The sequence below is a fragment of the Nocardioides sp. NPDC057767 genome, from assembly GCF_042798275.1.
GTDB lineage: Bacteria > Actinomycetota > Actinomycetes > Propionibacteriales > Nocardioidaceae > Nocardioides.
On the sequence record NZ_JBHVKJ010000053.1, the window covers coordinates 1 to 41,830 of the forward strand.

Annotated in this window: 46 protein-coding genes; 39 read left to right on the forward strand and 7 right to left on the reverse strand. The window is 69.4% G+C overall.

Translation table 11 applies throughout. The features are described 5' to 3' along the window. Window positions 1-136: 136 nt before the first annotated feature. From ACFVDI_RS22695 to mltG, 7 genes are read left to right on the forward strand one after another with little or no spacing between them, the layout of a single operon-like run. On the forward strand, window positions 137-1,129 hold the full coding sequence (locus ACFVDI_RS22695; RefSeq protein WP_378910610.1) for an ABC transporter permease: 993 nt from the start codon (window positions 137-139) through the stop codon (window positions 1,127-1,129). A gap of 50 nt (window positions 1,130-1,179) precedes the next feature. Then, window positions 1,180-2,508, forward strand: coding sequence for a replication-associated recombination protein A (locus ACFVDI_RS22700; RefSeq protein ID WP_378910726.1), 1,329 nt, complete (start codon window positions 1,180-1,182; stop codon window positions 2,506-2,508). Between the two features lie 12 nt (window positions 2,509-2,520). Further along, a complete protein-coding gene (locus tag ACFVDI_RS22705) occupies window positions 2,521-3,066 on the forward strand; it encodes a hypothetical protein (protein ID WP_378910612.1) in 546 nt (181 codons plus the stop codon). Continuing rightward, window positions 3,063-3,377 (forward strand): DUF6167 family protein, encoded by a 315-nt coding sequence (locus tag ACFVDI_RS22710; protein WP_378910617.1) that lies wholly within the window; start codon window positions 3,063-3,065, stop codon window positions 3,375-3,377. The genes ACFVDI_RS22705 and ACFVDI_RS22710 overlap by 4 nt, the downstream gene beginning before the upstream one ends. Next, entirely contained in the window at window positions 3,377-6,061 is a 2,685-nt protein-coding gene (alaS, locus tag ACFVDI_RS22715) for an alanine--tRNA ligase (RefSeq protein ID WP_378910619.1), read from the forward strand. Before ACFVDI_RS22710 ends, alaS begins: the two co-directional genes overlap by 1 nt. Beyond that, window positions 6,061-6,531: a Holliday junction resolvase RuvX gene (ruvX, locus tag ACFVDI_RS22720; RefSeq protein ID WP_378910622.1), complete on the forward strand. Its 471-nt coding sequence runs from the start codon at window positions 6,061-6,063 to the stop codon at window positions 6,529-6,531. The genes alaS and ruvX overlap by 1 nt, the downstream gene beginning before the upstream one ends. Further along, a complete protein-coding gene (mltG, locus tag ACFVDI_RS22725) occupies window positions 6,528-8,006 on the forward strand; it encodes an endolytic transglycosylase MltG (RefSeq protein WP_378910624.1) in 1,479 nt (492 codons plus the stop codon). Before ruvX ends, mltG begins: the two co-directional genes overlap by 4 nt. Window positions 8,007-8,062: 56 nt before the next feature. On the opposite strand, the gene ACFVDI_RS22730 is transcribed toward mltG, so the two are convergent. Continuing rightward, window positions 8,063-8,395, reverse strand: a complete 333-nt coding sequence (locus tag ACFVDI_RS22730) for a hypothetical protein (RefSeq protein ID WP_378910627.1) — start codon at window positions 8,393-8,395, stop codon at window positions 8,063-8,065. A 151-nt stretch (window positions 8,396-8,546) separates the two neighbouring features. Between ACFVDI_RS22730 and ACFVDI_RS22735 the strand changes: the two genes are divergently transcribed. The 7 genes from ACFVDI_RS22735 to ACFVDI_RS22765 all read left to right on the forward strand — a co-directional run bounded on the left by ACFVDI_RS22735 (window position 8,547) and on the right by ACFVDI_RS22765 (window position 13,609). Then, window positions 8,547-9,383 carry a shikimate dehydrogenase gene (locus ACFVDI_RS22735; protein WP_378910629.1) on the forward strand — a complete coding sequence of 279 codons (837 nt, stop codon included), beginning with the start codon at window positions 8,547-8,549 and terminating at the stop codon, window positions 9,381-9,383. Then, window positions 9,380-10,057: a prepilin peptidase gene (locus ACFVDI_RS22740; RefSeq protein WP_378910632.1), complete on the forward strand. Its 678-nt coding sequence runs from the start codon at window positions 9,380-9,382 to the stop codon at window positions 10,055-10,057. Before ACFVDI_RS22735 ends, ACFVDI_RS22740 begins: the two co-directional genes overlap by 4 nt. Before the next feature lie 45 nt (window positions 10,058-10,102). Then, complete coding sequence (gene aroC / locus ACFVDI_RS22745) at window positions 10,103-11,281, forward strand: chorismate synthase (protein ID WP_378910634.1); 1,179 nt, start codon at window positions 10,103-10,105, stop codon at window positions 11,279-11,281. Continuing rightward, complete coding sequence (locus tag ACFVDI_RS22750; RefSeq protein ID WP_378910638.1) at window positions 11,281-11,796, forward strand: shikimate kinase; 516 nt, start codon at window positions 11,281-11,283, stop codon at window positions 11,794-11,796. The genes aroC and ACFVDI_RS22750 overlap by 1 nt, the downstream gene beginning before the upstream one ends. 2 nt (window positions 11,797-11,798) lie before the next feature. Further along, on the forward strand, window positions 11,799-12,905 hold the full coding sequence (gene aroB, locus ACFVDI_RS22755; protein ID WP_378910640.1) for a 3-dehydroquinate synthase: 1,107 nt from the start codon (window positions 11,799-11,801) through the stop codon (window positions 12,903-12,905). A 53-nt stretch (window positions 12,906-12,958) separates the two neighbouring features. Then, window positions 12,959-13,264, forward strand: a complete 306-nt coding sequence (locus ACFVDI_RS22760) for a nucleotidyltransferase family protein (RefSeq protein ID WP_378910642.1) — start codon at window positions 12,959-12,961, stop codon at window positions 13,262-13,264. A 69-nt stretch (window positions 13,265-13,333) separates the two neighbouring features. Beyond that, window positions 13,334-13,609 carry a DUF86 domain-containing protein gene (locus tag ACFVDI_RS22765; RefSeq protein WP_378910644.1) on the forward strand — a complete coding sequence of 92 codons (276 nt, stop codon included), beginning with the start codon at window positions 13,334-13,336 and terminating at the stop codon, window positions 13,607-13,609. A 9-nt stretch (window positions 13,610-13,618) separates the two neighbouring features. Here ACFVDI_RS22765 and ACFVDI_RS22770 read toward each other — a convergent pair whose 3' ends face one another. The 4 genes from ACFVDI_RS22770 to ACFVDI_RS22785 form a co-directional block, all read right to left on the reverse strand. After that, entirely contained in the window at window positions 13,619-14,080 is a 462-nt protein-coding gene (locus tag ACFVDI_RS22770) for a VOC family protein (RefSeq protein ID WP_378910646.1), read from the reverse strand. A gap of 47 nt (window positions 14,081-14,127) precedes the next feature. Continuing rightward, on the reverse strand, window positions 14,128-14,517 hold the full coding sequence (locus tag ACFVDI_RS22775) for a helix-turn-helix domain-containing protein (protein WP_378910648.1): 390 nt from the start codon (window positions 14,515-14,517) through the stop codon (window positions 14,128-14,130). Window positions 14,518-14,580: 63 nt separating this feature from the next. Beyond that, the gene (locus ACFVDI_RS22780) at window positions 14,581-15,738 is read right to left on the reverse strand and encodes an acyl-CoA dehydrogenase family protein (RefSeq protein WP_378910651.1); all 1,158 of its coding nucleotides are present in this window, start codon (window positions 15,736-15,738) and stop codon (window positions 14,581-14,583) included. 47 nt (window positions 15,739-15,785) lie between these two features. Then, entirely contained in the window at window positions 15,786-16,391 is a 606-nt protein-coding gene (locus tag ACFVDI_RS22785) for a TetR/AcrR family transcriptional regulator (protein ID WP_378910653.1), read from the reverse strand. A 62-nt stretch (window positions 16,392-16,453) separates the two neighbouring features. Here ACFVDI_RS22785 and ACFVDI_RS22790 point away from each other — a divergent pair, with 62 nt between their 5' ends. The 13 genes from ACFVDI_RS22790 (at window position 16,454) to ACFVDI_RS22850 (ending at window position 27,492) form a co-directional block, all read left to right on the forward strand. Beyond that, complete coding sequence (locus ACFVDI_RS22790) at window positions 16,454-16,918, forward strand: type II 3-dehydroquinate dehydratase (protein WP_378910655.1); 465 nt, start codon at window positions 16,454-16,456, stop codon at window positions 16,916-16,918. 120 nt (window positions 16,919-17,038) lie between these two features. After that, the gene (gene efp, locus ACFVDI_RS22795) at window positions 17,039-17,605 is read left to right on the forward strand and encodes an elongation factor P (RefSeq protein WP_008356794.1); all 567 of its coding nucleotides are present in this window, start codon (window positions 17,039-17,041) and stop codon (window positions 17,603-17,605) included. Between the two features lie 3 nt (window positions 17,606-17,608). Then, window positions 17,609-18,022, forward strand: a complete 414-nt coding sequence (nusB, locus tag ACFVDI_RS22800; protein ID WP_328530375.1) for a transcription antitermination factor NusB — start codon at window positions 17,609-17,611, stop codon at window positions 18,020-18,022. Between the two features lie 174 nt (window positions 18,023-18,196). Further along, window positions 18,197-19,399: a hypothetical protein gene (locus ACFVDI_RS22805; RefSeq protein ID WP_378910659.1), complete on the forward strand. Its 1,203-nt coding sequence runs from the start codon at window positions 18,197-18,199 to the stop codon at window positions 19,397-19,399. A 24-nt stretch (window positions 19,400-19,423) separates the two neighbouring features. Next, window positions 19,424-20,434 carry an NADPH:quinone reductase gene (locus ACFVDI_RS22810; RefSeq protein WP_378910662.1) on the forward strand — a complete coding sequence of 337 codons (1,011 nt, stop codon included), beginning with the start codon at window positions 19,424-19,426 and terminating at the stop codon, window positions 20,432-20,434. Between the two features lie 62 nt (window positions 20,435-20,496). Continuing rightward, on the forward strand, window positions 20,497-21,072 hold the full coding sequence (pyrR, locus tag ACFVDI_RS22815; RefSeq protein ID WP_378910664.1) for a bifunctional pyr operon transcriptional regulator/uracil phosphoribosyltransferase PyrR: 576 nt from the start codon (window positions 20,497-20,499) through the stop codon (window positions 21,070-21,072). Then, on the forward strand, window positions 21,069-22,010 hold the full coding sequence (locus tag ACFVDI_RS22820) for an aspartate carbamoyltransferase catalytic subunit (protein WP_378910667.1): 942 nt from the start codon (window positions 21,069-21,071) through the stop codon (window positions 22,008-22,010). The genes pyrR and ACFVDI_RS22820 overlap by 4 nt, the downstream gene beginning before the upstream one ends. Beyond that, a complete protein-coding gene (locus ACFVDI_RS22825; RefSeq protein WP_378910671.1) occupies window positions 22,007-23,293 on the forward strand; it encodes a dihydroorotase in 1,287 nt (428 codons plus the stop codon). Before ACFVDI_RS22820 ends, ACFVDI_RS22825 begins: the two co-directional genes overlap by 4 nt. A 128-nt stretch (window positions 23,294-23,421) precedes the next feature. Next, entirely contained in the window at window positions 23,422-24,183 is a 762-nt protein-coding gene (locus ACFVDI_RS22830; RefSeq protein WP_378910673.1) for a methyltransferase domain-containing protein, read from the forward strand. Between the two features lie 111 nt (window positions 24,184-24,294). Beyond that, complete coding sequence (locus ACFVDI_RS22835; RefSeq protein ID WP_378910675.1) at window positions 24,295-24,813, forward strand: TrmH family RNA methyltransferase; 519 nt, start codon at window positions 24,295-24,297, stop codon at window positions 24,811-24,813. 31 nt (window positions 24,814-24,844) lie between these two features. Continuing rightward, window positions 24,845-25,195 carry a DUF2200 domain-containing protein gene (locus ACFVDI_RS22840; protein ID WP_378910678.1) on the forward strand — a complete coding sequence of 117 codons (351 nt, stop codon included), beginning with the start codon at window positions 24,845-24,847 and terminating at the stop codon, window positions 25,193-25,195. Window positions 25,196-25,336: 141 nt separating this feature from the next. Further along, a complete protein-coding gene (locus ACFVDI_RS22845; RefSeq protein ID WP_378910680.1) occupies window positions 25,337-26,947 on the forward strand; it encodes an ABC-F family ATP-binding cassette domain-containing protein in 1,611 nt (536 codons plus the stop codon). A 110-nt stretch (window positions 26,948-27,057) separates the two neighbouring features. Further along, window positions 27,058-27,492 (forward strand): hypothetical protein, encoded by a 435-nt coding sequence (locus ACFVDI_RS22850; RefSeq protein ID WP_378910682.1) that lies wholly within the window; start codon window positions 27,058-27,060, stop codon window positions 27,490-27,492. Here ACFVDI_RS22850 and ACFVDI_RS22855 read toward each other — a convergent pair. Next, the gene (locus tag ACFVDI_RS22855; RefSeq protein WP_378910685.1) at window positions 27,476-27,667 is read right to left on the reverse strand and encodes a type II toxin-antitoxin system VapB family antitoxin; all 192 of its coding nucleotides are present in this window, start codon (window positions 27,665-27,667) and stop codon (window positions 27,476-27,478) included. The two genes, ACFVDI_RS22850 and ACFVDI_RS22855, sit on opposite strands and share 17 nt — an antisense overlap. A 154-nt stretch (window positions 27,668-27,821) precedes the next feature. Here ACFVDI_RS22855 and ACFVDI_RS22860 point away from each other — a divergent pair, with 154 nt between their 5' ends. After that, the gene (locus ACFVDI_RS22860; protein WP_378910687.1) at window positions 27,822-28,409 is read left to right on the forward strand and encodes an NUDIX hydrolase; all 588 of its coding nucleotides are present in this window, start codon (window positions 27,822-27,824) and stop codon (window positions 28,407-28,409) included. Window positions 28,410-28,412: 3 nt separating this feature from the next. On the opposite strand, the gene ACFVDI_RS22865 is transcribed toward ACFVDI_RS22860, so the two are convergent. Next, on the reverse strand, window positions 28,413-29,399 hold the full coding sequence (locus ACFVDI_RS22865) for a YhcG family protein (RefSeq protein ID WP_378910688.1): 987 nt from the start codon (window positions 29,397-29,399) through the stop codon (window positions 28,413-28,415). 272 nt (window positions 29,400-29,671) lie between these two features. Between ACFVDI_RS22865 and ACFVDI_RS22870 the strand changes: the two genes are divergently transcribed. The 11 genes from ACFVDI_RS22870 to metK all read left to right on the forward strand — a co-directional run bounded on the left by ACFVDI_RS22870 (window position 29,672) and on the right by metK (window position 41,768). After that, window positions 29,672-30,616 (forward strand): AIM24 family protein, encoded by a 945-nt coding sequence (locus ACFVDI_RS22870; RefSeq protein ID WP_378910690.1) that lies wholly within the window; start codon window positions 29,672-29,674, stop codon window positions 30,614-30,616. A gap of 154 nt (window positions 30,617-30,770) precedes the next feature. Continuing rightward, complete coding sequence (gene carA, locus ACFVDI_RS22875; protein ID WP_378910694.1) at window positions 30,771-31,907, forward strand: glutamine-hydrolyzing carbamoyl-phosphate synthase small subunit; 1,137 nt, start codon at window positions 30,771-30,773, stop codon at window positions 31,905-31,907. Window positions 31,908-31,910: 3 nt separating this feature from the next. After that, window positions 31,911-35,246 carry a carbamoyl-phosphate synthase large subunit gene (gene carB, locus ACFVDI_RS22880; RefSeq protein WP_378910701.1) on the forward strand — a complete coding sequence of 1,112 codons (3,336 nt, stop codon included), beginning with the start codon at window positions 31,911-31,913 and terminating at the stop codon, window positions 35,244-35,246. After that, window positions 35,243-36,283, forward strand: coding sequence for a quinone-dependent dihydroorotate dehydrogenase (locus tag ACFVDI_RS22885; protein ID WP_378910706.1), 1,041 nt, complete (start codon window positions 35,243-35,245; stop codon window positions 36,281-36,283). The genes carB and ACFVDI_RS22885 overlap by 4 nt, the downstream gene beginning before the upstream one ends. Then, window positions 36,280-37,107 (forward strand): orotidine-5'-phosphate decarboxylase, encoded by an 828-nt coding sequence (pyrF, locus tag ACFVDI_RS22890; protein WP_378910708.1) that lies wholly within the window; start codon window positions 36,280-36,282, stop codon window positions 37,105-37,107. The genes ACFVDI_RS22885 and pyrF overlap by 4 nt, the downstream gene beginning before the upstream one ends. Window positions 37,108-37,233: 126 nt before the next feature. Then, entirely contained in the window at window positions 37,234-37,683 is a 450-nt protein-coding gene (locus tag ACFVDI_RS22895; RefSeq protein WP_378910712.1) for a hypothetical protein, read from the forward strand. A gap of 188 nt (window positions 37,684-37,871) precedes the next feature. Continuing rightward, window positions 37,872-38,192 carry an integration host factor, actinobacterial type gene (gene mihF / locus ACFVDI_RS22900; protein WP_008356752.1) on the forward strand — a complete coding sequence of 107 codons (321 nt, stop codon included), beginning with the start codon at window positions 37,872-37,874 and terminating at the stop codon, window positions 38,190-38,192. Next, entirely contained in the window at window positions 38,189-38,824 is a 636-nt protein-coding gene (gene gmk, locus ACFVDI_RS22905; RefSeq protein ID WP_378910715.1) for a guanylate kinase, read from the forward strand. The genes mihF and gmk overlap by 4 nt, the downstream gene beginning before the upstream one ends. Before the next feature lie 7 nt (window positions 38,825-38,831). Then, entirely contained in the window at window positions 38,832-39,161 is a 330-nt protein-coding gene (gene rpoZ / locus ACFVDI_RS22910) for a DNA-directed RNA polymerase subunit omega (protein WP_328530395.1), read from the forward strand. Between the two features lie 67 nt (window positions 39,162-39,228). Next, a complete protein-coding gene (gene coaBC, locus ACFVDI_RS22915) occupies window positions 39,229-40,440 on the forward strand; it encodes a bifunctional phosphopantothenoylcysteine decarboxylase/phosphopantothenate--cysteine ligase CoaBC (RefSeq protein ID WP_378910720.1) in 1,212 nt (403 codons plus the stop codon). A 128-nt stretch (window positions 40,441-40,568) separates the two neighbouring features. Further along, window positions 40,569-41,768: a methionine adenosyltransferase gene (metK, locus tag ACFVDI_RS22920; protein WP_378910723.1), complete on the forward strand. Its 1,200-nt coding sequence runs from the start codon at window positions 40,569-40,571 to the stop codon at window positions 41,766-41,768. Window positions 41,769-41,830: the final 62 nt, after the last annotated feature.

Consider the following 41,830-nt stretch of genomic DNA (forward strand, 5'->3'; position numbering starts at 1 on the left):
ATGTCCGCCCACTGTTCGTCGGCCAGGATGGGATCGTCGGGCGCGGCGCGCACCGAGCAGTGCCACACGTGCTTGTCGGGGCGCTGGTCCGGGCCAGCGCCCGCGCACATCTTCTAGGAAGCGAGACCTCCGTCCCATGATCGGTTTTGTCGTACGCCGGCTGATCTCGGCACTTCTCGTGCTGTTCGTCATCTCGGTGGCGGTGGTCGCGCTCTTCACCTATGGCCCGAGCGATCCGGCGGACGCGATGTGCCCCGAACCCAGGTGCACCGTCGAGCGCCAGGACGCGATCCGGGAGGCGCTCAACCTGGAGGCGCCGATCTACGTCCAGTACGGCGAGTACATGTCCGGGATCGTTCGCGGTCGCGAGATCGCGTTCGGGTCGGAGGCGTACGACTGCGACGCCCCGTGCTTCGGGGTCAGCTTCATCTACCGCGTCAACGTCTGGGACGACATCAAGGACCGGATCGGGCCGACCGTCTCGGTCGCGGTCGGTGCCGGCGCCACCATCCTGCTCATCGGGGTGCCCATCGGGATGTTCGCGGCCAGACGCCGTGGGACCTCTGCCGACAAGGCCGTCATCGGCGCGACCCTCGTGATCGAGTCGATCCCCTACTACCTGTTCGTCCTGCTCGCCTTCCTCTATCTGGCGGTCGGGGCCGGGATCTTCCCGCAGGACGGCTACCACCCGCTCACCGACTCGCCCCTGAAATGGGCCTGGGCGCTGCTGCTGCCCTGGCTCGCGCTCGGGCTGGTGAACTCGTCCAAGTACGCCCGGTTCACCCGTGGGTCGATGATCGAGGCGTTCAACGAGGACTACGTCCGCACCGCGAGATCCAAGGGCCTGCCCGAGCGGACGATCGTCAACAAGCATGCGCTGCGCGCCGCGGTCGTGCCGATCGTGACCATCTTCGGTCTCGACTTCGGCGCCCTGCTGACCGGCACGATCTTCACCGAGAAGATCTTCGGCATCAACGGCCTGGGCCTTCGTGCCCTCGACGCCGTCGGGCAGAGCGACCTCCCGGTCATCGAGGCGACCACCCTGATCTCAGCAGCGATCATCGTGGCCACCAACCTCGTGGTCGACCTGTTCTACAGCGTGCTCGACCCCCGCGTACGCCTCACCTGAGCCCTGTCGGTGCCGGCCACTAGGGTTGGCGTGTGGATGGGTTGTTCGAGATGGGCGCTGCCGGCGCCTCGCGCGGCGGGTCGCTGAGCCACAGCGACCATGCGGCCGCGCCGCTGGCGGTGCGGATGCGGCCGCGTACGCTCGAGGAGCTGGTGGGGCAGAGCTCGCTGCGCGCTGCCGGGTCGCCGCTGCACCAGGTCGTCGAGGGCGGGCAGTCGCTCTCGCTGCTGCTCTGGGGCCCGCCGGGGACCGGGAAGACGACCATCGCCTCGATCGTCAGCCGCTCCACCGACCGGCGCTTCGTCGAGATCTCCGCGGTCTCGGCCGGGGTCAAGGAGGTCCGGGCCGCGATCGACTCCGCCCGGGCCGAGCTGGTCGCGACCGGCAAGGAGACGGTGCTCTTCGTCGACGAGGTGCACCGGTTCAGCAAGGCGCAGCAGGACGCGCTGCTGCCGGGCGTGGAGAACCGCTGGGTCACGCTGGTCGCCGCCACCACGGAGAACCCGTTCTTCTCGGTGATCTCGCCGCTGCTGTCCCGCTCGCTGCTGCTGCGGCTGGAGTCGCTGACCGACGCGGACATCCGCGGCGTACTCCTGCGGGCTCTGGAGGACGAGCGCGGCCTCGGTGGCTCGGTGACGATCTCCGACGAGGCCCTCGACCATCTCGTCCGGCTCGCCGGCGGCGACGCGCGCCGGTCGCTGACCTACCTGGAGGCGGCTGCGGGAGCCGCGTCCGAGGGGGAGATCACCCTGGAGGCCGCCGAGCGCGCGGTGGACCAGGCTGCGGTGCGCTACGACCGCCAGGGCGACCAGCACTACGACGTGGTCAGTGCCTTCATCAAGTCGGTGCGCGGTTCGGACGCCGACGCGGCGCTGCACTACCTGGCGCGGATGATCGAGGCGGGGGAGGACCCCCGGTTCATCGCCCGCCGGCTGATGATCCTCGCCTCCGAGGACATCGGCCTGGCCGACTCGACGGCGCTGCAGACAGCGGTCGCCGCGGCGCAGACCGTGCAGCTGATCGGGATGCCCGAGGCCCAGCTCACCCTGGCGCACGCGACGATCGCGCTCGCGGTGGCGCCGAAGTCCAACGCGGTCACCAACGCCATCTTCGCCGCCCGCGCCGACGTCGCGGCCGGAAAGATCGGCAACGTCCCGCCGCACCTGCGCGACGCCCACTACGAGGGTGCGAAGAAGATCGGCCACGGCGAGGCCTACAAGTACGCCCACGACGAGCCGTTCGGGATCGCGACGCAGCAGTACGCACCGGACGCGGTGGCCGATGCGGAGTACTACCGGCCGACGACCCACGGAGCCGAGGCCGGAGTGAAAGAACGGTGGGAGCGTGTCCGGAAAATCGTGCGCGGACAGGATGGATAGGGTAGGCGCACCATGACGAACTCGAGCATGCCCGGGTGGGCGCTGGCGGCGGCACTGACCGCGGTGGGGGTCCTGGTCCTCGTCTCGCTGGTGGCCGTGCTGCTCGCGCTCGGGACGCGCCGTCGGGCGCGGCTGCAGCTCGAGGCGGCCGAGGCCAGCGAGGCCGAGCTGCGCGAGCGGCTCGAGGCGCTGGAGAAGCGCTTGGCCCAGCCCGAGATCAGGCGGCGGGGCCGGGACGAGAAGGAATACGTCATCACCTCCCTGGGAGAGGACGGCGAGCCTGCCGAGGTGGAGCAGGTGGTGCAGCGTACGTTGACGGCACCTGCTTTTGCGGACGCCGTCCTCCGGGAGACGATGGTGCACAGTGCGGCACTGGTCCACGGGGTGCGCCGGGCGCTCTCGCCCGAGGTGCGGTTCAAGATCCGCTACGAGATGCACCGCGAGGTCAAGCGGGCACGCAAGGACCGGAAGAGCGAGATGCGCGAGGCGCTGCGGGAGTACCGAGCGCGCCAGCGCGCGGCAGTTGACGAGGAAGTACGTATGGAGGACTCCCGATGAGGGGCGCGATCTGGTTCGTGGTCGGTGCGGGTGCCGGCGTGTACGCGATGGTCAAGGGGCGGCGCGCCGCCGAGGCGTTCACCGCCGACGGGCTGCGCGACCGGGCTCAGGCGATCGGGGTCGGCGCGCGGATCTTCCGCGAGGAGCTCGCCACCGGCAAGGCCGAGAAGGAGCTCGAGCTGCGCGAGTGGATCGAGGCCAACACCGCTGGGCCCAAACAGATTGGCGCCGCAGGTGCCGGTCAGCAGAGACTTGGATTGACAAGGCCCGAGAACGAGGCCCAGCAGAACACGGAAGGTAGTACCCCCTGATGGAGTGGTTGAGCACGGCGGAGATCCGCCGCCGTTTCACGGCGCATTTCGCCGAGAACACCGAGATCGGCGAGCACACGGTGGTGCCGTCGGCATCGCTCCTGCTCGACGACCCCAACCTGCTCTTCGTCAATGCAGGCATGGTGCCCTTCAAGCCCTACTTCCTCGGCCAGGCCACACCTCCCTACCAGCGGGCGACGTCGGTGCAGAAGTGCATCCGCACGCCCGACATCGAGGAGGTCGGCAAGACCACCCGGCACGGCACGTTCTTCGAGATGTGCGGCAACTTCTCCTTCGGTGACTACTTCAAGGAGGGCGCCATCACGCTCGCCTGGGAGCTGGTCACCAAGTCGGTCGCCGACGGTGGCTTCGGCTTCGACGAGTCGGTCCTCTACCCGTCCGTGCTCAACGGCGACGAGGAGGCGGTCGCGCTCTGGAAGAAGATCTCCGGCCTGCCCGACGACCGCATCGTCCGGCTGCCCCCGAGCGAGAACTACTGGTCGATGGGCGTGCCCGGGCCGGGCGGTCCGTGCTCGGAGATCCTGATCGACCGCGGCCCCGAGTTCGGCGCCGACCGCGACTGGGACGCCGGCGACCGCTACCTGGAGTTCTGGAACCTGGTCTTCATGCAGGACAACGTCGTCGCGGCGCGGTCCAAGTACGACGTCGACATCGACGGCCCGCTCGCCCAGACCGGCATCGACACCGGTCTCGGTCTCGAGCGCGTGGCCTACCTCATGCAGGGCAAGTCCAACATGTATGAGACCGACGTCGTCTTCCCGGTCATCGAGAAGGCGATGGAGCTGACCGGGAAGAAGTACGGCGCCTCCTACGAGGACGACGTCCGCTTCCGGGTGGTCGCCGACCACGTGCGCTCCTCGCTGATGCTCATCGGTGACGGAGTGACCCCCGGCAACGAGGGCCGCGGCTACGTCCTGCGCCGGCTGATGCGCCGCGCGATCCGCAACATGCGGCTGCTGGGCTACGAGGACCCGGCGATGCCCGAGCTGCTGCCGATCTCCCGCGACAAGATGGGGGAGACCTACACCGACCTGCACTCCGAGTGGGACCGGATCAAGCGCGTCGCCGACGCCGAGGAGGAGGCCTTCCGCAAGACCCTCGCGGCCGGCACCCAGATCTTCGACCTGGCCGCGACCGAGGTGAAGTCGAGCGGATCGACCACCTTCACCGGTGACAAGGCGTTCCAGCTCCACGACACGTACGGCTTCCCGATCGACCTGACCCTCGAGATGGCCTCCGAGGCGGGCCTCGAGGTCGACGAGGCGGGCTTCCGCGGTCTGATGACCGAGCAGCGCGAGCGGGCCAAGGCCGACGCGCGCGCCAAGAAGGGCCAGCACGCCGACCTGTCCGTCTACCGCGGGATCCTGGACACCAACGGGCCGACCGACTGGCAGGCCTACACGACCCTCGACACCGAGTCGAAGCCGGTGGCGCTCCTGCGGGAGGGCAAGCCGGTCGACGTGCTCGGGCCCGAGGAGATCGGCGAGATCGTCCTCGACCGCACCCCGTTCTACGCCGAGTCCGGTGGCCAGTCCGCCGACGCGGGCATCATCGAGTTCGACGGTGGCCGGCTCGAGGTCGTCGACGTGCAGCGTCCGGTCAAGGGCCTCGTGGTGCACCAGGTCCGCGTCGTCGACGGTGAGTTCCACGGCGGCGAGTCGCTCGTGCACGCGAAGGTCGACCCGGAGTGGCGTCTCGGCGCCCGCCAGGCCCACTCCGGCACCCACGTGGTGCACGCGGCGTTGCGCGAGGTGCTCGGTCCGACCGCGCTGCAGTCGGGTTCGTTCAACCGTCCCGGCTATCTGCGTCTCGACTACGGCTGGACCAAGGGCCTGACGCCGGAGCAGATGCACGAGATCGAGGAGGTCGCCAACAACGCGCTGCGGGCCGACCTGCCGGTCTCCTGGGACTACATGACCCTCCCGCAGGCCAAGGACTGGGGAGCGATCGCGCTCTTCGGCGAGACCTACGACGACTCCAAGGTGCGCGTCGTCGAGATCGGCGGCCCCTGGTCGCGCGAGCTCTGCGGTGGCACCCACGTCGACCACTCCGCCCAGATCGGCACCGTCGTGGTCACCTCGGAGGCCTCGGTCGGCTCCGGCAACCGCCGCATCGAGGCCTACACGGGCGTGGAGGGCTTCAACTACCTCGCCCGCGAGCGCGATGTGGTCTCCGAGCTCAACCTGCTGCTCAAGACGAAGTCGGACGACGTCGTCGGCCGGGTCTCCGACCTGATGGAGCGGCTCAAGGCCGCCGAGAAGGAGATCGCTCGGGCGCGCACCGCTCAGCTGCTCGCCTCCGGCGGCTCGATCGCGGCCTCCGCGGTCGACGTCAACGGCGTCCAGGTCGTCGCCCAGCGGGTCCCGGGTGTGGGCGGCGGCGACGCGCGAACGCTCGCTCAGGACGTACGCTCCCGACTCGGTGACGCGCCGGCGGCGGTCGTGCTCTTCGGTGACGCTGACGACAAGGTCGCGGTCGTGGCCGCGGTCAACCCGGCCGGCATCGCCAAGGGCGTCAAGGCGGGTGACCTGATCAAGGAGCTGGCGCCGGTCGTCGGCGGTCGAGGCGGCGGCAAGCCCGACTTCGCCCAGGGTGGTGGCACCGAGGTCGGCAAGATCGACGAGGCTGTCGCCAAGGTCAAGATCCTGGTGACTGGAGCCTGATGCGACACGGCGTACGCCTCGGTCTGGATCCTGGCGACGCCCGGATCGGCGTCGCCAGGAGCGACCCCACGGGGTTCCTGGCGACGCCGCTGGAGACGGTCAAGAAGGGCCGCGGCGACCTCGCCCGACTGCAGGCGATCGTCGCCGAGATCGACGAGGAGTCGACGATGCTCGAGGTGGTCGTCGGGCTGCCCCGCTCCCTCAAGGGAGGGGAGAACCCGGCGACTGCTAAGGTCCGGGACTTCGCCGCGTCGTTGGCGCGGCGAGTGGCCCCGGTCCCGGTTCGTCTCGTCGACGAGCGGCTCACCACTGTTTCTGCGGAGGCTATGCTCCGAGACCGAGGTCGCAAGGGTCAGGACCGTCGAGCAGTCGTCGACATGGCCGCGGCGGTTGTGATCCTGCAACACGCATTGGACAGTGAGCGCGCTTCGGGGACCGCGCCTGGAGAGATCGTTGAGGTCGGTCATTGAGTGAGCGCTACTACCCCCCGGACCCGCGCGACCCGCGTCGCCCTGGTCAGGGGTCACACGGTCGCGACCCGCGCGGTGGCTACCCGCCGCGCCAGCAGCCGCCGCAGGACCCCCGTGACCCGCGCCGGATGCCGCCGCAGATGCCGGGTCAGATGCCGGGTCAGATGCCGGGTCAGCATCAGGGTCACCCGGGTCAGCAGGGTCGCCGCCCCGGGCCGCGTCCGGTGCCCGGCGCAGGCACACCCCCGCCAGGCTACGGTCATCAGGAGCCGCCGCAGCGACCCGGTGGCTACGGCGGACCGACCTACCAGCAGCACCCCGGCTTCTTCGACGCCGGTCCCACCGAGCACGATCCCTACTTCGACGAGGAACCGCCCAAGCGCAAGCGACGCTTCGGTGGCTGCCTGGCCGTGCTGGTGGCCATGGCCGTGGTCGTCGGCGGGCTCTACTTCGTCGGGGACCGGGCCATCGACTACGTCAAGGACATGGTCGCGCCGCCCGCCGACTATCCCGGACCGGGCACCGATCCGGTCTCCTTCGAGGTGCAGGAGGGTGACTCGGTCTCAGCCGTCGGCCGGAACCTGAAGGAGATCGGCATCGTGGAGTCGGTCGACGCCTTCATCGATGCGGCCAACGCCGAGGGTCTGACCGTCCAGGTCGGCTTCTACCCCCTGAAGAAGCAGATGAAGGCCGCCGACGTCGTCGAGATCCTGGCCAACCCGGACAACATCGACACCATCAACGTCACCATCACCGAGGGATCGCGCGCCAAGGCGATCTACAAGGTGCTCGCGGAGAAGACGAAGAAGAAGCCGGCCGAGTTCAAGAAGGCCGCCGAGGACACCGAGGCGATCGGGCTGCCCGACTACGCCAAGGGCAACGTCGAGGGTTACCTCTTCCCGGCGACGTACGCCTTCCCGCCCGACGCCACGCCGACCGAGATGCTGGCGATGATGGTCGACCGCTGGGAGCAGGCGCTGGGCGACAACGACATCGAGGCGCGCGCCAAGCAGCTGAAGTGCGGTGGCGGCAAGGCCTGCACGGCCGAGCAGATCATGACCGTGGCCTCGCTGGTCGAGGCCGAGGGTCGCGGCGAAGACATGGCCAAGATCGCCCGGGTGATCTACAACCGGCTCGACCCCAAGGTCGATGACGGAGCCACGAACGGCACGCTCGGGATCGACGCGTCGAACGCGTACGGGATCGGGAAGTCCGGCACCACCCAGCTGACCTCGGCCGAGCTGGCCAAGGACACGCCGTACGACACCCGTCGTCGCGCCGGCCTGCCGCCGACGCCGATCGGCTCGCCCGGTGACGCGGCGATCGAGGCAGCGCTCAACCCGGCCAAGGGCAACTGGCTGTTCTACATCACGGTGAACCTGAAGACCGGCGAGACCAAGTTCACCCGTGACTACAGCCAGTTCCAGAGCTGGACCGCGGAGCTGGACGCGTACTGCGCGAAGAACAAGTGTTGACCTAGACCGGCCGCCCGGCGACGCCGGGCGGCCGTGGGCTGCCGCGGGATCGAGCGTCAGCTGTAGAACTGGTACTTAGCGGAGTAGGTACAGGTCGGGTTGCTCACGGGTATGCAGTCGGCAACTTGCAGGTAGTACGAGGCGTCTTCCGGAATGCTCAGGTTACCTGTGCATGTAGCCGAGGAGGTTGCACCCGTGTCTCTGACCGAAGCAAACGTGGAGCCGTCTGCCCGCTTGATATATGCAACTGCGTAGTGGGTCGACGAGGTGTACAGCGTGCGAGCACAGAGGTTGTCGGTCGCGTCGGTATATGACGCTCTAGCGTTGCCGTGCTGGATGGACTTGTCGTTCAGGATGCCGATGTCGGCATGTGCGGCGGTGCCACCCATGGTTACGATCAGGCCGAGGCGGCAAGCGCCGCCCCAAATGCAAGAACTCGCATGAACTATCCCTTTCCGTGCTGGGCGTGAATCGTGGCATCCCCAAGGGGGTACCCCGTTGCTGTTTCCTGCCTCAGAAGATTGCAAGGAGAAAATCTGAGTGAAGTGCGCTGTCCTGGGTGATCCGATCGGTCACTCGCTCTCGCCGGCTCTCCATCAGGCGGCGTACGCCGAACTGGCGATGTCCGACTGGTCCTACACCTCCACTCGGGTGCAGGCCGGTGGCCTGGCGAAGTACGTCGCCGACCTCGGTGGCGACTGGCCGCCGAGCAGGTGGCGCGGGCTGTCGGTGACGATGCCGCTCAAGCGGGAGGCCTTCGAGCTGGCGAGGTCGGTCTCGCCGCGGGCGCGGCTCGTGGGGGCGGTCAACACACTGGTGCGCTCCTCGCACGGCTGGGTGGGGGACAACACCGACCTGCCCGGCGCGGTCGCGGCGGTCCGGGAACGAGCCGGCGACGGCTTCTCCTGCTCCCACGGTGCGGTCCTGGGCGCCGGCGCCACGGCGGCCTCGACCGGCCTCGCGCTCGCCGAGCTGGGCGCTTCCCGGATCACGCTGCTGGCTCGCAACCCGGGTGCGGCGGGGGAGACGATCGAGATGATCTCCCGTCACCGCAGCAAGCCCGTGGTCTCGGTGCTGCCGCTGGACTCGGCCGTCGACGGTGTCGACGCGGTCGTCTCCACGGTCCCGGCGAAGGCGCAGACGCCCGAGCTGGTCGACCGCTGGGCGTCGACGCCGGTGGTCTTCGACGTCGTCTACGACCCGTGGCCCTCGCCGCTGCTGTCCGTCGCACCCGGTGTGGCCGTCAGCGGTCTGGACCTGCTCGTGCATCAGGCGGTGCTGCAGTTCGAGCTCTTCACGGGCCGGACTGCCCCGCTCGAAGCCATGCGGGCGGCGGGGGAGAAGGCGCTGGGGATCGCGGAGCTGTCACCGGCATGAGTCCTGGGGCGGTCGTGCTGGTGAGTGCGGCCGTCGCCGGTCTGCTCGCTCTCGGGATGCCAGCACTTCTTCGCCGACTCCCCGAACCGGTCGACGACCCGCCTGCGGTCTCCTATGCCACGCTGGCCGGCTGGGCGCCGCTCCTGCCGGTCGCGGTGGCCGTCTCCGCCGCGGTCGCCGGGCTGCTCGCCTGGCAGGTCGATCCGTCGCGGCTGATGGTGGCGCTGGCGCCGCTCACACCGATCTGCGTGCTGCTCGCCTACGTCGACTGGCGCGTCCAGCGGCTGCCGAAGGTGCCGATCCTGGTGGCCACCGCGGTCGGCCTCGCGCTGCTCGGTGCCGAGTGGCTCTGGACGCGCGACGCCGCGACCGCTCTCGGCGCCCTCGCCGGGCTGGTGATCGCCCGCTCGGCGTTCTGGCTGCTGTGGCGGCTCGTGCCGCACGCGATGGGCTTCGGCGACGTACGGCTCGCGGCGCTCGTCGGGCTGGTCCTCGGTCGCCTCGGCTGGGGCCAGCTGGCGATCGGGCTCTGGGCCGGGCTGGCGATCTTCGGTCTGTGGGGCATCGGGCGCGCGGTCGCGCGGCGCTCGCGCACGGCGATGCGCGAACCGTTGGCGTACGGGCCGTTCATGATCTGGGGCATGCTCGTCGGGGTCTTCGCCGTCTCGCTGTGAGCCCGGGTGCACGGGGTTGCGTGGCGGGGATGAAAGACTGACCCCATGTTGCGTTGGCTCACTGCGGGCGAGTCCCATGGTCCGTCCCTGACGGCCGTGATGGAGGGTCTGCCCGCCCACGTCCGGATCACCTCTGACGACATCGCTGATGCCCTGGCGCGGCGCCGGCTCGGCTATGGCCGTGGTGCCCGGATGAAGTTCGAGAAGGACCAGGTGCGGATCACCGGCGGCGTACGCCACGGCGAGTCGCAGGGCGGTCCGGTCGCGATCGAGGTCGGCAACACCGAGTGGCCCAAGTGGGAGACCGTGATGGCCGCCGACCCGGTCGACCCCGACGTGCTGGCCGGGCAGGCCCGCAACGCTCCACTGACCCGGCCGCGGCCCGGCCACGCCGACCTGGTCGGGATGCAGAAGTACGACTTCGACGACGCCCGTCCGATCCTGGAACGCGCCTCGGCCCGTGAGACCGCGGCCCGGGTCGCGCTCGGTGCGGTCGCCTCGGCCTTCCTCGAGCAGGCGCTCGGCGTCCGCCTGGTGTCGCACGTCCTGGAGATCGGCGGTGTCCGTACGCCGGGCCGCGAGGTCCCCTCGCCCGAGGATGTCTCCCGGCTCGACGAGGACCCGGTGCGGGTGCTCGACCCGGACGGCTCCAAGCAGATGGTCGCGCGGATCGACGAGGCCCACAAGGACGGTGACACCCTCGGCGGCGTCGTCGAGGTCGTCGTCCACGGGCTGCCGCCGGGCCTCGGCTCCCACGTGCACTGGGACCGGCGCCTCGATGCGCGCCTGGCCGGTGCGCTGATGGGCATCCAGGCGATCAAGGGCGTCGAGGTCGGCGACGGGTTCGAGCTCGCCGCGACTCCCGGCTCCAAGGCCCACGACGAGATCGTTCCTTCCGCCGCCGGTATCCGCCGCGCCTCCGGGCGCTCGGGCGGCACCGAGGGCGGCATGTCGACCGGCGAGATCCTGCGGGTCCGTGCCGCGATGAAGCCGATCGCGACCGTGCCTCGCGCGCTGCGTACCGTCGACGTGGCCACCGGCGAGGAGGCCGTCGCCCACCACCAGCGCTCCGACGTCTGTGCGGTGCCCGCCGCCGGTGTCGTCGCCGAGGCGATGGTCGCGCTCGTCCTGGCGGAGGCGGCCCTGGAGAAGTTCGGTGGCGACTCCGTCGCCGAGACCAAGCGCAACGCCGAGTCCTACCTCGCGAACCTGAGGTACGTCTGATGCCCGCTGTCGTGCTCGTCGGCCCGATGGGCGCCGGGAAATCGACCGTCGGCGCGCTGCTCGCGACTCGTCTCGGGGTGGCCCTGCGCGACACCGACGAGGACATCGCCGCCGCTGCCGGCAAGAGCGTGCAAGACATCTTCGTCGACGAGGGCGAGGCCCACTTCCGTGCGGTCGAGGCCGAGGCCGTCGCGGCGGCGCTCGCCGAGCACGACGGCGTGGTCTCCCTCGGCGGCGGCGCCGTCCTGGCCGAGCAGACCCAGGTCCTGCTCGAGGAGCACACCGTCGTCTACCTGCGCGTCGGCGTCGCCGACGCGGTCAAACGGGTCGGCCTCGGTTCGGGCCGCCCCATGCTGCTCGGCAACGTACGCGGCCGCATCAAGGCGCTCCTGGAGGAGCGCACGCCGATCTACGAGTCGGTCGCGACGCTGGTCGTCGACACCGACGGCCGCTCGGCCGACGACGTGGCCGACGAGCTGGCCACCGCCCTGACCGCGCTGAACACCACGGAGTAGAAGTGACCGAGCCCGCAAGCACCGTCATCAGGGTCGAGAGCGCCGCGGCGTACGACGTCGTCATCGGCTTCGGTCTCGCCGACCGGATCCAGGGGCTCCTGGGCGACAGCGTCCAGCGGGTGGCGTTCCTCTACGCCGCCGAGCTGGCCGAGTTCGCCGAGCCGGTGCTCGAGGAGCTGCTGAAGCACTACGACGTGCTCGGTCTCGGTCTGCCCAGCGGGGAGGACCAGAAGACAGTCGCGGTGGCCAACGACTGCTGGGAGGCGCTGGGGGAGCGCGGCTTCACCCGCTCCGACGCCGTCGTCACCTTCGGTGGCGGCGCGACCACCGACCTCGGCGGCTGGGTCGCGGCCGGTTGGCTGCGTGGCGTACGAGTCGTGCACGTACCCACCACCGTGCTCGCCATGGTCGACGCCGCGGTAGGCGGGAAGACCGGGGTCAACACCGCCGCCGGGAAGAACCTCGTCGGCGCGTTCCACGAGCCGGCCGGGGTGCTGTGCGACCTCGCCCTGCTGAAGACCCTTCCTCGTGAGGACCTGGTCGCCGGGCTCGGCGAGGTCGTCAAGTGCGGCTTCATCGCCGACCCGGAGATCCTGCGGCTGGTCGAGGAGACCGACGAGATCACCGCTTCCTCGCCCGTTCTCGCCGAGCTGGTCGAGCGCGCGATCCGGGTCAAGGCGCAGGTCGTCGCCGCCGATCTGAAGGAGACCGGCGGCGACGACGGCCACCCCGGCCGCGAGACCCTCAACTACGGCCACACCCTCGCCCACGCGCTCGAGAAGCACTCCGGCTTCTCGATCCGCCACGGTGACGCGGTCGCCGTCGGCTGTGTCTACGCCGCCGAGCTCGCCCGTCTCGCCGGGGTCCTCTCCGACGACGTCGCCGCCCGGCACGCACCGACGTTCGCGAAGGTCGGCCTGCCGACCACCGTCAAGGAGCTCGGTGTCGAGGCCGGCTTCGACGACCTCATCGGCGCAATCCGGGTCGACAAGAAGACCCGCGGCTCCGTCCTCCGCTTCCTCGTCCTCCACGACCTCGCCGCCCCCCGCATCCTCACCGGGCCGACCGAGGAGCAGCTGCGCGAGGCGTACGCGGTCGTCGGGGGCTGACGTCTGGCGTGCTGCTGATGCGGTTCGGTGCGATCTTCTGGGACACTGGACGCATGCACGCAGCGCCTGTCCTGGACTACGCGGCGATCACCCGTGCCTGCGAGCGGTTCGGTGTCGCGCGGCTGCGCATCTTCGGATCGGCGGCCTCCGGGGGATTCGACCCGGAGAGAAGTGACCTGGATTTCTTCGTCGACTTCCTTCCAGAAGTGCAGGATCTGCTCGGCAACTATCTGGCGCTCACCGAGGAGCTCGAGTCGATCGTGGGTCGGAAGGTCGACCTGGTGATGTCTGACGCCGTCGAGAATCCCTACTTTGCCGCCCAGGCATTCCGAAGCGCTCAGGAGATCTATGCAGCCTAAGGCAGCTGCGTTGCTCTGGGATCTGCTCACAGCAACGACGCGGATCCAGGGATTCGTCGCAGGCAAGTCGTGGGACGACTACGCAGCCGACATCCTCCTTCGTTCTGGGTCGAGCGGCAGTTCGAGATCGCCGGCGAGGCGATGAGCGTCCTCCGGAAGGAAGATCCCGAGACTGCCGCTCGGGTGCCTGACGTACACAAGATCGTCGGGATGCGCAACGTCCTGATCCACGGATATGCGGAGGTCAGTGACCTCACCGTCTGGCGAACGGCAACCGGCGATCTTCAGTCGCTGGTCCACGTCGTCGAGGCGCTCTTGGCCGAGGCTGGTCCTCCGGCACCCTGACCTCGAGAGTCAGGCGCCGGACCAGCGGGCGATGTCCTCGTCGGTGACCTCGACGGGACCCTCGATCCGCTGGGTGGCGCGGATGTGGTTGCCGAAGGGGTCGCGGAAGGCGCAGTCGATGCCGTAGGGCTGCTTCGTGGGCTTGTCGGTGAACTCGACGCCCTTGGCGGAGAGTTCCTCGTAGAGCTTCTCGCAGTCGTCGGTGTTGAAGATGACGACCGCGCCCATGGCGCCCTTGGTGACCAGGTCGCGCAGCTGGGCGGCGGTCTCGGCGCTGTGGGCGGGGGAGCGGCCCGGAACCTCGAGCAGCAGCTGGTGGTCGGGGTCGCCGGGGAGGTGCACGGTGAGCCAGCGCATGAAGCCCATGTCGACGTCGCTGCCGACCTCGAGGCCGAGCTTGCCGACGTAGAAGTCGAGCGCCTCGTCCTGGTCGAGCACGTAGATTCCGGTGATGTTGATGTTGGTCAGCATGCGACCAGTCTGCGGCGCTTCGGCACCGGGCGCTTCTCCGAAACTGCTCAGCTCGCCGGCCGCATCCAGGCACGGGCGACGCACCCGGGCACGGCGGGGCTGTGGGCCCTGGCCCGGTAGCCGCTCGGGGAGGTGCCGACGATGTCGCGGAACGTACGGCTGAAGGTGCCGAGGCTGGTGAAGCCGACCGTGAGCGCGACCTCGGTGACCGGCGTCGAGGTGTCTCGCAGCAGCGCCATGGACCGCTCGATCCGGCGGCGCTGCAGGTAGCGGTGGGGCGTCTCCCCGAAGACGGCCTTGAACCGCCGGCTGAAGTGGGCCGGTGACACGTGCGCGACGGACGCGATCGCCGGGACGTCGAGCGGCTCGGCGTAGCGACGGTCCATCGCGTCGCGTGCCCGCAGCAGGCGACGGTTCTCGTCCTCGCGCGGCGTCATGTGCCCGAGCGTATGCCGAGTCGGCTCGTCTTGACGAGCCGACTCGGCAGGGCTTCTAGCGGGTCACAGACCCATGTCCTTGGCGATGATCAGCTTCATGACCTCAGAGGTGCCGCCGTAGATGCGGTTGACGCGGTTGTCGGCGTAGAGGCGGGCGATGGGGTACTCGTTCATGTAGCCGTAGCCGCCGTGGAGCTGGAGGCAGCGGTCGATGACGCGGTGGGCGACCTCGGTGCAGAACAGCTTGGCCGAGGCGGCCTCGGCGGCGGTCAGCGTGCCGGCATCCTCGGCCTCGATCGCACGGTCGACCACGGCCTCGGCGGCGTCGACCTCGGCCTTGCACGCGGCCAGCTCGAACTTGGTGTTCTGGAAGGAGGCGACGGCGGTGCCGAAGACCTTGCGGTCGTGGACGTACGCCTTGGCGAACTCGACGGCGGCCGCGGCCTGGGCGTAGGCGCCGACGGCGATGCCGAGACGCTCGACAGGGAGGTTCTGGCCGAGGTAGGAGAAGCCCTTGCCGACCTCGCCGAGGACGTCCTCGACCGGGACCTGGACGTCGGTGAAGGAGAGCTCGGCGGTGTCGGAGACCTTCAGGCCGAGCTTGTCGAGCTTGCGGCCGACCTCGTAGCCCGGCAGCGAGGTGTCGACGGCGAGGAGCGTGATCCCGCCGCGGCGGTCCTCGGGGGTGGCCGGCGCGGTGCGGGCGCAGACGATCACCCGGTCGGCGTTGACGCCGCCGGTGATGAAGGTCTTGGCGCCGTTGAGGACATAGTGCTTGCCGTCCTCGGTGAGCTTGGCGTTGGTGGTCATCCCGGCCAGGTCCGAGCCGGTGCCCGGCTCGGTCATCGCGATCGCCCACATCTCCTCGCCGGAGACGAAGCCGGGCATCCAGCGCTCCATCTGCTCCTTCGTGCCGAGCTTGAGGAGGTAGGGCAGGCAGAGGCCGACGTGGGTGCTCGAGCCGCCGAAGGAGACACCGGCGCGGGCGAGCTCCTCGGTGATGACGGCGGAGTACTTGAACGACTCGATCCCGGCACCACCGTACTCCTCGGGCACCTGGATGCCCCACACGCCGAGCTCGCCGAGCTTGAGGTAGAAGTCGTGGGGGACGATCCCGGCCTCGTACCACTCGTCGTAGACGGGGGTGACCTCCTTCTCGATGAACGAGCGGATGGTCTCGCGGAAGGACTGGTGGTCCTCGGTGTAGATGGTGCGGCGCACGGTGCTTACTCCTCGGGGTGCATTCTTCTCGGGGTCGAAACGGAAGTTCAGGGGCGGGCGCCGACGGCGCGCAGCGCGAGGTCGGCGTAGAAGTCGGCGAGGGCCTCGGGCGTCCAGGAGCCGTCGTCGCGGTACCACCGGGCCAGGTCGATGCCGAGCGAGAGCAGGGCGGTGGCCGCCTTGGCGGGGTCGGGCGTGTCGAAGTCGCCGCTGCGTACGCCTTCCTCGACGACCTCGCGCATGACGGTGTCGATGGCGCGGCGCAGGCCCGCGATCTCCCGGAAGTGCTCCTCGGTCAGCGCGGCGAGCTCGTAGTTGATGACCCTGGCCGTCGTGTGGGAGCGGGCGTGGAAGAGGACGTAGGTGCGTACGGCGGCGGCGACCCGATCCGCGGGGGTGCCGTCGGCGCGGGTCGCCTCGGTGACCGCCTCGAGGATGACCTCGTGGCCACGCACCGCGATCGCGTGCAGAAGCTCCTCCTTGGAGCGGTGGTGGACGTAGACCGCCGCCGGGCTCAGTCCGGCCGCCGTGGCGATGTCACGGGTGCTGGTGCCGTGGAACCCCTTCGCCGAGAAGGCCTGGACCGCCGCGTCGAGCAGGCGGGCGCGGCTGCGGTCGCCGCGGGCCTGCGTGCTGGTGCGTACGTCGCTCATGCCATCAGTCTGGCATAAAGGTAAGTGAGCGCTTAGATTCGGCTCGGGAAATCAATGCGAGGATGTTGCTCGTGAGCAATGCTTTGAAGCAAGTCCTGGTCCTCAACGGCCCCAATCTCGGACGTCTCGGGAAGCGTCAGCCCGAGATCTACGGGCACACCACCCACGACGAGCTCGCCGCGATGTGCGTCGACTGGGGTCACGCGCTCGGCTTCGCCGTGGACGTACGTCAGACCAACCATGAGGGCGACATGGTCGACTGGCTCAACGCCGCCGCTGACAAGGACATCCCGGTCGTGCTCAACGCCGCCGCCTGGACCCACTACTCCTACGCCATCTACGACGCCTGTGCGCAGCTGACCGCACCGCTGGTCGAGGTGCACATCTCCGAGCCTCTGGAGCGGCCCGAGGTCTTCCGGCACACCAGCGTCGTCACCCCCCATGCGACCGCGGTCGTGGCGGGCAAGGGCATCGACGGCTACCGCGAGGCCCTCGAGGTCGTCGCCGGGAAACTCGGGCCGGCATGACGGATTGGGTCGGCGTACGTCTCGTTGACTAGGATTCTCTGTGGCCCTAGGGCCCTGCGAACATTGACAACGATGCCTGCGATGCTGCAGGACGACAGAGACGAAGGCTGACGGACGGTTATGGCGACGACGAACGACCTCAAGAACGGCATGGTGCTGAAGATCGAGGGCCAGCTCTGGCAGGTGGTCGAGTTCCAGCACGTGAAGCCCGGTAAGGGTCCGGCCTTCGTCCGCACCAAGCTGAAGAACGTCGAGTCGGGCAAGAACGTCGACAAGACCTTCAACGCCGGCACCAAGGTCGAGACCGCCACGGTCGACCGCCGCACGTTCCAGTACCTCTACAACGACGGCTCCAACTTCGTCTTCATGGACGTCGCCGACTTCGACCAGGTCGAGGTGGGCCCGGAGATCGTCGGCGACGGTGCCGGCTTCCTCCTGGAGAACCAGGAGGTCATCCTGGCCACCAACGAGGGTCGCGTGCTCTTCGTCGAGCTGCCGCCGTCCGTCGAGCTCGTGATCTCCTACACCGAGCCCGGCGTCATGGGTGACTCGGCCACCGGCCGCACCAAGCCCGCCACCCTGGAGACCGGCGCCGAGATCCAGGTGCCGCTCTTCATCGAGCAGGGCGAGAAGATCAAGGTCGACACCCGCGAGGGCGGTTCCTACCTCTCCCGCGTCAAGGGCTGACCTGTGGCTCACGTCGCCACCGCCCGCACCAAGGCCCGCAAGCGGGCTCTCGACCTGCTCTTCGCCGCGGAGGCCCGCGGTCTCTCCGCCGGTGATCTGCTCGACCAGCAGATCCGGGAGGGCGAGGTGCCCAACAACCCGTTCACGGTCAAGATCGTCCGGGGCGTGGTCGCCGAGGCCGAGCGGATCGATGCCCTGATCGCCGCGTTCGCGAAGGACTGGACGCTGGCTCGGATGCCCGCGGTCGACCGCAACGTCCTCCGTATCGGCGTCTGGGAGCTCCTCGACGGCGATGTCGCCTCCGAGGTCGCGATCAGCGAGGCGACCGCGCTGGTGACCGAGCTGTCCACCGACGACTCGCCGTCGTTCGTCAACGGAGTGCTCGCCGCGGTCGCGAAGGACCTCGCCAAGGCCTGATCAGCACGTGACGTACGCCTGCCCCGGACCGTTCCGGGCAGGCGTCATGTCATTTCGGGGTGCGGCACGACGCGTGTGTTTTCCGGTTATCGACGATTGCTTCGGTCGGGACCGTATGTTTGGACCCAAGGCTGAGATGGAGGCCGTAACCCAGCACCCGTATTCGGAGAGCGCATGACGCAGGAGAACAACCCCTACGACGAGCCGGACTCGCGCACCCGGCCGGCCGGAACACCCTCGCACTGGGTGACCCCGCCTCCGCCGGGCTCGGCGGGACAGCCGCTCCAGCCCGCGAGGCCGGCCCAGCCCTATCCTCAGCCCGACCCGAGTCAGGAGGCGACTCGCATCACCAACCCACAGGTCACCACCAACCCCGCCCCGCCGGCGCCCGCGCCGGCGGCTGCGGTCGCGCCGCCGCCCCCGGCGGTCCACGGCCAGGAGGTCCCCAGCGCGACCGACTTCCTCGACCGGCGCGCCGAGTCGGCCGGGTTCGGCCCCGCGACCTGGGGCTGGCGAGGCGCGATCCGCAAGATGTCCGGCGGGCTGATCAGCCCGAAGATGGGCGCCGCTGAGGTCGCCTACGAGCAGGACCGGGCGATGATCCAGCGCGACTTCGACGGTCCGCGCACCATCGTCTTCATCAACCCCAAGGGCGGCGCCGCCAAGACCACCGGCGTGCTCGCCGCGGGCTACACCTTCGGCACCGTACGCGGCGGGGGGATCGTGGCCTGGGACAACAACGAGACCCGGGGCACCCTCGGTATCCGCGGCATGCGCAGCACCCACCGCAACACCACCCGTGAGCTGCTCGACAACCTGGCCGCGTTCAACAACGTCTACCAGTCCCGCATCGGTGACCTCGGTGCCTTCGTACGCTCCCAGGGTGACGCCCATTTCGACGTGCTCGCCTCCGACGAGCGCCCCGACGTCACCGGCCAGATCCATGCCGACGACTTCGCGCAGGTGCATCAGCTGCTGGAGCGCTTCTACAAGGTCATCCTGGTCGACACCGGCAACAACATGCGCGCCGAGAACTGGCTGGCCGCGGCCGACACCGCCGACCTGCTGGTGGTGACCTCGACGGTGCGTGAGGACACCGGCTACAGCGGCCTGTGGATGCTCGACGCGCTCCAGGAGTCCGGCTACGCCGACCTGAAGCTGAAGACGATCACGGTGCTCTCCGACCCGTCCCCGAAGGTCGACAACAACCTGGCTCGCGACCTCACCGAGGTCTACCAGCAGCGCACCCGCGGGGTCTACCGGGTCCCGTTCGACCCGGTGCTCGTGGCGGGCTCCACGGTGCAGTACTCCCAGCTCTCGGAGGAGACCAGGATGTCGTGGCTGAAGGCCTGCGCCGGGATGGCGCACGCGTTGTAGACCCCGGCCGCTAACGTCGGAGTCATGCGTGCTGTCGTCTACTCCGAGAACGGTCCCTCCTCCGCCATGCGTCTGACCGAGCGCCCGGTGCCGAAGCCCGGCCCGGGCGAGGTCCTGGTCAGGCTGGTGCGAGCGGGGGTCAACCCCACCGACTGGAAGGTACGTGCCGGCGTCAGTGCGACCCTCGCGACCCCCGAGGCGACGCCGGGCCAGGATGGCGCCGGCGTGGTCGAGGAGATCGGCGAGGGGGTGAGCACCCACATCGTCGGTCAGCCGGTCTGGCTTTACATGGTCCAGCACGGCCAGGCCTGGGGGACCGCGGCGGAGTACGTCACCGTCCCGGCCCACAAGGCCGTCGAGCTGCCCCTCGGAGCCTCCTACGACCTCGGCGCATCGCTCGGAGTCCCGGCGATGACCGCCCATCGGGCGCTCACCTGCGGGAAGGTCGAGCGGGTGGCCCCGGGATCGTTCGACGGCCTCACCATCCTGGTTCACGGTGGTGCCGGAGCGGTCGGCAACGCCGCGATCCAGTTGGCCGTGTGGGCGGGCGCGACGGTGATCACCACGGTCAGCTCCACCGAGAAGGCGGCGCTGGCGAAGGCCGCCGGGGCGCACCACATCGTGAACTACCGCGAGGGCGACCCGGCCGCCGAGATCCGCGAGATCGCGCCGGACGGCGTCGACCAGATCGTCGAGGTCGCACCGGCGGACAACAACGACCTGGACCGCGCCGTCATCGCCAAACGCGGCACGATCGCGATCTACGCCAACAACGGCGGGGACGAGCTCACCATGCCGCTGCGCGCGACCTTCTCGCTCAACCTCCGCTACCAGTTCATCCAGCTCTACGGCATCGAACCGGAGCAGATCCAGGCCGCGGCCGACGATGTCACCGCCGCCGTGGCGGCGGGGGCTCTGCGTGTGGGTCAGGAGGCCGGCGTACCTCTGCACCACTACCGGCTCGAGGAGACCGCTGCCGCCCACGACGCGGTCGAGGCGGGAGCGATCGGGAAAGTGTTGATCGACCTGGAGTGAGGATAAGGTTGGCCCGATCCTTTAACGAGCCGTCCCGTGAGGCGGAGAAGGAGACCACAACCTTGTCTGATGTTGTCCCCGTGCCCGCGACCGATGGTCGCGTCGTGCTCGACTCCCGTGACATCTCCCGGGCGCTGACCCGGATCTCCCACGAGATCCTGGAGCGCAACCGCGACGCCGAGGACCTGGTGCTGCTCGGCCTGCACACCCGCGGGGTGCCGCTGGCCAAGCGGATCGCCGCGCGGATCGAGGCCGCCGAGGGGCATCCGGTCGCCCATGGTGCGCTCGACGTGACGATGTACCGCGACGACCTGCGCACCCACCCGACCCGGGCGCCGCACCACACCGAGATCCCGCCCGGCGGCATCGACGGGAAGACCGTGGTGCTGGTCGACGACGTGCTCTTCTCGGGGCGCACCGTCCGCGCCGCGCTCGACGCGCTGGCCGACTACGGCCGTCCCGCCGTCGTACGTCTGGCGGTTCTCGTCGACCGCGGCCATCGGCAGCTGCCGATCCGGGCCGACCACGTCGGCAAGAACCTTCCGACGGCGCGTTCCGAGCGGGTCGGGCTGCGCCTGGAGGAGACCGACGGGATCGACGAGGTACGCATCGTGGAGCTGGAAGGAGTGCCGGCATGACGCGCCATCTGCTGTCCATCGACGACGTGAGTGCCGAGGAGATCCAGCAGCTCTTCGCGACCGCCGCCGAGATGCACGACGTCCAGAAGCGTGAGGTCAAGAAGCTCCCGGCGCTGCGCGGGCGCACCGTGATCAACCTCTTCTTCGAGGACTCGACCCGCACCCGGTCCTCCTTCGAGATCGCCGGGAAGTGGCTCTCGGCCGACGTCATCAACCTGTCGGCGAAGGGCTCCTCGGCCTCGAAGGGCGAGTCGCTGCGCGACACCGTGCTGACCGTGACCGCGATGGGCGTCGACGGCCTGGTGATGCGTCACTCGGCCTCCGGTGCGGCCCACCAGGTCGCCGGCTGGCTCGACATCCCCGTGATCAATGCCGGCGACGGGATGCACGAGCACCCGACCCAGGCCCTGCTCGACGGCTACACGCTGCAGCGTCAGCTCGGCGGACCCGGCTCGCTGGCGGGCAAGCGGATCGCGATCGTCGGCGACCTGACCCACTCCCGGGTGTTCCGGTCCAACGTGAAGTCCCTGAGCAAGCTCGGCGCCTCCGTCGTCGCGGTCGCGCCGCCCACGCTGATGCCGTCCGGTGTCGGCGAGTGGGCCAAGGCCGACGGCTTCGCGACCTCCTACTCGCTGGACGACGTGCTGCCCGAGGTCGACGCGGTGATGATGCTGCGCGTCCAGCGGGAGCGGATGAGCGGCGGCTACTTCCCGACCTCGCGCGAATACACCGTGGGCTACGGGCTCACCCGGCAGCGGCTCGGGATGCTGCGCGAGGGCGTCCCGATCCTGCACCCGGGCCCGATGAACCGTGGCCTGGAGATCTCTCCCGAGGCCGCCGACGCCGCCTCCTCGCGGATCCTCGACCAGGTCTCGGCCGGCGTCGCGATCCGGATGTCCGTCCTCTACCACCTGCTTGCCGGCGAGGAGTCCGCATGAGTCTGTTGATCAAGGGAGCCTCGGTCCTCGGGGCCGAGCCGACCGATGTGTACGTCGAGGAGGGAGTGATCCGGGAGATCGGCACCGTCTCCGCCGCCGCGGACGAGATCGTCGACGCCTCCGGCCTCGTCCTCCTCCCGGGCCTGGTCGACCTGCACACCCATCTGCGCCAGCCGGGCCGCGAGGACGCCGAGACGGTCGCCTCGGGCGCGGCCGCGGCCGCTGCCGGCGGCTACACCGCCGTGCTCGCGATGGCCAACACCTCCCCGGTCACCGACACCGCCGAGGCCGCGGTCTCGGTGTGGGAGCTCGGCCGCGAGGCGGGCCTCGCCGACGTGTTCCCGGTCGGCGCGGTGACGAAGGGCCTGGGCGGCGAGGAGCTGGCCGAGCTTGCGCTGATGAACCGGTCGCGTGCCGGGGTCACGGTCTTCTCCGACGATGGTCGCTGTGTCTCCGACCCGCGGGTGATGCGGCGTGCGCTGGAGTACGTCAAGGCGTTCGGCGGCGTGATCTCCCAACACTCCCAGGACCCTTCGCTGGCCCCCTACGGCTCGGCCTGCTGCCACGAGGGCGAGCTCTCCGGACGACTGGGTCTGCCCGGCTGGCCGGGTGTCGCCGAGGAGGTCATCGTCGCCCGTGACGTGATGCTCGCCCGCCACACCGGATCGCGCGTCCACGTCGCCCACGCCTCCACCGCCGGCACCGTCGAGGTGCTGCGCTGGGCGAAGGCCCAGGCCGAGAAGGACGGCAGCTGGGCGGTCACCGCGGAGGTCACCCCGCACCACCTGCTGCTCACCACCGACCTGCTCTCCGGCTACGACCCGACCTTCAAGGTCAACCCGCCGCTGCGCCCCGCCGAGGACGTCGAGGCCCTGCGCTCGGCACTGGCCGACGGCACCATCGACGCCGTCGCCACCGATCACGCCCCGCACGCGCGCCAGGACAAGGAGCACGCCTTCGTCGATGCCGCCTTCGGCATGCTCGGGCTCGAGGAGGCGCTCTCGGTCGTCTCGACCGTCATGGTCTCCTCCGGGCTGCTGGACTGGGCCGGCGTCGCCCGGGTCATGTCCACGACCCCGGCCCGGATCGCCGGGCTCGAGGGCCACGGCCGCCCGGTCGCGGTCGGCGAGCCGGCCAACCTGACCCTGGTCGACCCGGCCGCGACCTACGTCGTGGATCGCGACCGCTCGCTCTCGCTCTCCCGCAACAACCCCTGGCACGACCGCAAGCTCACCGGCCAGGTGGTCGGTACGTGGCTGCGTGGCGCACGCACCTTCGGCTGAGGGCGGGGCATTTCCCCGCCATGGTGGGGAAATGCGGGGACTGAGCTCCTTCCTGGACGGCACTTTCCCGCCATGGCGGGAAAGTGCCGCCGGACGGCTTGGCCACGCAGTGGGTAGGGTCCGCCGTCATGAGTGACGTCTTCTCCGACAGGCTCGCGCAGTGGCGCGCCTACACGGCAACCCCGTGGGGCCGGATCCGCTACACCGTGGTCGAGGAGATCCTGCGACGCCAGTGCGCGGAGCTGGGGGAGGGGCTCCGGATCCTGGACGTCGGTGGTGGCGACGGGATGGACGCGCTGCCGCTGGCCCTGGCCGGGCACGAGGTCACCATCCTCGACCCGTCCGAGTCGTGGCTGGCCGAGGCGAAGCGTCGGGCGGCGGAGGCCGGTGCCTCGCTCACCACGCTCGTCGGTGGCGTCGACGATCTCCCGGATGGGGAGTGGGACCTGGTGCTGTGCCACTTCGTGCTCCAGTACCGACCGGCCGACGCCGGAGACGTACGCCGCCTGGCGGCCGCCCTCCGCCCCGGCGGCCGGCTCTCGGTGATGGTCCCCAACCCGGCGAGCATGGTGCTGCGGCAGCTGGTCACGGGCGGTCCTGATGCCGCGCTGACCGAGCTGCGCGCGGACACCAAGCGCACCGTGACCTTCGACCATGACGTACGGAAGGTGGCGATGGGCGACCTCGAGGCCGAGCTCGCCGCCGCCGGCCTGCGGCTCACCGGTCGCTTCGGCACCAGGATCGCCAACGACCTCCTCACCGACGACGCCGCCAAGCACGATGCCGCCTACTTCGGCCGCCTCCTCGTGCTGGAGCGCGCGCTGTGCGACCAGGAGCCGTTCGTACGTATCGCCGGGATGTACCAGCTCGTCGCTGAACGCCCGGCCTGACCCGCGATGGGGCTATCCTCGTCGTCGCACCATCCGTACGTCGATGGCTCGGCGCCGCCGCTGAAGGGCGCCACTACTCATGATCATGTCGGGAGCCACCACCACGCGTCGATGAGCGGCGCGAAGACCAAGCCCCGCGAGCTGCGGGCCAAGCGGCGACCTGGTCGCCACTCGTGCTGGGATCACCTTGTCATCGCGCCGCTCTGGGTCGCGTACGACGCGAACCTCGGCACCCTGCTGCGGACGTGCGACGCGATCGGGGCGTGTCTGGCCGTGCCACGCACCAAGCACTATCTCGACGCGCTGCAGGTCGGTGACACGCTTCGCGGCCGGCGGCCGTGCGTCCACTGGGTGACGCCGAGCAAGGAGAGGTGGATCGCGAAGCAGCGCGATGCCGGCAGACGGATCGTCGCCGTCGAGCTCGCAGACGGGGCGACGCCGCTCACCCGGCTGGCGCCGGCACGGGAGTCGACGGTGCTCCTGCTCGGCCACGAGCATCACGGAGTGCCCGATGACATCCTCGCCGAGGTCGACGAGTGCGTCGAGATCCCGATGGTCGGCTGGGGAGCGAGCCTGAACGTCGCGGTCGCGGGGAGCCTGGTCGCCTACCGGCTGGCCGGGCTGTCATGACGGCGCCGCGAACGGGGTTAGGCTCGACAGCGTGGATAACCTCGAGCGCGTCTACAAGATGCCCTTCGGCTCCGTCTACCCGCACTACGTGACGAAGGTGGAGAAGAAGGGTCGCACCACGGCGGAGCTGCACCAGGTGATCACCTGGCTGACCGGGTTCGACGACGAGGCGATCGCGAAGCACATCGAGGCGGAGACGAGCTTCGAGGAGTTCTTCGCGGCCGCCGACCTCAACCCGAGCTCGGACCTGATCACCGGCGTCGTCTGCGGGGTCCGGGTCCAGGACATCGAGGACCCGGTGATGCGCCAGGTGCGCTACCTCGACAAGCTCGTCGACGAGCTGGCCAAGGGCAAGGCGATGGAGAAGATCCTGCGCGCGTAGCCGTGTTCGGTCAATCGGTTGGACGGCGCAGCCGTCCGCCGCGTACTCTTTACTCATCATGAAGATCTCGCGCTGACCTCCGACCCGCGGCCGCGGCACCTGCCCGGCGGGTCGTCCTCGAACCCGAAGGCCAGCGCTCTCATGTCTAGCAACCCTGTTGTCGTCCGCGACCTCTCCGTCTCCTTTCGCAGCGGCTCCGTTCTCGCCGGGATCGACCTCACCGTCTCCCCGGGCGAGCGGATTGCGCTCGTGGGGGAGAACGGGGCCGGCAAGTCCACACTGCTTCGCGCTATCGCACGCCGGCTTCCCGCCAGCGCCCAACGCACAGGCACGCTCGAGATGCCGGACGACCTCGTCTGGCTGCCGCAGGAGCCACCGTTCCGCGATTCCGCGAGCATCGAGGACGTACTCGCGACCACCCTGCGCCCTCTACGTGAAGCCGTCGCGACGGTCGAGACGCTCGCCGACCGGCTCGACGACCCCGAGGTCGCCGAGACGTACGCGCGCGCCCTCGACTTCGCCGTCGCCCATGACGCGTGGGACGCCGACCGTCGGGCCGTCGTTGCCGCGGAGCGGCTCGGTCTGAGCGGGCTGGACCGCGATCGTCCGATCAGCACGCTCTCGGGCGGGCAGCGGACTCGGCTGGCGCTGGCGACCGCGATCACCCGCCGGCCGGACGCGCTGCTGCTCGACGAGCCGACCAACCACCTCGACGACGAGGCGGTCACGGTGCTGGGGGAGTTTCTGCGCGATCTGCCCGGCGTCGTCCTAATGGCCTCCCACGACCGGGTCTTCCTCGACGAGGTCGCCACCGGGCTCTTCGACCTCGATCCGACGGCCTTCGGCACCGACGGTGCCGGTGGCCGGCTCTTCGGCGGTGGCTGGAGCGCCTACGAGGAGGCCCGGAAGGCCGCGCGCGAGCGGTGGGAGCAGACCTACGCCGAGCAGCAGGAGGAGCTCAAGCGTCTGCGTACCGCGACCAAGATCGGCAACGACGCGATCGCCCACAACCGTGGCCCGACCGACAACGACAAGTTCATCTACAAGTTCAAGGGCAGCAATGTCGAGCGCACCGTCGCCCGCCGCAAGAAGGACGCCAACCGGCGGCTGGAGGAGGCCGAGGAGGCACAGGTACGCAAGCCGCCTCCGCCCCTGCGGCTGAACGCCGCGTTGTCGGCCGCCGGGACGAGCGGACGGATGGTCGTCGTACGCGACCTGGTGGTCGAGGAGCGGGTCAGCCTCCCGGTCCTCGACATCACGGCGGGGGAGCACCTGCTGATCACCGGGCCCAACGGCAGCGGCAAGTCCACGCTGCTCGGGGTGATCTCCGGCCGGGCGAAGCCCACCTCGGGTGAGGTCCAGGTCAGTGCCCGGCACGTCGAGGAGCTCACCCAGGACCCGCAGTTCGGGGACCTGCGGCGCAAGGTCGCCGACGTCTACCGCGAGTCGGTGGGGGAGGTCCTGGCGACGGAGGTGCCGCTGCGCGACCTCGGCCTGGTCCACCCGCGCGACCTCAACCGGCCCGTCGGTGCGCTGAGCGTCGGGCAGCGTCGCCGGCTGGACCTGGCGATCGCGATCGCTACCGGTCCGGACCTCTTGCTCCTCGACGAGCCGACCAACCACATCTCGCTCACCCTGGCAGGTGAGCTGGAGGAGGCGATCGGTGTCGCAGCGGGCACCATCGTCGTCGCCTCCCACGACCGTTGGCTGCGCCGACGCTGGGCCGGCCCGGAGCACCGCCTCGTGCCCTGAACGGGGCGCTGACGGGCCACTTACGAGCGAAGCCCTGTGGATGAGCAGCGTTATCCACAGGGCTTCGGATCGTCGTTGTCCTCGTCGGCGGCCCGTGGTGCCGTAGACCCATGACCGACAAGAACCCGTACGCTCCCGTCCTCCGCACCCAGGCCGACGTCGAGGCCGCCTGGCGACATCTGATCAACCCGCTCGGATGGCCAGAGCCACGGCTGTGGTTCATGTTGGTCGATCCTGACGGGGTCCCGTTCCCGCAGCTGTGCCAGATCGAGGGGCTGCCGGTGGAGATCGCCGGTGACGGTGCCGCCAACCTCGCCACGATGCTGCATGACCTGATCGATGCGCACGGCTTCGACAGGGTCGCGCTCCTGCTGTGCCGACCGGGCGGCGGCCCACCGAACCGCTCAGACCGGAAGAACGCCGCCGAGCTCTACGACGCGTGTGTCGTGGCGGGGGTGCCGCTCGATGTCGTCCACCTCGCGACCGACCACGACTTCTGGCCGATCCCGCAGGACGCGCTCGGGGAGGTCAGAACTCCAGCGTGACCTTCGTGTCGCCGAGGTCGCGCTCGACGATCCGGTCGAACTCGGCCGCCGCGGCCTCCCGCTCGACCAGGTCCCGCAGCGCGTGGTCGATCGCAGCCTGGTTGGTCGTCGTGCCGGCGATCTTCCTCGCCTCGGCCAACAGCTCCTCGTCGATGCTGATCGACGTCTCGGTCATTGCGTACCCCCGCACGTAATCGTGATGAAACATCGAAACGCTAGCGGCGCGCACCATGTAACGCAATGACCTGCGACAACCGTCACATCGTGTCGCACTCAACCGCTTCCGGGCGGAGACGTGGTGTCGGTCGTCACCTCTAGGGTGCTCGACCATGAGCCCGGAGGACCGACTGCTGACCGACATCGCGATCATGGTGGACTCGATCGAGCCGCTGGACGCCGTGGAGAGCGGCCACATCGCCGACGCGTCGGCCTGGTTGCACGCGACCGACGACGTCTTCCGGCGCAGCACCGCTCCCACCGAGCCGGCCAAGCACCTGGTCTCCTACTTCCTCCTCGTCGACCCGGTCAGCGGCCACGTGCTGCTGGGCGACCACCGCAAGTCGGGCCTCTGGCTGCCTTCCGGCGGCCACGTCGAGCCCGGCGAGAACCCCGCCGAGACCGTGCGCCGCGAGTGCGTCGGGGAGCTCGGCGTCGAGGCTGCGTTCCATCCCGCTCTCGGCCCACGCCCTCTCCTGGTCACCATCACCAACACCCGACCTGACCGGCCCGACGTGCACACCGACGTCAGCCTCTGGTTCGTCCTCGCTCATGACCGCAACCAGCCACTGCGGCCCGACGAGCGGGAGTACGCCGCCGTGCGCTGGTGGGCGCCCTCGGATGTCCGGGCCGCCGACCCCGCGGCGTTCGACCCGCACATGGGCCGGATGCTCGACAAGCTGGAGACTCTCGGAGCCTGAGCCTCACTCCGGACTGCTCAACTCCTGCTGCAGTCGCTCAACGCTGGGCAGGCTGGCTTGCAGCTGATACTCAGCGATGCCGAGAGGTTGGGTCGCACCGCGCAGGGAGTACTCCGCGACGACCTGGTTGCGGCTCTGGCACAACAGGATCCCGATCGTCGGGGCATCGTCGGCATGCGCCATCTCCCCGTCGACCGCCGCCAGGTAGAAGTTCAGCTGTCCGAGATGCTCGGGTTTGAACTTCCCGGCCTTGAGCTCGATGACGACGTAACAGCGCAGACTGAGGTGGTAGAAGAGCAGGTCGATGAAGAAGTCCTCGCCGCCGACCTCGAGAGGCACCTGGCGCCCGACGTACGCGAATCCCACGCCGAGCTCGACGAGGAACTGGGTGACGTGGTCGACGAGCGCCTGTTCGATGACCCGTTCGCGCGCCTCGTCGCCGACACCGAGGAATTCGAAGTTGTACGGGTCCTTGACGATCTCGCGGGCGAGATCGGAGGTCTCGGGCGGGAGGGTCCGTTCGAAGTTACTGATCGCTCGACCAGATCGCTCCAGCGTGCGGGCTTCGATCCGGAGCACCAGTACGTTGCGCGACCAGCCATGCTCGACTGCGGCGCGGGCGTATCCGAGGCGATCCTCAGGGGTGTCGAGCTTCTCGAGCAGGGCGATCTGGTGATACCAGGGCAATTGTGCAAGCGGTGCTTGCACAATTGCCGACGCGGGCCAGCATGCGGCGAAAGCCCGCATGTATCTGAGGTTCCGGGATGAGAGCCCGGTCATGTCGGGAAACTCCGATCGCAGATCCTGCGCGACTTGGTCGATCACCTTCGCACCCCAGCCCTGAGCGGACTGGCGGTCGACGATCTGGTTGCCGATGTGCCAGTAGAGCTGGATGAGCTCGGTGTTGACGGCGAGCGCGGCACGCTGGCGGGCACTGCGGATCTGGGTCTTGAGGTCACCAAGCCATTCGATGTAACCCTCGGGCAGCACAGAGGCGCCTATGGCGCTATTACTCACCCTCGCGACTGGCGGCTCCTTCTCGCAGACCTGGCTGGCCCGGTACTTCGGAGTGATCGCCTGAGTTGCCTCGATCAGATCATCCGCTCGAGCTCGGGTCCAGCAGGCACGCCGGAGCCCCGATCCTGGTCGCCACGGTCACAAGATCGGGCGAGCGTGCGGAACACCGGTGAGTCGCGCATCGGACACATGCCAGGATGGAGGCGAGAAGGACCGATGTGGGTCCGTGAACGCAAGGGTTAGAGATGACGGACGCAGCGTGGTACCCGGACCCGACCGGACAGGCCGAGCTTCGCTACTACGACGGGAGCCAGTGGACCGAGCACGTGTCCACGGGCGGGCAGCAGTCGACGGCGCCCCTGACGCCGCCTCAGGCCACCGTGGAGCAGGAGGCTCCGACGCAGGTCGGGTCGGCGCAGGCCGTGCAGGCGGCGTACGGCGACCACGCCCAGGCGCAGCAGGCCCAGTACGGGCAGCAGCCCGCCCAGGCCCAGCAGCCCGCGGGCGACGCGTTCGCGGGGATCTCCGGTGACCTGATCGACGGTCGCTTCTCCGAGATCGAGGGCAACGGCGCGGTGCTGCAGAACAAGAAGCTCCTGCGCGTACGCGTCGGCGAGCCGTTCCAGGCGCGCCAGGGCTCGATGGTGGCCTACCAGGGCAACGTGCAGTTCAAGTACCAGGGCGGCGGCGTCGGCAAGTTCCTCAAGAAGGCCGTCACCGGTGAGGGTCTCAGCCTGATGGGTGTCGAGGGCCAGGGCGACGTCTTCCTGGCCGACGCGGCCAAGGAGGTCCACATCCTCCAGCTGAACAACTCGGGCATCTCGATCAACGGCGACCACGTGCTCGCCTTCTCCAACAGCCTGCAGTGGAACATCGAGCGGGTCCAGGGCGCCGGCATGCTCACCGGCGGCCTCTTCAACACGACCCTGCGCGGCACCGGCTGGGTCGCGGTCACCACCGAGGGCGATCCGGTGGTTCTGAACGCGGGCGAGGCCCCCACCTTCACCGACACCAACGCCGTCGTCGGCTGGTCCCTCGGCCTGCAGACCAGCCTGCAGAAGTCGTTCACCGCCGGCGCGCTCATCGGCCGCGGCAGCGGCGAGGCGTTCCAGGTCGCGTTCCACGGTGCCGGCTTCGTGATCGTGCAGCCGTCCGAGGGCGCGGTCGTCCCGCCCCACTCGCACAGCTGAGCCCGATCAAGCCGGCCGACTGCCGCGTACGTCACATGCTGGCGTACGCGGCGGACGCCAACTGCCGTCAACCGGCATCTGCTTGATACTGTCACCAGCAAGTTGACCGACATCCTTTAAGCACCGTCCTGTGAGGCGGAGAAGGAGGTACGGCGTGCCGCTGCATGCCCACAAAGAAGCACTCCTCGTACTCGAGGATGGTCGAACGTTCAGGGGAGAGTCGTTCGGCGCCGAGGGTGAGACCTTCGGCGAGGCGGTCTTCTCCACCGGCATGACGGGCTATCAGGAGACGCTGACCGACCCGAGCTACCACCAGCAGGTGGTCGTGATGACCGCTCCCCACGTCGGCAACACCGGCGTGAACGACGAGGACCCCGAGTCCCGCAGGATCTGGGTCGCTGGCTACGTCGTGCGCGACCCCGCCCGGGTCTCCTCCAACTGGCGCGCGCAGCGCACCCTCGACGACGACCTGCGCGACCAGTCCGTGGTCGGCATCAGCGGGATCGACACCCGCGCCCTGACCCGTCACCTGCGTGAGCGCGGCGCGATGCGTGTCGGCATCTCGACGATCGAGACCGACCCCGAGGCCCTGCTGAAGAAGGTGCTCGCCTCCGCCGAGATGAGCGGTGCGAACCTCTCCGACGCGGTCAGCACCGCCGAGGCGTACGTCGTTCCCGCCAAGGGCGAGAAGCGGTTCACCGTGGCGGCCCTCGACCTCGGCATCAAGGAGATGACCCCGGAGCGGATGGCTGAGCGCGGCATCGAGGTGCACGTGCTCCCGGCGACCGCGACCCTCGAGGACGTCCTCGCGACCGAGCCGGACGGACTCTTCTACTCCAACGGCCCCGGCGACCCGGCCGCGACCACCGGCCAGGTGGAGCTGCTCAAGGCGGCGCTGGCCGAGAACATCCCCTACTTCGGCATCTGCTTCGGCAACCAGCTCTTCGGCCGCGCGCTCGGCTTCGGGACCTACAAGCTCAAGTACGGTCACCGCGGGATCAACCAGCCGGTCATGGACCTCACCACCCGCAAGGTCGAGGTCACGGCCCACAACCACGGGTTCGCGGTGGACGCCCCGATCGGCGAGGAGACGCAGACCGAGTTCGGCATCGCGACCGTCTCCCACGTCAACCTCAACGACGACTGCGTCGAGGGCCTCGAGCTCAAGGACGCCGAGACCGGGAAGCTCAAGGGCTTCTCCGTCCAGTACCACCCGGAGGCAGCGGCCGGCCCGCACGATGCCGCCTACCTCTTCGACCGGTTCATCTCTCTCATGGCGAAGGAGGTCTGAGCGATGCCCAAGCGCGAAGACATCAAGTCCGTGCTCGTGATCGGCTCCGGTCCGATCGTCATCGGCCAGGCCTGCGAGTTCGACTACTCCGGCACCCAGGCCTGTCGCGTGCTGCGCGAGGAGGGCATCCGGGTCGTCCTGGTCAACTCCAACCCGGCCACGATCATGACCGACCCGGAGTTCGCCGACGCGACCTACGTCGAGCCGATCACCCCGGAGTTCGTCGAGAAGGTCATCGCCAAGGAGCGCCCCGACGCGCTGCTGGCCACCCTCGGCGGCCAGACCGCGCTCAACTGCGCGGTGGCGCTCGACGAGCGCGGGATCCTGGAGAAGTACGACGTCGAGCTGATCGGCGCGACCATCGACGCGATCCAGCGCGGTGAGAACCGCGAGGAGTTCAAGAAGATCGTCGCCGAGCTCGGTGGCGAGAGCGCCAAGTCGGTCATCTGCCACAGCATCGACGACCTGCTCGCCGGCGCCGAGGTGCTCGGCTACCCGCTGGTTATCCGGCCGAGCTTCACCATGGGTGGCTCCGGCTCGGGCTTCGCGTTCGACGAGGCCGACCTGCGGCGCCTGGGCGGCGCCGGCCTCGCGGCCAGCCCGACCACCGAGGTGCTCCTGGAGGAGTCGATCCTCGGCTGGAAGGAGTACGAGCTCGAGGTCATGCGCGACCGCAAGGACAACTCGGTCATCGTCTGCTCCATCGAGAACCTCGACCCCATGGGCGTGCACACCGGCGACTCGATCACCGTCGCCCCGGCGATGACGCTGACCGACCGCGAGTACCAGAAGCTCCGCGACCTCGCGATCGGCATCATCCGCGCCGTCGGCGTGGACACCGGCGGCTGCAACATCCAGTACGCCGTCAACCCGGCCGACGGCCGGATCATCGTCATCGAGATGAACCCCCGCGTCTCCCGCTCGAGCGCGCTGGCCTCGAAGGCGACCGGCTACCCGATCGCCAAGATCGCCGCCAAGGTCGCGATCGGCTACACCCTCGACGAGATCGAGAACGACATCACCACCGGGCCGAACGGCTCGACCGCCGCGTCCTTCGAGCCGACCCTCGACTACGTCGTGGTCAAGGTCCCGCGCTTCGCCTTCGAGAAGTTCCCGGGCGCCGACACCACGCTGACCACCCACATGAAGAGCGTGGGCGAGGCGATGGCGATCGGCCGCAACTTCACCGAGGCTCTGCAGAAGGCCCTGCGGTCCCTGGAGAAGCCCGAGGCGGTCTTCGACTGGACCCAGGAGGTCGTCGAGCTCGACAAGCCTGCGCTGCTCGAGGAGATCAAGACCCCGACCGACGGCCGACTCAAGCGGGTCATGGACGCGATCCGAGCCGGTGCGACGCCGGAGGAGATCTTCGAGTCCACCAAGATCGACCCCTGGTTCATCGACCAGCTCTTCCTGATCAACGAGATCGCCCAGGAGATCATCGCGGCGCCCGAGCTGACCGCCGACGTGCTCCGCTACGCCAAGCGCCACGGCTTCTCCGACTACCAGCTCGGCAAGATGCGCGGCATGACCGCGGACGTCGTTCGCGGCGTACGCCACGCGCTGAACATCCGCCCGGTCTACAAGACGGTCGACACCTGCGCGGCCGAGTTCGAGGCGCGTACGCCCTACCACTACTCCTCCTACGACGAGGAGACCGAGGTGGCGCCCCGGGAGAAGGAGGCCGTGATCATCCTCGGCTCCGGTCCCAACCGGATCGGCCAGGGGATCGAGTTCGACTACTCCTGCGTGCACGCCTCCCTCGCGCTCAGCGAGGCCGGCTACGAGACCGTGATGGTCAACTGCAACCCGGAGACCGTCTCGACCGACTACGACACCTCCGACCGGCTCTACTTCGAGCCGCTCACCCTGGAGGACGTGCTCGAGATCGTCCACGCCGAGCAGCAGGCCGGCCCCGTGGTCGGCGTCATCTGCCAGCTCGGTGGCCAGACCCCGCTCGGTCTCGCGCAGGCGCTCAAGGACAACGGCGTGCCGATCGTCGGCACCAGCCCCGAGGCGATCCACCTGGCCGAGGAGCGCGGCGCCTTCGGCCGGGTGCTCCACAAGGCCGGCCTGGTCGCGCCGAAGCACGGCATGGCCACCACGTTCAACGAGGCCCGCGAGATCGCTGCCGAGATCGGCTACCCGGTCCTGGTGCGTCCCTCCTACGTCCTGGGCGGACGCGGCATGCAGATCGTCTACGACGACGAGGCGCTGCGCTCCTACATCGAGGCCGCGACCGAGGTCACCCCGGACAAGCCGGTGATGGTCGACAAGTTCGTCGATGACGCGGTCGAGATCGACGTCGACGCCCTCTACGACGGCACCGAGCTGTTCCTGGGCGGCGTCATGGAGCACATCGAGGAGGCCGGGATCCACTCCGGCGACTCCTCCTGCGCGCTGCCGCCGATCACCCTCGGCGCGGCCGAGGTCGAGCGGATCCGCACCGCCACCCTGGCGATCGCCGAAGGTGTCGGCGTCCGCGGCCTGCTCAACATCCAGTACGCACTCGGCTCCGACGTGCTCTACGTCATCGAGGCCAACCCGCGTGCCTCCCGCACCGTCCCGTTCGTCTCCAAGGCCACCGCGACCCCGCTGGCCAAGGCCGCCGCGCGGGTGATGCTCGGGGAGTCGATCGCGGAGCTGCGTACGGCCGGGGTGCTGCCGACAACGGGCGACGGGGGAGCGCTGCCGCCCAACCAGCCGATCGCGGTCAAGGAAGCGGTCATGCCGTTCAACCGGTTCCGCACGCCGGAGGGTCAGCAGGTCGACACCGTGCTCGGCCCGGAGATGAAGTCGACCGGCGAGGTGATGGGGCTCGACTCCGACTTCGGCCGCGCCTTCGCCAAGAGCCAGGCCGGCGCGTTCGGCCCGCTGCCGACGTCCGGGCGGATCTTCGTCAGCATGGCCAACCGTGACAAGCGCACCATGATCTTCCCGATCAAGGTGCTCGCCGACCACGGCTTCGAGATCTTCGCGACCGAGGGCACCGCCGAGGTGCTGCGCCGCAACGGCGTGGCGTCCCGGGTGATGCGCAAGCACTCCGCGGGCACGGGACCGGATGGCGAGAAGACCACCGTCGAGCGAATCCTCGACGGCGAGGTCGACCTGGTCATCAACACGCCCAACGGCACCTCCAACGCCAAGTCGGCCCGGATGGACGGCTACGAGATCCGCACCGCGGCGATCGTCTCCAACATCGCCTGCATCACCACCGTCCAGGGCCTCGGCGCCGCGGTGCAGGGCATCGAGGCGCTGCGGCGCGGTGAGATCGACGTACGCAGCCTGCAGGAGTGGCGCGACGTCGTCGGCCACCACGACGGCGGGGTGTCGGCCAAATGAGGGCCTATCGCGCCCTGTTCGACAAGGTGCTGACGAAGACCGATCCGGAGCGGGCCCACCAGCAGGCGTTCGCCGCGATCCGGGCCGCCGGCCCTGCGCTGTCCAGGACGCGTACGCCGGGTTCCCCCGTGCACGCCATGGGGCTCACCTTCCCGAACGTGATCGGGCTGGCTGCGGGCTTCGACAAGAACGCGGTCGGGATCGACGCCCTGGGCGGTCTCGGCTTCGGCCACGTGGAGATCGGCACCGTCACCGGCGAGGGCCAGCCGGGCAACCCGGCTCCGCGGCTGTTCCGGCTGCCCGCCGACCGTGCGGTGATCAACCGGATGGGCTTCAACAACGACGGTGCCGAGGCAGTCGCGGCCCGGCTGGCCAGCCGCCTGGAGCGGCGTGGCACGGCCACCGGCGGACCGATCCTCGGCATCAACATCGGCAAGACGAAGCTCGTGCCAGAGGACGACCAGGCCGCGGTCGAGGCCGACTACGCCAAGTCGGCGCGGCTGCTGGCGCCCTACGCCGACTACCTGGTCGTCAACGTCTCCTCGCCCAACACGCCCGGGCTGCGCACGCTGCAGTCGGTCGAGAAGCTGCAGCCGCTGCTGGAGCACGTGCGCTCGATCGCCGACCAGGTCACCAAGCACCGGGTCCCGCTGCTGGTCAAGATCGCGCCCGACCTGGCCGACTCCGACGTGGTCGAGGTCGCCGACCTGGCCAGCGCCATCGGTCTGGACGGGATCATCGCGACCAACACGACCATCGGCCGCGAGCACCTCGTCTCGACGCCCGCCGAGATCACCGCGGCCGGCGCCGGCGGACTCTCGGGCGCGCCGCTCAAGGCGCGGGCGCTCGACGTCCTACGGCTGCTCCGCAGCCGGGTCAGCCCCGAGATGACTCTCGTCGGGGTGGGTGGCATCGCCACGGTCGAGGACGCCCGCGAGCGCCTCGCGGCCGGTGCCGACCTGCTCCAGGGCTACACCGGGTTCATCTACGAGGGGCCGCTCTACGCCCGCCGGATCGCGAACGGGGTGGCTCGATGAGCTTCGGTGCCCGCTACGTGGCCGCGCTCGCCGAGCGTGGGCGGCTCTGTGCCGGGATCGACCCGCACGCCTCGCTTCTCCTCGACTGGGGGCTCAACGACGACCTCGCCGGCCTGGAGAGGTTCGCCCTGACCGCGGTCGAGGGTCTTGCCCCGCACGTCCCCGTCGTCAAGCCGCAGAGCGCCTTCTACGAGCGCTTCGGGTCGCGTGGCGTCGCGGTGCTGGAGCGGGTCATCGCGGAGTCGAAGGCCGCCGGTGCGCTGGTTCTCCTCGACATCAAGCGCGGCGACATCGGCTCCACCAGCCAGGCCTACGCCGACGCCTACCTCGATCCCGCCAGCCCGCTGGGCTCCGACGCGGTGACGGTGAGCCCCTATCTGGGCTTCGGCTCGCTGACGCCGTTCGTCGAGACGGCCACGAAGTTCGACGCCGGGCTGTTCGTGCTCGCCCTGACCTCCAACAAGGAGGGCCCCGAGGTGCAGCACGCGACGGTCGAGGACGGCCGCAGCGTCGGCCGGGTGATGCTCGACCATCTGCGCCGGCTCAACGAGGCCGAGACGCCGCTGGGCTCCTTCGGCGCGGTCGTCGGCGCGACCATCGACGGCGCGGACGGCGCCGGCGTGGCGTACGACTTCGGGTTCAACGGCCCCATCCTCGCGCCGGGCTTCGGTGAGCAGGGCGGCACCCCGGGCGACCTCGCCCGGATCTTCGGTCCCGCCAACGCCCACGTGGTCGCCAGCACCAGCCGCGGGCTGCTGCGGAAGGGCCCGGACGTGGCCGCGCTGCGCGATGAGGCGCTGCGGCTGCGGGACAAGCTCGGCTGACGGCTGCCGGTTCGTCTAGGTATGCAGACCAACCGTCGCTTCCCAAGCGGAGCTCCGCACGGGAAGCGACGGTTTCGCTGCATACCTAGACCAACCGCCCACCCCCGTGCCTGACAAACTAGCCCGATGACCAGTCTCCGGATAGCCGCCCGGCTCCTCGTCCTGCCGGTCCTCGCCACGAGCCTGAGCTCGTGCGGCGACCCGATCGAGAGCTACTGCGAGTCCCTGAAAGGGCACCAGGAGGAGCTGACGAACACGCTGGGGGAGGGCGGCACCGACGGCCTGATCGCCGCTCTGCCGGTGTTCGAGGACCTCGAGAGCAACGCTCCCGACGACATCGAGAAGGACTGGAGGACGCTCACCGGGGCGATCTCGGGGCTCCGCACGGCTCTGGACGACGCCGGCGTCTCGGCCGACGAGTTCGAGAACGGCGAGCCGCCCGAGAGCGTCGGCGACGCCGAGGCGAGGAAGATCGCCGAGGCGGCGACCGAGGTGAGCAGCACGAAGACGCAGGAGGCATCCGTACGCGTCCAGCAGCATGCCCGGGACGTCTGTCACACGTCGCTGACCCTGTGAACCATCGTGGGAACCATCTTGGGAACCAGATGGACACCAGATAGGCGACCCCGATTGCCGCCCCGGCAACGTAATGGCTAGATTGGCGCGAGCGCTTACTTTCAGCGCTCAGCCGGGGGGCACGATCCCTGTACCGCGCGACCCGGTTGCCCTGTTGACTACACATCTGATCGTGAAAGGGAGTCTTCGTGGCTCTGCCTCCGGACATCACCCCTGAACAGCGCGCTGCCGCGCTCGCCAAAGCCGCGGCCTCGCGCCAGGAGAGGGCTGCTGTCAAGAACAAGGTCCGCACTGGCGGCATGTCTGTCATCGAGGTCATCGAGGAGGGGAAGAAGAACGAGGTCGTCGGCAAGATGAAGGTGATCGACCTGCTGACCTCCCACCCCGGCCTCGGTGAGGTGCGGGCAACCCAGATGATGGAGCGTCTCGGCATCGCGATGAGCCGCCGTGTGCAGGGCCTCGGCCCCAAGCAGGTCGCCGCGTTGGTCGAGGAGTTCGCTCGCCGATGAGTCTGATGACGGACGAGAAGACCTCGACCGGGGCCGGCGAGAGCCAGGAGAAGCGACTGGTGGTCCTGGCCGGCCCGACCGCGGTCGGCAAGGGCACCGTCTCCGCGGCGGTCCGCGACGACCACCCCGAGGTCTTCTTGTCCGTCTCGGCGACGACCCGGAAGCCTCGCGAGGGCGAGGTCCACGGGGTGCACTACCTCTTCGTCTCCGACGAGGAGTTCGACGCGATGATCGCCGGCGGCGAGCTGCTGGAGTGGGCCACGGTCCACAACATGGCCCGCTACGGCACCCCGCGCGGCCCCGTCGTCAAGGCGCTGTCCGAGGGCCGCCCGGCGATGCTCGAGATCGACCTGCAGGGCGCCCGGCTGGTGCGCGAGACCATGCCCGAGGCCATCTTCGTGTTCCTCGCCCCGCCGAGCTGGGACGAGCTCGTACGCCGCCTGGTCGGCCGGGGCACCGAGACCGAGGCCGAGCGGGAGCGGCGCCTGGAGACCGCGCGGGTCGAGCTGGCGGCGGAGAAGGAGTTCGACGTCACCATCGTGAACCACGAAGTTCATCAGGCAGCCGATGAGTTGGTAACCTTGATGACGCTCGGGCTCCCGAGCAAGAAATCCGACCAAGCCGACAAGTGAGGCTCACGTGGCTGCCCCTCAGATCGACGCCCAGGGCGTGACCAACCCCTCGATCGACGACCTGCTGACGAAGACCGACAGCAAGTACAAGCTGGTTCTCTACAGCGCCCAGCGGGCTCGCCAGATCAACGCCTACTACTCCCAGCTCGGCGAAGGCCTGCTCGAGTACGTCGGCCCCCTGGTCGACACCCACGTTCAGGAGAAGCCCCTCTCGATCGCGCTGCGCGAGATCAACGAGGACCTGCTGACCTGCGAGGACATCGACCCGGCCGAGCTGGCCGCCCAGGCTGCCGCCGCCCAGGCCGCTGCTGCCGACGCGCCCGCCGCCGACCTCTGATCTAGGCACTTCGCTGTCCACCCACAGCACCACCCCGGCCGCCGCTCTCGATGAGAGGCGGCCGAAAGTGGTCTTAGGGGTCGCCGGCGGCATCGCCGCCTACAAGGCGGCCGAGCTGCTGCGCCGGTTCACCGAGTCCGGCCATGACGTGACCGTGGTCCCCACGGCCTCCGCCCTCGAGTTCGTCGGCGCTCCCACCTGGGCGGCGCTGTCGGGCAAGGAGATCGCCACCGGCGTCTTCGAGAACATCACCGAGGTCCCGCACGTACGCATCGGGCAGCAGGCCGACCTGGTGGTCGTCGCGCCGGCGACCGCCAACACGCTCGCCCGGGCGGCCCACGGCCTCGCGGACGATCTGCTCAGCAACGTACTGCTCACCGCGCGCTGCCCGGTCGTGTTCGCGCCGGCGATGCACACCGAGATGTGGGAGCACCCGGCCACCCAGGCCAATGTCGCCACGCTGCGTGAGCGCGGCAACATCGTCATCGAGCCGGCCGAGGGCCGGCTGACCGGCAAGGACACCGGCAAGGGGCGACTGCCCGAGCCGAGCGAGATCTTCGAGCTGTGCCGCGCGGTGCTCACCCATGGTGCCCGGGCCGACCTGGTCGGCCGCCACGTCGTCGTCTCGGCCGGGGGCACCCGGGAGTTCCTCGACCCGGTCCGCTATCTCGGCAACCGGTCCTCGGGGCTGCAGGGCTACGCCATCGCCCGTGCGGCGGCGGCCCGTGGGGCCGAGGTGACGCTGGTCGCGGCCAACGTCACCCTGCCCGACCCGGCCGGCCTGAAGGTCGTACGCGTCGGCACCACCGCCGAGCTGCGCGACGCCGTGGTCTCCGCGGCCGAGGGGGCGGACGCGATCGTCATGGCCGCCGCCCCGGCCGACTTCCGCCCGACCGGGGTGAGCGAGGCCAAGATCAAGAAGGCCTCCGACGGCTCGGCGCCGACGATCGAGCTGATGCAGAACCCCGACATCCTGGCCGAGATCTCCCACAACCGGACCAAACCCGGCCAGGTGGTGGTGGGCTTCGCGGCCGAGACCGGGGACGCGACCGGGTCGGTGCTCGAGCTGGCCGCCGCCAAGCTGAAGCGGAAGGGCTGCGACCTGCTCGTCGTCAACGACGTCAGCGGTGGCGCCGTCTTCGGCAGCGAGGTCAACAAGGCGGTCATCCTGGATGCCGACGGAGGCCACGTCGACGTGCAGGAAGGGGCGAAATCCGCCCTGGCAGAGGTGATCTGGGACCAGATCGCCTTACGCCTGGATGAACAACGCACGAACTGACGACACGCCCCGCGCCACGATGAGGACCAGCGCAGCAGTCCTGGGATCCGGGGTCTATGTTTGTCGACCAGAACGATTGACGTATATCGACCTGAACCACCACACGAACCTGTGAAACGGAGCTACACGTGACCGGACGTCTCTTCACGTCGGAGTCGGTGACCGAGGGGCACCCGGACAAGATCGCCGACCAGATCAGCGACACCGTGCTCGACTACCTGCTCGAGCACGACCCCAAGAGCCGGGTGGCTGTCGAGACCCTGCTCACCACCGGCCTGGTCGTCGTCGCCGGCGAGGTGACCACCGACGCCTATGCGCCGGTCGCCCAGCTCGTGCGCCAGAAGATCCTCGACATCGGCTACGACTCCTCCCTCAAGGGCTTCGACGGCCACTCCTGCGGCGTGCAGGTCGCCATCGGCGCCCAGAGCCAGGACATCGCCCAGGGCGTCGACACCGCCGAGGAGCACCGTGTGGAGAGCTCGGTCGACGAGCTCGACCTGCAGGGTGCCGGCGACCAGGGCCTGATGTTCGGCTACGCCTGCGACGACACCCCCGAGCTCTTCCCGCTGCCCATCAAGATGGCGCAGACGCTGGCCGAGAAGCTGACCGCGGTCCGCAAGGACGGCACGCTGGACTACCTGCGTCCCGACGGCAAGACCCAGGTCACCATCGAGTACGACGACGAGAACAAGGCCGTCCGCGTCGACACCGTCGTCCTCTCGACCCAGCACTCCGAGGAGACCAGCCAGGAGCAGCTGCACGCCGACATCAAGAAGTACGTCATCGAGCCGGTGCTCGAGCAGTTCAAGTCCTCGGTCCCCTTCGACGGCTACAAGCTCCACATCAACCCGACCGGCCGCTTCGTCGTCGGCGGCCCGATGGGTGACGCCGGCCTGACCGGCCGCAAGATCATCGTCGACACCTATGGCGGCATGGCCCGCCACGGCGGCGGCGCCTTCTCCGGCAAGGACCCGTCGAAGGTCGACCGGTCGGCTGCGTACGCCATGCGCTGGGTGGCCAAGAACATCGTCGCCGCGGGCCTGGCCCGTCGCGCCGAGGTCCAGGTCGCCTACGCCATCGGCAAGGCCCAGCCCGTCGGTGTCTTCGTGGAGACCTTCGGCACCCACACGGTGCCCGAGGCCAACATCCAGAAGGCGGTCCTCGAGGTCTTCGACCTCCGCCCCGCCGCGATCGTGCGCGACCTCGACCTGCTCCGCCCGATCTACGCCAAGACCGCTGCGTACGGTCACTTCGGCCGCGAGCTTCCCGAGTTCACCTGGGAGCGCACCGACCGCGCCGAGGCGCTCAAGGTTGCCGCCGGCGCCTGATCCACAGCACCACCTGTTGCCGAGTCGGCCCGTCTTGACGGGGCGACTCGGCATGGGTTGTG

Bases quoted from the DNA above. Each gene is read 5' to 3' on its own strand.
- ACFVDI_RS22790 (WP_378910655.1), top strand. From the start codon at position 16,454: ATGTTGCTCGTGAGCAATGCTTTGAAGCAAGTCCTGGTCCTCAACGGC.
- ACFVDI_RS22835 (WP_378910675.1), top strand. From the start codon at position 24,295: ATGAGCGGCGCGAAGACCAAGCCCCGCGAGCTGCGGGCCAAGCGGCGA.
- ACFVDI_RS22750 (WP_378910638.1), top strand. From the start codon at position 11,281: ATGCCCGCTGTCGTGCTCGTCGGCCCGATGGGCGCCGGGAAATCGACC.
- ACFVDI_RS22700 (WP_378910726.1), top strand. From the start codon at position 1,180: ATGGGCGCTGCCGGCGCCTCGCGCGGCGGGTCGCTGAGCCACAGCGAC.
- ACFVDI_RS22885 (WP_378910706.1), top strand. From the start codon at position 35,243: ATGAGGGCCTATCGCGCCCTGTTCGACAAGGTGCTGACGAAGACCGAT.
- gmk (WP_378910715.1), top strand. From the start codon at position 38,189: ATGAGTCTGATGACGGACGAGAAGACCTCGACCGGGGCCGGCGAGAGC.
- aroC (WP_378910634.1), top strand. From the start codon at position 10,103: ATGTTGCGTTGGCTCACTGCGGGCGAGTCCCATGGTCCGTCCCTGACG.
- ACFVDI_RS22730 (WP_378910627.1), bottom strand. From the start codon at position 8,395: ATGGGTGGCACCGCCGCACATGCCGACATCGGCATCCTGAACGACAAG.
- ACFVDI_RS22705 (WP_378910612.1), top strand. From the start codon at position 2,521: ATGACGAACTCGAGCATGCCCGGGTGGGCGCTGGCGGCGGCACTGACC.
- ACFVDI_RS22760 (WP_378910642.1), top strand. From the start codon at position 12,959: ATGCACGCAGCGCCTGTCCTGGACTACGCGGCGATCACCCGTGCCTGC.
- ruvX (WP_378910622.1), top strand. From the start codon at position 6,061: ATGCGACACGGCGTACGCCTCGGTCTGGATCCTGGCGACGCCCGGATC.
- ACFVDI_RS22785 (WP_378910653.1), bottom strand. From the start codon at position 16,391: ATGAGCGACGTACGCACCAGCACGCAGGCCCGCGGCGACCGCAGCCGC.
- alaS (WP_378910619.1), top strand. From the start codon at position 3,377: ATGGAGTGGTTGAGCACGGCGGAGATCCGCCGCCGTTTCACGGCGCAT.
- ACFVDI_RS22805 (WP_378910659.1), top strand. From the start codon at position 18,197: ATGACGCAGGAGAACAACCCCTACGACGAGCCGGACTCGCGCACCCGG.
- ACFVDI_RS22825 (WP_378910671.1), top strand. From the start codon at position 22,007: ATGAGTCTGTTGATCAAGGGAGCCTCGGTCCTCGGGGCCGAGCCGACC.
- ACFVDI_RS22695 (WP_378910610.1), top strand. From the start codon at position 137: ATGATCGGTTTTGTCGTACGCCGGCTGATCTCGGCACTTCTCGTGCTG.
- ACFVDI_RS22810 (WP_378910662.1), top strand. From the start codon at position 19,424: ATGCGTGCTGTCGTCTACTCCGAGAACGGTCCCTCCTCCGCCATGCGT.
- ACFVDI_RS22845 (WP_378910680.1), top strand. From the start codon at position 25,337: ATGTCTAGCAACCCTGTTGTCGTCCGCGACCTCTCCGTCTCCTTTCGC.
- carB (WP_378910701.1), top strand. From the start codon at position 31,911: ATGCCCAAGCGCGAAGACATCAAGTCCGTGCTCGTGATCGGCTCCGGT.
- ACFVDI_RS22855 (WP_378910685.1), bottom strand. From the start codon at position 27,667: ATGACCGAGACGTCGATCAGCATCGACGAGGAGCTGTTGGCCGAGGCG.
- ACFVDI_RS22860 (WP_378910687.1), top strand. From the start codon at position 27,822: ATGAGCCCGGAGGACCGACTGCTGACCGACATCGCGATCATGGTGGAC.
- ACFVDI_RS22895 (WP_378910712.1), top strand. From the start codon at position 37,234: ATGACCAGTCTCCGGATAGCCGCCCGGCTCCTCGTCCTGCCGGTCCTC.
- ACFVDI_RS22820 (WP_378910667.1), top strand. From the start codon at position 21,069: ATGACGCGCCATCTGCTGTCCATCGACGACGTGAGTGCCGAGGAGATC.
- ACFVDI_RS22775 (WP_378910648.1), bottom strand. From the start codon at position 14,517: ATGACGCCGCGCGAGGACGAGAACCGTCGCCTGCTGCGGGCACGCGAC.
- ACFVDI_RS22850 (WP_378910682.1), top strand. From the start codon at position 27,058: ATGACCGACAAGAACCCGTACGCTCCCGTCCTCCGCACCCAGGCCGAC.
- ACFVDI_RS22740 (WP_378910632.1), top strand. From the start codon at position 9,380: ATGAGTCCTGGGGCGGTCGTGCTGGTGAGTGCGGCCGTCGCCGGTCTG.
- pyrF (WP_378910708.1), top strand. From the start codon at position 36,280: ATGAGCTTCGGTGCCCGCTACGTGGCCGCGCTCGCCGAGCGTGGGCGG.
- efp (WP_008356794.1), top strand. From the start codon at position 17,039: ATGGCGACGACGAACGACCTCAAGAACGGCATGGTGCTGAAGATCGAG.
- ACFVDI_RS22830 (WP_378910673.1), top strand. From the start codon at position 23,422: ATGAGTGACGTCTTCTCCGACAGGCTCGCGCAGTGGCGCGCCTACACG.
- ACFVDI_RS22710 (WP_378910617.1), top strand. From the start codon at position 3,063: ATGAGGGGCGCGATCTGGTTCGTGGTCGGTGCGGGTGCCGGCGTGTAC.
- ACFVDI_RS22770 (WP_378910646.1), bottom strand. From the start codon at position 14,080: ATGCTGACCAACATCAACATCACCGGAATCTACGTGCTCGACCAGGAC.
- ACFVDI_RS22870 (WP_378910690.1), top strand. From the start codon at position 29,672: ATGACGGACGCAGCGTGGTACCCGGACCCGACCGGACAGGCCGAGCTT.